The sequence below is a fragment of the Butyrivibrio hungatei genome, assembly GCF_001858005.1.
Lineage (GTDB): Bacteria > Bacillota > Clostridia > Lachnospirales > Lachnospiraceae > Butyrivibrio > Butyrivibrio hungatei.
In genome coordinates, this window is record NZ_CP017831.1 from 2,936,856 (window position 1) to 2,994,526 (window position 57,671).

Consider the following 57,671-nt stretch of genomic DNA (forward strand, 5'->3'; position numbering starts at 1 on the left):
GTCCTTCGCTTTCAAATGATGTTCTTCTTACAAAAGGTGTTAAGAAAGCAGGAAAGGGTTCTGACAATATCATTTCAAATGGTTCAATAATCGCTGTTAATGAAGGTCAGTGTATGATCCTTGTTGATCAGGGACAGATTACAGAAATCTGTGCCGAGGCTGGAGAGTTCGTATATGACACATCTTCAGAGCCTTCTGTATTCTATGGAGATCTCAGCGAGAGCATCGTTGCTTCCTTCAAGGAATTTGCAAAGCGCTTAAGCTTTGGCGGTTCAGCTCCTAAGGATCAGAGAGTTTACTACTTCAATACTAAGGAGATCATCGGAAACAAATACGGCACTGTTAATCCAGTTCCATTCCGTGTTGTTGATACAAATATCGGTCTTGATCTTGATGCAAGCATCAAATGTCATGGTGAATACAGCTACAAGATCGTAGATCCTATTCTCTTCTACAAAAATATCTGTGGAAACGTTGAAGGCGAATTCAGAAAAGACAAGATTGATTCACAGCTAAAGAGTGAGCTTTTAACAGCTCTTCAGCCAGCTTTCGCTAAGATCTCAGAGATGGGTATCCGTTACAGCGCTCTTCCAGGACACACAACAGAGATTGCTGATGCACTTAACGAAGTTCTCTCAGATAAGTGGGAAAAAGTTTACGGTATCAAGATCTCTACATTCGGTGTAAGCTCAGTTGTTGCTTCTGAAGAAGATGAAAAGACAATCAAAGAGCTTCAGAGAGCAGGCGCTCTTAGAAATCCTAATATGGCAGCTGCAACTATTGCCAGCGCACAGGCTCAGGCAATGCAGGACGCTGCAAAGAATACAGCAACTGGTCCTATGATGGCATTTGCTGGAATGAACATGGCTCAGCAGGCCGGCGGAATAAATGCAACTCAGCTCTTCAACGCTGGTGCTCAGAGTGCTCCTGTAGCAGGTGCATCATGGACATGCTCATGCGGAACAGCTAACAACGGAAACTTCTGCTCTAACTGCGGATCACCAAGACCTTCTGCTAGTTGGACATGTTCTTGCGGAACAACAAACACTGGTAATTTCTGCTCTAACTGCGGCAAAGCAAGAGCTTAATCTTTGATCCTAAGAGGGAAATATGGCTTTACAAGAATATGAATGCCCCGCCTGTGGCGGGGCAATGGAATTTAATCCTAAAACCCAAAAATTAAAATGTCCTTTTTGCGATTCAGAATTCGATGTAAAGGACTATGTTGCTAATCACAACTCATCCAGTACTGGACAAGCTACAGAGTCTAGCACTCCTGGTAGCGAAGAGATGTACATTTATTCCTGCGGTTCCTGTGGCGGTGAGATCCTTGCTACAGAATCCTTAGGATCTCTTAAATGCCCTTTCTGCAGTAATAACGTTGTTGTAAAAGAGAAGTTTACTGGCGAGTTCAAACCTGATTACATTATTCCATTTAAGACCACAAGAGACGATGCTATGGCGACTTATGAAAAATATGTTAAGTCCAAAAAGCTTGTTCCAAAGGTCTTTTTCGAAAAGAACCACATTGATGAGTTAAAGGGTATCTATGTTCCTTTCTGGCTCTATGATGGTGTTCAGGATTTCAATGGAACCTATGAGTGTACCAAGACAAGGTCTTGGAGTGATAGCAGATACAACTATAGAGAAACCAAGTACTACGAAGTAATCAGATCTGGTACTGAGAAGTTTGAATTCGTTCCTGTTGACGGATCCAAGGAAATGCCCGATGACCTTATGGAATCTCTTGAGCCATTTGATCACAGCGCAATAGTTCCTTTTAACATGGGATATTTGGCAGGTTTCCTTGCAAACAAATACAATGTTTCTTCTGATGACTGCAAAAAGAGAGCCTTCGACAGAATGGCTGACTCTACAGCCAGTGATTTCAGAAACACTATTTCCGGCTACAGCTCAGTCAGACCAGTAAATGAACAATGCGGCACAAGAGACTCATCCTGTAAATATGCCCTTTATCCAGTTTATATACTGAATACCACCTGGAATGGCAAGAACTATCTCTTTGCCATGAATGGTCAGAGCGGCAAATTTATTGGAAATCTTCCATGGAGTCCAGCCAGAGCAGCAAAATATTATCTGACTTTCGCAGCTGTTTTCTCTATCATTGCCTTTATTGTTCAATTTTTATTTTTGTAATGTACAGGTGAATTTACTATTATGAATAAACTCAAAAAAGTATTTCTTTTGATAATTGCACTTGTTGCGATCATATTGCCCAGCACAACAGCCTACGCAATTTCTGGTCCACTCTGGGATAGTAATACTGTTCCAACCAGTAGACAAAAGGACAGGCTTCTCGATAACGCAGATCTTTTATCGAATGAGGAAGAAGCTGACATCCTTGCAAAGCTGGATGCAGCCAGCCAAAAATATAGTTCAAATATTGTTATCGTAACCGTAGACGATTATCGCGACTATGGTTCTTATGGGGACTATCCACAAGGCTTTGCTGATGACTATTTTGATTACAATGGCTTTGGCGCTGACTACGATGAAAGCGGAATTCTTTTCATGCTCAGCAAGGAAAACAGATCTTGGGCTTTCAGCACTTCAGGAACAGCAATCGACGTATTTACCGATTACGGTCAGGATGAACTTATAGATACAATGCTTCCTTACCTTTCCGACGGCAGATACTATGACGCTTTCGACCATTTCATAAGCGCTACAGACAGATATTACTCCGCTTATGCAAACGGCAACGCAATTGATGTAAATAACGATCCAAAGACAGCAAAGGAGATTTTGGGTTATATACCCCTTAGTCTTATCATTGGACTTATTCTTGCACTTATTCCTGTGCTGGCTATGAAATCCCAGCTGGATACAGTGCACATGAAACCAAATGCAGCTGGATACCAGTCACATCAAGGGCTCAATATGAGGATACATGAGGACAGGTTCATCAGAAGCCATGTTTCACATACTCCAAGGCCTCAAAACAACGGCTCAAGCTATGGCGGTTCCAGAGGTGGTTATCATGGCGGCAGTTCCGTACATCATTCAAGCTCCGGACACTCTCATGGCGGAAGTCACGGACATTTTTGATAGATAACTGTTTTAAAAAGTACCAAATGACGATATACTAATTGTGAGATACTAGGAGATATGCTCGTGGAGATAAAGACGAAGATAAAAGCAGCTTCTTTATCAATTCTGGCAATCATCATAATTACTATAACCGTTATTGTTTTAGGAACTGCTAAGTTTAATACACCTTATGATTATCCTTTAGTTCAGCTGGATTCAGGCTGGACTATTTCTCGTGACGGCAAGTCACATCCTATAGAAAGTTTATCAACTGCAAGTATTGGTCTGGCCAATAAAGGGGATGAAATTTCCGTTAGTACCACAATACCATATATCGGAAACATCCCTCAGACCACACTTGAGTTCAGAAGCATCTTATCAACTGTAGATGTATATATTGACGACGAACTTATCTATTCTTATGGTTATGATTATACGATCAAGAACCTGATGCTTCCTAAGTTCCATCATTTCATTCCATTACCCAAACACTCAGATGGCAAAACAATAGAAATTGTTTTTACTGCAACAGAAGACAACGCCTTTTCTAGCTTCTCACCATTTTACCTTGGAAGCTACAAAGACATCTCAAACAAACTCCTTCAGCCAAACAGGCTTCCTATCGTTATAGGTAATTTCCTTTGTATGTTTGGATTTGTTCTTCTTGTTTTATCACCATTTCTTATCTTCAGTGATAATCATGACTATAGCATTATGTTTAGTGCTCTGATCTCTATTTTCATGGGCTTTTACATTCTGTGCTACAACGACATCTTATGGTACGTATCTAATAGTCCTGCTGTTTATACATTTTTGGAATATGTATCTCTTTTCCTTATTCCGCCATGTATCATAGGATTCATAATATCCACCAGGCAGGTGCGTGCACTTGGAATAGGAAAAGCACTACTTTCAATAAACCTTGCATTCGTCCTGACAACCTTTGTATTACATGCTACAAATCTGCTCCATATCTGTCATTTTGTAACATTCTTCCACCTTTTAGTTGTGTGTGAAGCATTGTTCTTTGTAATTTCACTTGTTCACGCCATAATCACAAAGCGCAAAAAGGCTTCTGATAACAATGCAGCCCCAATGTCAGCCACCATGCTCATTGTAGGTCTCATCTGTTTTCTAACCTGTGCCATTACTGATATCATTCTTTTTAATTTGTTGAAGTACGGTTCAACAGGTGAGTCCAGCGCTACAATCAATTTCACAACTGTAGGCGCTCTTCTCTTTATGATCTGCCTGTTCCTTAACTACTTCTTCCACTGTATTGAATATATCAGTGAGCTTTCCACCAAAAAACATCTGGAAGGTCTTGCCTATTCAGATTCTCTTACAGGGCTTTCAAACAGAACAAAGTGCGAACTTGTCTTTGCTGAACTAAAAGGCGACTACACGATCATCAGCCTTGATCTTGATTACCTTAAATATACAAACGACAACTATGGCCATCTTGAAGGCGACAAGCTGATAAGTGGCTTTGGTAATATTCTTAAAAACAGTTTTACCGATGCCTGCCTAGTAGGCAGAATGGGCGGTGACGAGTTTATTGTCGTACTGCCTTACATTGACACTGAGAGAACAGAAAGAGATCTTAGCTGTATGTCTGATCTCATGGCTTATGAATCATCCCGTGAAGTGCACATCAAGTACTCTGCTTCTTGGGGATATGCAAACAGCAAGGAACGAGACCTTCTTAAGGTTGCTACACCTCAGAAAGTATACCTCCTTGCAGATTCACGTATGTATGAAATGAAAAAGAGTCATCATGATCAGTCCCTATCCAGACTGTATGATGATCTGTTAAAAAATCTTTCAGGAAAGGCTGGTGATACAAATAATGCTTAAAAAATATCGTATGCCAGCTATTTTCTCAGCTGCGCTCATAGTCTTGTTAGTTGTGGCCTGCCTCTCACTGTTAAACGTTCATCCCAAAAAGGAATATGCTCACCTTGAGAACGGCTGGTGTGTGACAATTGATGAGGACTACTTTACCGGAAAAAACATTGAACAGTTATACCAGCTTCATTCCGGTAAGCTTTATAGAGGTGATGTGATAACTGTATCTACTATCTTGCCTAATATAGGATATCTTGAATTTCCAGCAATACTTTATAAGAGCAAGTACACTACTCTAAATTGTTATCTTGATAATGAACTGATCTATTCATTTGGAAATGAAAACTATGAAAACGGTGATTTTATTGGAAAGCTTTACCATATCATTCCTCTACCAAGAGAGTATGCCGGCAAGACTCTGACATTCCATATGACTGTTACTGAAAACGATCCTGTCACCGACCTCGAAGCTCCTGTTCTTGGAAATCAGGCAGATATTGAAGGTCAGCTTATCCATTCAAACATGTTTGTAATATCAACAGGAATATTCATGTTTGTATTTGGCGTCATCTTCCTGTTTGTTTCACTGATCTTTGCTTCTACTATTCCATCTATAACAGCTCAGATAGTGGAGTCTCTTTTATGCATGAATCTTGGAGCATGGCTCCTAAGTTACTATAACCTTTTCAACCTGTTATATTACACACCACTTGAGACACAGATTGAATACTTTACGCTTTATCTCATTGTGCCTTACTGCTACCTTATACTTTTCTGTATTCAGAATGTAGAGAAAAAGACTATATTCCTTACTGTAGCAGCCCTTAGTTCCGCACAGGTTGTAATACAGCTGATCCTACAAGTTACTATCAACATACACCTGAGAGAAACTCTTGCTATATACCATGCAAACGCCCTGATCGGCTTTGGCTTTATTATTTATTTTGCCCGCAAGAATATTATGAACAAGAATACTCCAGCATCTACTGTAGTACAGATGATTGGACTAACTGCCTTTTCTATTGCTCTTTTGACCCACCTGTTCTTCTACATACTTGATAAGGCTCACATCAGAACTGGCTCTTTGCTCAGAAATACTACCATCTGCACCGGTTGCCTGTTACTTGCCACAAGCATGCTGGCTAACTATTTCCTTTATATCACCAAGTCTTATGCCGAACGGAGAGAGTCTGCATCACTGTCCCATCTTGCTTATGCTGATGGTCTTACAGATCTTCCAAACAGAGCCATGGCTGACAAGATGTTAAAAGAGCTTTCTAATGTAGAAACAGACTATTGCATAATTAGTATCGATCTAAATGGATTAAAAACTGTAAATGATAAATTCGGTCATCCTTCCGGAGACCGCTACATCAAAGACTTTGCCAAGGTTCTTACAAGCACCTTTGGCGAAGAAGATTTCATAGGAAGAATTGGAGGAGACGAATTTGTAGTCATCATTAAAGACTCCTCTTCCAAAGACATTATCTCAATGATAGAAAGGATGAACAGCGCTCTAAATGTCATGAACGCCATTTATCCTGAATATCACCGAAGCGCTGCTGCGGGATTTGCGTTTCTTCATGAAGTACCAGTTAATGACTCTCACGAAGTATACCTTCTTGCAGATCAGCGAATGTATGAACAAAAGAGACAGATGCACGAAAAACTCGGCATCAATGTAAGACTCTAAATTAACCTTTTATAAGTTTTGAATTTCTGAGGGTGCAGTATTCTGCGCCCTCTTCTTCATATACATCAAAAACTCCCTGTACAACTACAGTATCGCCTTCTGTTGGATAATCATCAGGATATGAATAATCGCTTGTAAGCTCAAACTCAACTCCCTGAGAACAGCACTGGGTTGCATCCATGATAAAGCAAGCCAGATATCTTTTACCGGTTGCCTGATCAAAGTATTCTGTATATATGCCTTCCATTCTGATAGTCTTACCTATAAAGTTCTCAGGATAAAACATCATATTATAGACCTGACTGTAGACCATAGTCTTTGAAAGAGATGTGAGGTCTACATCCACTCCGTCAATGCTGCTGAGCACCACGCTACTGTCTACCTCTTCTGGTAATGGAATAGATGAAGTAGATGCTGACGCACTTGTCTTTTCTTCTAATACATCGCTCACTGAAGACGGACTTGAGACCACCTTTTTGGGCTCATTTGAAGTCTCTTTTTCCTCGCTTCCGCAGGCGTTAATTGACATTGTCATAGACGCTAACGCCAATAAAATCGCAAGTTTCTTGATCACTTTTTTCTTCATGCTCTTCCTCCCACAATCTTTCCAGCAAGATAGCAGATTGCAAATGCTACCACATCTGCTGCCACAATCGTAGATCCAACCGGTGTTCCAGCAAGGATTGATATTATGATTCCCGTAAAAGCGCACACTACAGAGAGAATTGCAGCGCATACAGTAACTTTCAAAAAGCTCTTAAATATGCTCATAGCTGACAAAGCGGGAAAGATCACAAGGGCTGAGATAAGCAGTGATCCCACAAGATTCATTGCAAGCACTATTATCACTGCGATCATTACCGCGATCAAAAGGTTGTATCTTTTGGTATTAGTTCCAGTTGCTGATGCAAAATTCTCATCAAAGGTAACAGCAAATATCTTGTTATAGAGAAAAACAAAAACAACAACCACAATGATAGAAAGCACCACGCAGATAACAACCTCTTCCAATGTAAGAGTCAGGATCGATGTGGAACCAAAAAGCGTACTACACACATCACCTGTTAGATTCGAAGATGTTGAAAAGATGTTCATAAGGAGATAACCAAATGCTAGTGCCCCTACAGATATCATGGCTATCGCAGCATCACCCTTTATCCTGGCATTTTCGCCGGTTCTCAAAAGAAGTACTGCGCTTATTATAGTAATAGGCAGTATCAAAACCATCTGATCAGCCATCTTAAGAACGCTTGCTATTGCCATTGCTCCAAAGGCAACATGTGAAAGTCCATCTCCAATATAAGAAAACCTTTTAAGCACTAGCGTAGCTCCTAGGAGAGACGAAGACAGTGCGATGAGAACGCCAACTATTACGGCGTATCTAACAAATGGATATTGAAAATAAAATATAAGTTTTTCTATCATTTGTTTTCACCATCCTTCTGACTTAAAAAGAATCTTCCTTCATCACTTTCCAAGTACTCTTCCTTACTTCCAAAAAATATCTCTTTTCCTATGTGGAGAATCTTAGAGGCATACTTAACTGCTGCCCCTATATCATGGGAGATCATGATTATAGTGATACCGCTGTCATTAAGTTTTTTTATCACCTCATACATTTCAAGTGTCACCTTAGGATCAAGTCCTGCCACGGGCTCATCAAGTAAAAGAACCTTTCTGGTAGCGCAAAGAGCTCTTGCAAGGAGGACTCTTTGCTGCTGTCCACCAGACAACTCTCTATAGCAGCGGTCTTTAAATTCTGTAATTCCCATGCGGTCCATATTTTTTCTGGCAATTTCTTTTTCTTTTTTGCTATAAAAAGGTCTAAGGCCCATTTGTCCCTGACATCCGGATATCACTATCTCTTTTACCGAGGCAGGAAAATCCTTCTGGATGACTGTCTGTTGAGGGAGATATCCTATCTCTTTTGATAAAAGGCCATCACCAACAAGGACCTCTCCTTTTAATGGTTTTTGAAGTTGCAGGATGGTCTTCATAAGGGTACTTTTACCGGAACCGTTTTCTCCTACTATGCAGAGATAATCACCTGCTTCTACTGTGAAATTCAGTCCATCCACAACTGTCATATTTTCATATCCAAGGGATAGATCCTTAATTGTTAGTAATGACATTTTTCCTCCTGGCCCTTATTTAAGAGCTTCCTTTAATACCTCTAGATTACCCTCCATAACTGAAAGGTAAGTTGTTCCGTTTGCCACATCCTCAGATGTTGTAGCCTGCATAGAATCAAGTGTTAAGATGTTTTGGTCCTTAGTCTTTGTGTTGTCTCTGATAGTCTCGGCAATCTTATGATCTTTGCCTTCAATAGTCATGATACTTGAAAGAGAAAGCTCATCAACTTTGCCGGCAAGGAATGTGATAGTCTCAAAGCTGGCTTCTGTCTCAGCTGAGCATCCAACAAAGGCTGCATAATAGCTAAGGCCGTAATCATCAACCATATATCTGAATGGAAATCTGTCCCCGAATAAAAGAGTCTTTGTAGAAGCTCCATCAACAGCTTCTTTATACTGCTCATTAAGATCACTTAACTTTTTGCTGTACTCAACAAAGTTCTTATCGTAAACGTCCTTATTGGCTGGATCAACACTTACCAAGGCCTCTGTGATCTTGTTGCAGATCTTTTCAGCATTGCTAAGTGAGAGCCAAACATGTTCGTCATACTCAATCTCTTCCTCTTCAGAATCGCCGTCTTCACCTTCTTCATCTTCGACCTCCATTCCCTCTACAACCTCTTCTTCCTTGATCTCATCTGCGAGAACATCAAGAAGATCGATCACGATCATATCCTTGTTAGTAGCTTCCTTAAGGGCATCATCAACCCACTCATCTGACTCGCCGCCAACGTAAATAAATACGTCACAGGTTGAGATCTTCATGATATCTTCAGCTGTTGGCTGATAGCTGTGAAGATCTACGCCGTTATCAAGAAGCATAGTAACTTCTGCTGCGTCGCTATTCTCACCAAGAATAGACATAACCCAGTCGTATTCTGGGAAGATAGTTGTTACGATCTGAAGCTTATTGCCTGAAGTTACTGGTGCTGTATTTCCGCATGCACAAAGAAGGCTTACCATCATGATGGCAGCGCAAAAAATAGAAATATACTTTCTCATAATATTCCTCCGAAAACTATTAAATTGTCTGTTTGTTTTTTGGAAAAAAGATCTGGAATAATGAGGAACTTAATTATTTAGACGTACCTTGAAAGATACTAAAGTGTTAGATAAAAAGTCACCTTTAAATGACTGAACAGTTTTGGAAACAGCAAAGATAACTGCAGCGATAGCGATAAAAAGAATTACGCCTGTACTGATCTGCTCAATAAAAGCCTCGCACTCAGCAATACACTGACAGATAGGGCACTCCTCACCAGTACAGTCATGATGATACTCATTTGCAATATAAATGTGAGAAAAGAGCATGCCAATTAAAAGCATTGCACCAACAAAAGCTGCAATACCGCTGCGCATATAGTTTTGCTTCTTATCTGCGCTATGCATGTTTATCTCCTTTCTTCTATCTTTGTCTGATTCTTATTTTACTATAACAGATGTGTCAAGCCTTCTTCGTGATATAATACATACGCGAGGTAAACCTATGAAAAAGATACTTGAGCTATTTTTGACTTTCATGAAGATAGGCGGATTCACATTTGGCGGAGGCTACGCCATGATCCCACTTATTCAAAGGGAAGTCGTTCATAATAAAAAATGGATAAAAGAAGGAGACATCCTAGAAATCGTGGCTATCGCAGAATCAACGCCTGGCCCTATAGCCATAAATGCCGCTACCTTTGTAGGCTATAAAGTTGCAGGTTTTGCTGGCGCTATTGCAGCAACAGTTGGAGTTGTATTTCCTTCTTTTTTGATAATTCTTATCATCTCTTATGTGTTAAAAGAGTTTGAGAGCTTCAAAGGTGTTCAGTACGCATTTAACGGAATACGTGCTGGCGTCCTTGCTCTTATTATCAAAGCTCTTTTTAACATGTACAAGCAGTGCCCTAAAAATCTCTATGCTTACATCATTATGGGAACATCCTTCATTTTGGCAGCTTTCCTCCATGTAAGCGTTTTGATCGTGATCATAGCCTGTGCTCTCTTTGGACTTGTAACTTATCTTGTAGATAAAAGGAGGGCTAAATAATGGATCTTTTGATCTTGTTTTGGACCTTCTTTAAGATTGGTGCTTTTACCTTTGGAGGTGGATACGCCATGCTTCCACTTATTCAAGAAGAAGTTGCCAGACACAATTGGCTTGATTCCAAGGCACTTATAGATTTCATTGCTGTTAGCGAGAGTACTCCTGGTCCTTTTGCAGTAAACATCTCAACCTACGTTGGAAGGGAAGTTGCTGGAATTCCTGGTTCTATCTGCGCAACCTTGGGCGTTACTCTTCCATCATTTATCATCATTTTGATAGTAGCTAAGTGCTTTGAAAAATTTAAATCAAGTAAGATCGTAAAGGGATGTATGAGCGGCCTTAAGCCTGCTGTAGTGGGCCTTATTGGAACTGCAGTTATCTCTGTTTCCAAGACAGTTTTTATTCCTGATGGCTTTTCTACTACTATATTTTCTGATGTGACATTTTATATATCCGCTGGAATCTTTATTCTCTGCGTATTTTTGGCATTTAAAAAGCTACACCCAATCCTGATAATATGCTTATCAGCTGTACTGGGTATAGCTTGCGGATACTTATTGTGATCATAGGGATGTCAGCTTTACGCTGGCATCTTTTTTAATCTGTGCACACATCTGCGTAAGATACTCTTACTACCTTCTCAAGGTCTTTTACTGCAACTTCTACCTGATAGCCAACCTTACCTGCAGAGAAAAAGATCTCTTCATATTCCTGTGCAGTTTCATGAATAGTAGTTGGGAATGACTTCTTCATTCCAATTGGAGAACATCCTCCATGTACATATCCTGTAAGTGGCAAAAGCTCTTTTTGTGGAATCATCGAAATTGACTTCTCAGAAACAGCCTTTGCAGCCTTTTTTAGATCAAGCTCTCTTTTAACAGGAATTACAAACACATAGTACTGATTGGATTTTCCCTGAGTTACTAGAGTTTTAAAAACTTTATCTGCGTTCTCTCCAAGGATAGCTGCTATCTCTTCACCAGACATTGTAGCATCTGGTTCATACATATAGCTCTTGTAGCTTATCTTCTTGCCGTCAAGAACTCTCATTACATTTGTCTTATCATCTTTTGCCATTGTTACTGCCTTTCTACTTCTAAAAAATTATATATCAAACAGACTCATCTGCTGGTACTTCTCTGGAAATTCGCTCATATACTTAAAGCAATCATCGGGCTTTGACATCATGCCGTGCTCGTTACAGAAACCATGAAATAGTGCCATAAGCTCTTTTGCCCTAGGACTTGGAAGCTCATAGGAATTGCCATACTCATTTATATATTTGTGCTTAAGGCCTGGGAAATGCTTATCAAGAGCTTCATAGTAATACTCTCTGTCACCTTCCCTAAGGGTTAATCCCATGCCAAAATCAATGATTCCCTTAACTCCAACTCTGGCGCACTCTTCAAGTATAGACCTAATATTCTCTTCTGCGTCATTTATGAATGGCAAGATCGGACACAACCACACAATAGTTGGAATGCCTCTCTCCTGCATCTTGGCAAGAACCTCTATACGCCTCTTGGTGTTGCAGACATTGGGTTCAATTATCTTACAAAGCTCATCATCATAGGTCGTAAGAGTCATCTGCACTACGCATTTAGTGGCTTTATTGATATCATCCAAAAGATCTATATCCCGTAGGATTCTATCTGACTTGGTCTGAATCGCAAGTCCAAAGCCATATTGATAAATTATCTCGAGACATCTTCTAGTAAGCCCTAGCTGCTCCTCACAGTGCATATACGAATCAGACATAGCGCCAGTTCCTATCATACACTTTTTTCTCTTGGACTTAAGGGCTCTCTCAAGGAGCTCTGGTGCATTTTGCTTAACCTCAATATCTTCAAACTCATGAGTAAACTGGTAGCACTTACTTCTGCTGTCACAATAAATACAGCCATGAGTACATCCTCTGTAGATGTTCATGCCTACTTGCCCATTGTTTCCAGTTAATATACCTTTTGCGTCAACAAAATGCATTCTGCACCCTCATAAGTATAATCCGTCTTTCTTGCCAATAATTATAACAATAATTTCTTCATCTGTTCTAGGCTCTTTTTAAGTGGTATTGTAATATACAAATGTGATGAACAAATGAAGGTGATACCAATATGGAAAACTTAGTCTTTAGCTTAAACGCCACACTGCCTATATTTTCCCTTATGATCTTGGGATATATATTTAATAAAATTGGACTTATAGATGACAAAGCAGCATCTTGGATGAACAAATTTGTTTTTAAAGTAGCTCTTCCTGTCTTGTTATTTGAAGATCTTGCTACTCAGGATTTTGCAGGAACTTGGGACGGTAAATTTGTCCTTTTCTGCTTTGTTGTTACTATAATTAGCATTGCAGGAATATATCTTTTATCTCGTATTCTAATTAAGGATACTGGTAAAAGAGGTGAATTCGTGCAGGGAGCATATAGAAGTAGCGCCGCCCTCCTTGGAATTGCCTTTATACACAACATTTATGGCGAAGCTAGCTCCGGCATGGCTCCCCTTATGATACTTGGAAGCGTCCCCCTTTATAATATCTTTGCTGTGACAATTCTTATGTTTACTGCTGAAGATAACGGAAATGAAAAAGACTCAAAGAAAATATTTAAGAAAACTGCTAAAGGAATTCTCACAAATCCTATCATTCTAGGTATTGTTGTAGGTCTTTTGTGGTCACTTATTCAAATTCCTATGCCTAAGATAGGCGAGTCGATCGTAAATAATATAGCAAAGCTCGCAACTCCTCTAGGACTCATGTCTATGGGTGCGACCTTCGATTTCAAAAAGGCTGCAAAGGACGTAAAGCCAGCCCTTGCTGCTACTTTTATCAAGTTATTCTTACTAGTTGCTATCTTTATTCCGGTTGCTGTAAGCTTCGGATTTAGAGGTGAACAGATTGTAGCACTTCTTGTAATGCTTGGCTCTGCCACAACTGTAAGCTGTTTTATAATGGCTAAGAGCATGGGCCATGAAGGAACACTTAGTAGTAGCATCATCATGATGACAACCTTTGGGTGTTCCTTCTCTCTGGCCTTTTGGCTCTTTATGTTAAAAACATTTGGGATAATTTAATTCTTCTTTTTTACGGGAATGCAGATCTCACTGACATAATCCTGTGATGCTGGATCACCTGGCAGGTAATTTTCCAGATCCACATCTGGAATAAGCTCATACTCTGCAACAGGAAGCCACTCTTTATAGATTCTCTCCCACATTGCCTGAATCGCATCTGGAGATGGTCCAACGCATTTAAAGATTGCCCAGTCATACTCAGGAACGTGGATTATTTCAAATCCTTCTGGCACACCCTTTACATCTGATGCCTTACAGCCAATTCCATATTTAAAAACATTTCCATTAGTCTTGTTCTGAGCGCAAACTCCAAGATAGCTTGGCACCTTGCTATATTCTTTGTTTGCAAAGTATTCATTCCAAAAAGCTGGAATCTCCTTCTCACTTGTCTCAGCATTAAAATCCTTTGCGTGCACAAGCAGATCCATTGACTCCCATTTTTCAATTTTGTATTCCATGATACTACCTCCTTCAATTGTTATCCGGACGGTATACCTGCTCATGAACTGAATAGGCTCTCCCTTTTTGGCCTGCGCAGGTGAAACACCTTGAAACCTTGTAAATGCTTTAGTAAAGCTTTCTGGTGAATCGTAACCATATTTAAGTGCAATATCAATAACCTTCTCACTTCCTTTTGCCAGTTCAGATCCCGCCTGAGATAATCTTCTTTTTCTCAGATACTCCGCTGGAGTCATTCCTGTCAGTAAAGTGAACGCTCTCTGGAAATGAAATGCGGACAGATTAACACTCTTTGCTATATCCGCAAGTGTAACTTCATTAGTCAGGTTCTGCTCCATATATTCTATTGCATCATTGATCGTCCTTACCCAATCCATCGGTATCCCTCCTTTCACTATTGATTCTAAGGTTATATCTAAATACAATCCTGTCTTTTATTGCTTAATTCTGTCGGATAGTTTTCAAACCATTCTTTCTGATATTATCTAGTTCCTCTGCCTTCATACAGCCACTCTGATATAGTCTTAAATATTCCTTGGATACATCTGAATCAAAGATCAACACATCGTCTGAATTGATAGTCACATCTACGCCTTCATGATATAGCTCAACAATAGGATGTGTCTTTAAATCATCCACTCTTCCCAAAAGGTAATTACTAGATGGCGTGATATTCAGCCTGATATGATTATCTACAAGAAAACGTATAACTGAAGGATCACTCACAGCTGCAATTCCATGCTGCACCTCTTCAAGCTCAAGCTCCTCCACAGCTCGTCTAACATCTTCTGCTGTTCCCCACTCACCAACATGTGCTTTAAGTCTTAAACCTTCCGCCTTGGCTCTGCGATAAATTGATTTGAAGTTTTCTATTGGCTGCGCCAATTCATCTCCATATAGATCAATTGAATAAAAAGCTTTACATCCCCAGAAATGAGATAAGCAATCCTCTAAATATGCTATATCACAGTGCCTAGACATTCCTATCTGAAGTCTCAGTTCGATATCTGGAGCAATTTCTTTACGCGCAGTTTCAAACGCTTCCACAAGCTCATCTATGTCTCCATGGAAAAACTCTCCAAGCCCCCATACATCTTCGCCAATTTCAAGGATGCTGACTCCATCCTCTTTTGCCTGCTCAAACGTAGCTCTTATGAGCATCTTACGCCCTTCAGTTGAATTAAAATAATCCCCTATATTCTCCGCATTCCAGGCATGCATCTCATCCATTGAATTAAGTGGATTAGTTATTGGCTGTATATCTCTTCCAGTCTTTTCTAATAAGAACGTTCTACTTCCACCTAGTACAAAGTGATTGTGAAGATCGGCTTTAGGGCATTCCCTGATAGCCTCGAGATTTCCTTGTTTTAATGCCTCTACAAAATCCATTCTGTCCGTCACCCATGTTTTCAGAAAATGCTTACCGCGTTTTCATCCATTTCTTTCACAGTATTGAAATATTTGAAACTATTATCGGCCTCCTGCCCGTCAAAGACGAAATTGCCATGTTCTGCCACCCATTTTGAAACATCTATGAACAGCAGGCACATAGATTCCACGGCGCTCCACATGTCGTTAACATCGGTGCCGCAATAAGTGTCCAGATACTTCTGCCACTCTTCCTCAGAGAGCCATTTCTTCATATACTTTCCGGATTTACCGACGCTGACAGAATAATCGGTCAGTTCTCCTATTTTCCAGGAAAGCATCTTTTCAAGCTGCTTTCTGACCACGAAGTTCAACATATCCTGTGCGTAGGTCACTTCTTTTCTCCAAAGGCCCTTTGCGATATTGTTAAGGCACCACCAGAATTCGTTGCAGACGGCCGCATACTGTTCCTTTGACGGCCGATGGACTAAATAAGTTTCTTCCGACGCCTCGGGAATCTCAGGAAGAATTCCGTCTTTATCCAGCAGGATCTTACATAAGCTGTCTTCCTTAGCGTTTTCCTTTGCATGCTCTATCGATTTAACTGTAAGATCCAGCCTGTTTCCGTCCGTAAATATCATCAGCCAGCCATAGGAGTTTTCTTTGTCACTCGGATAATCCGGATGTTCGTCCGGGTACTGCATAAACAGAATATCCCCGAATCGCCTGATCCATTCCTTGTCCCGAATAAAGGATCCGGTTTCTTCTACGACATAAACAATGTCATAATCCTGAAAAATATCCTTTGGTGCATTGGGATTGGTTCGTGATCCATTCATATAAACGGCACGGATCCTGGCATCTTCCTTCGCTGTACGCAGGATCAGTTCCATCATCTCTTTCTCTGTGCGCATTTATCATTTACCCCACATTATTGATTAAGAGTCTCAGACATTTCTTTGAGACATTTCTTGCTATCGCAGTAAACTCACCCGGGAGTTTTTCATTTTCCCATGAAGGATGCTCATCAAAACGCTCCAAAGTAAATCCGCTCCCAATGATAGAATTGATGATCTCGCTGATGGTGTACTTCCTGTAATGGCATTTTGGGATCTGCTTACGGATCTCCTCATCGTAAAATCTTGCGTGCGCCATCTCACCTTCAAAAATATCTGTTGAGAAATAACTCATGGTAGGCTGCTGTAGCCCCAGGATATCCGAAATCTTTGTAAAAGGATGGAAGTCGCTGCAGATCATCTTTCCACCAGGCTTTAAGAGTCCGTTCATTATGTTCATAAAAGCATCTATGTCATGAAAGTAATGAAGGATCCCACCTTCCATGAATACGACATCAAAGAAACCGGCATACTTTTCCATATCAATTTCCATGATGTCACAGACTTCATATCCGATCTTCACGCCTGCAGCTTCAGCGGTTTCCACAGCGTATTTCCTGTTGGCTTCCGAAATATCAAATACAGTCACCTCCGCGCCCAAGAGAGCCAGTGGAATTGCTTTCTTTCCGCAGGATCCGCATATATTGGCAACCTTGATACCATCAAAAGAATCAAAGTAGTTTACATACTGTTTCAGCATTTTCCTGGGATTTTCTTTATCCTTTAATGCCCTTTCTTCCGGTGTCCCTGCGGTTCTCACCCAGAAATCATAGGCATCGAACTCCCAGGCTTTCTTGTGCTGTTTACTGTATTCTTCCAAAACTGCTATCCTCCCGGTATTTCCATCTATTTACGTTTCGCCCAATCAAGGATTATATCCTTGTCCAACTTATTAAGATTCTCCGGAAGCTCGTTTTTCTTAAAGAATCTGTGCTCCATAACTTCATCCGGATCATTGACTATCGTTCCTTCATATTCTTTCGTGATAAAAACAATCCCCGGTCCGAAGCATACATCCCCATTGGGATATTCTATGATTCGGTCACTTCCTGAGATAAGTTTGAATACTTCAAGTTTGCCTAACGTAAGTCCGGATTCCTCCATTGTTTCTCGCCTGACAGTCTCTTCAAAAGTTTCTCCCATTTCCATAGAACCTCCGATGATAGCCCAGCATCCATTATCCTGTCGTTTCTGCAAAAGTATCTCACCATCTTCATTTTCTATGATCACGCCGCATGCACATGTCAATATCGGAGCATGTCCCACGTACTTGCGCATTTCCTTTATATATCCACCGTTTTTGTATAACTTTATGTACTCCTCTAAATTCATATCAATTACCCCCGGTTACCGTATAATCCACCGTCATTGGATTCTATCATAACATAAACAATTCTAGTATTTCTATGAATCCATGTCCCTAATGCTTAAGAAAAGAATTTCTTTATAATGGCATTTATCTCATTTGTCCCTAAAGGGCTGGTCGAAGTTTCCTCAGTAATGATCAGTTTTTTCCCAACAAATATCCCCTCACCCATCATGGTTTTTAACCGCTGAACAGAATTCTTCGCATACTCTTTATCGTCCATCATCCCCCGATGTTCCCAGTACATGACTCTTCTTCTTTTTACATCCAATACAGTAAAATCCGGATAAATAATCGCGCCATTGCTCAGCTGAAGGGGACATTCGTATTTATACGGAATTCCCTTGTCTGCCAATGCATTTGCTATATTAAGCTCGGATTTTGAACGAACTCTTTCTTTTCGTTTAGTTTCAAAGAAAGGAAGAAGATCAGGTATAACTTTGCCTTCATACGGTATATTCAGCCATTTTTGCGCATAGTCTTCATCCGAAACATCTATGGGGATTATTAATTCCTTTACTTCCGCAGGGCTATCTGAATATACGTTTTGAACTGCAGTTATTACATTTTCTGTTTTGAAAAGAAGCTTCTTAAGGCTTTCACTTTCCACTGTCACAAGCCTTAAAATCTTTTCATCATAGGATTTCTGAAGATATTTTTTGATCAAAGATTTTTCGGATTTATGAATATACTTTCCGGATTTGTCTGTACTTTCATTTCGTAAATAATATTGCACACCATGCGAAGTCTTGCTTACATGAATTTTCCCGGGCGGTGCCTTCTCCAACGCAGCTTCTTTGGAATTCTTGATTGATAAGAGCTCGCTATATCTCTGCCTTGCTTCAGAATATAGGTTTGTGTAGCTCATCATTACTCCTTTTGGCGCAGATACTTTAGTTGCCGGTGTTTTTGTTATTAAAGCTTGATTTTCTAATAAATTGTTTTGTTTTTTCATATTAGTTATTCCTTTTCTACTTTCCTCTCGATTAAACAGCGATTTATTGTTTATTATCATTTTCGCCGCTTGAATTCATGCTATTTCTTCTTTTCAAACAGCGAGATTACCATTATTTGTTATTCCGTTGTCATAAACCAGTTGCAAGATTAGTTTCAAACAGCGAGATTCTCGCTGTTCATTTTTTCGCTGTCTCAAGCGGACCATGAGCCTGATTTCAAACAGCGAGATTCTTGCTTTTCTATTTTCCGCTGTCTCAAGCGGACCATGAGCCTGATTTCAAACAGCGAGATTCTTGCTTTTCTATTTTCCGCTGTCTAAAGCCTGCCACGAGCTTAATTTCAAACAGCGGGATTCTTGCTTTTCTATTTTCCGCTGTCTCAAGCGGACCATGAGCCTGATTTCAAACAGCGGAATAGTAAAAAAATGGGAATTTTGATGTCCAGAGGTGTCATCTACCTTCAAAATAGACATCGGAATTTGAAAAAAGAAAGATTTCGATGCCCCGCGACTGGGGGCATCGAAGAATTCTACTAAATAAGATACATCAACTGATACTAAGGATTTACACTAACGCTATAGCAAACCCTAAATTTTTCTTACAATTTTATCACTTGCAAACCACCCGGTATTATTCCAACTCTACAGTTCCTGGTGGCTTACTTGTGAGGTCGTACATTACGCGGTTAACGCCCTTTACCTCGTTGATGATACGGCTCATAACTTTCTGAAGGACTTCGAAAGGAATCTCAGAAGCCTCAGCTGTCATGAAGTCTATAGTTTCAACAGCGCGGAGTACGATCGCATAGTCGTATGTACGCTCATCGCCCATAACACCAACTGATCTCATGTTTGAAAGAGCTGCAAAATACTGATCAGGTAATTTCTTGAGTCCTGCTGCCGCAAGCTCTTCTCTATAGATAAAGTCTGCATCCTGAACAATGCGAACCTTCTCTGCATTTACTTCACCGATGATACGGATGCCAAGACCAGGTCCAGGGAATGGCTGACGGAATACCAGGTACTCAGGAAGTCCAAGTTCAAGTCCAGCCTTTCTAACTTCATCCTTAAAAAGTGAACGAAGAGGCTCAATGATCTCTTTGAAATCAACATAGTCAGGAAGTCCGCCAACATTGTGGTGAGACTTGATAACAACTGACTCTCCGCCAAGTCCTGACTCAACAACGTCAGGATAGATAGTTCCCTGTGCAAGGAAGTCAACTTTTCCAATCTTCTTAGCCTCTTCCTCAAACACACGAATGAACTCTTCACCGATAATTTTACGCTTTCTCTCAGGCTCTTCTACGCCCTTAAGCTTAGCATAGTACCTTTCGGCTGCATTAACGCGAACAAAATTGATATCGAAATTACCATTTGGTCCAAATACGCTCTCGACCTCATCGCCCTCGTTCTTACGAAGAAGACCATGATCCACGAATACGCAGGTAAGCTGCTTACCAATTGCCTTAGCAAGAAGTGCCGCAAGAACTGATGAATCAACACCGCCAGAAAGAGCAAGCAAAACCTTGCCATCTCCAACTTTCTCGCGAATCTCCTTGATCGTATTTTCAACGAAGGAATCCATGCGCCATGAACCAGAAGTAGCGCAGATATTTCTAACGAAGTTATGAAGGATATCTTTACCCTTAACTGTGTGAAGAACCTCTGGATGGAACTGAATAGCATAGAGCTTTTTGTCTTCACAAGCCGCTGCAGCAACTGGGCAATCTGCTGTGTGAGCAATGATCTCAAATCCAGGAGCCACCTTGCTGATGTAATCGAAGTGACTCATCCAAACGATGGTCTTATCTTCAACGCCTGCAAAAAGAGCATCCTTAGAGCCATCAATAAATGTCTCTGTCTTACCATACTCTCTGACTGGAGCCTTCTCGACCTTACCACCCAGAACGTGCATCATAAGCTGCGCTCCGTAGCAAAGACCTAAAACTGGAATTCCAAGTTCAAAAAGCTCTTTGGTATATGTTGGAGCACCTTCCTCGTAACATGAGTTAGGTCCACCAGTCAAAATGATTCCCTTAGGGGACATTTCCTTGATCTGCTCAATCGGAGTACGATATGAATAGATCTCGCAGTAAACGTTACACTCTCTGACGCGCCTTGCAACCAGCTGGTTGTACTGTCCGCCAAAGTCAATGACTATAACTTTCTCTTCTGCAGCCATGCTTCCTCCTACCAAATCTATATTGTTGGGTATCCTCAAACAAAGAAAATACCCGAGTGATGTTAAAATCCATCAATCGGGTATGATTATACACTAGCATGCTGGATATTAACAACATGAATATTCCATAAAAAAGTGAATTTCTTGTTCTAGTTAATATATCTTCTTACGGAAATGATGGATCTGTATGTAGCGGGACTATACTTGATACCTGTTTTCTGGGTACTAGCATGAACGATCTGTCCACCACCTATATATATTCCAACATGTCCGCCGTAGTAGATAACATCTCCCGGCTGAGCATCCGCGTAGGATACCTCTCTGCCGTAAGAGCCCTGTGCCCACGAAGTTCTTGGAACTGAAATTCCATAAGCCTTGTAGACTGCCATTACAAAGCCGGAGCAGTCAGCTCCATCTGTAAGGCTTGTTCCACCCGGAACATAAGGATTACCTACAAACTTGCATGCGTAATTTGCTATATTAGATCCCGTTGCGCTTCCCGTAGGAGCAACATATCCGGAACCTCCAGATGCACCACCTGAACCAGATGACGACTGGGAATAACTTGATCCTGAATCTGAATCCGAATCATTATTTGCCGCCTGTTCAGCCTGATATGCATCTTCCTTGGCTTTCTTGGTCTCGGCAACTTCTTTTTGCTTTTGCTCTATCTGCTTTTGAAGACTTGCGATACTGGACTGCTGGCTCTTAACCTGGGCTGTATACACAGCTGCGTCCTGCTTTGCCTTGGCAATCTTAACTTCATAATCAGCGTAAGTTGCCTTGTACTCTGCAAGCACTTCTTCCATGTATGCCTGTTCTTCTTCCAGCTCCATCTCTGAAGTTTCAAGCTCTGCCTTTTCTTCTTCAAGCTGCTTGCCATAGGCTTCAGCAGCTTCCTTGGCAGCTACATATTCAGAGAGCTTCTGTCTGTCATATTCATAAAGCTCTTCTACATACTGAACTTTATTGAGAGCATCTGCATAACTTGTAGCAGTTAAAAGAATCTGCACATACGATAGGTTTCCCTTTTCATACATGAACTTGATTCTCTGAGTCATTGCTTCGTACAATGTCTCTTCCTGTTTCTTGGCTTCATCATATTCTGCCTGAGTTATCTCTATCTGCTCCTGCTTGGCTGCTATGTCTTCTTTGATAAGTTCAATATCAGTCATGAGACCTACGATCTCAGCATTGGTTTCATCAATTGCTTCCTTAGTCTCTCCCTGAGCTTCTGAATAATCATTTATCTGGCTGTTTGCATTGTTAAGCTTGTTCTGACTGTCTTTCTTCTGGTTTTCAAGAGCTTTCTTTTTATTCTCCAGCTCTTTTTGCTCGTTTTCAAGCTTCTCTTGTTTTTCCTGTAAATCAGTACTGGTGGTAGCCCATACAGGGTCTGCCACCAGTAAACTCATAACAAGGGAAATAGCTATCATATTAAAAAGACTTCTTTTTTTCATACGCATCCCCCTTGTCTAATCTCTATAGTCTAAGTATATCACATGCGTGCATTAAAGCTCACAATTTCCGACTGTTCTAGGGAATGACTCAACGTCTCTGATGTTAGCCATACCTGTAAGGTACATTACGCAACGCTCAAATCCAAGACCAAATCCTGCGTGACGTACACTTCCATATTTACGAAGATCAAGATAGAACTGATACTCGTCCTTCTTCATTCCAAGCTCATCCATACGCTTCTCAAGGATTGCAAGGTCATCTTCTCTCTGGCTACCGCCAATGATCTCTCCAATGCCAGGTACAAGACAATCTGCTGCTGCAACTGTCTTTCCATCTGGATTAAGCTTCATGTAGAATGCCTTGATCTCCTTTGGATAATCAGTTACAAATACAGGCTTCTTGAAGATCTCCTCTGTAAGGAATCTCTCATGCTCTGTCTGGAGATCACATCCCCATGATACCTTGTAATCAAACTTGTCATTGTGCTTTTCAAGAAGCTCAATAGCCTCTGTATAAGAAATACGACCAAATTCGTTGTTAACAACGTTGTTAAGTCTGTCGATAAGTCCCTTATCGATGAACTCGTTAAAGAATGCCATCTCTTCTGGGCAGTGCTCTAATACATAGCTGATAACATACTTGAGCATTGCTTCTGCTGTGTCACAATCGTCCTTAAGATCTGCAAAGCACATCTCAGGCTCGATCATCCAGAACTCAGCTGCATGTCTTGTTGTGTTTGAGTTCTCAGCACGGAATGTAGGTCCAAATGTGTAAACATTCTTGAATGCGAATGCATAAGTCTCTACGTTAAGCTGTCCACTTACTGTAAGGTTAACTGGCTTTCCAAAGAAATCCTTGGAGTAATCAACCGCTCCGTCCTCAGTCTTAGGAACATTGTTGAGGTCCATTGTTGTAACCTGGAACATCTCGCCGGCACCTTCACAGTCACTACCTGTAATAAGTGGTGTGTGAACATATACGAAATTTCTCTCCTGGAAGAAAGAATGAATAGCATATGCTGCTACACTTCTAACCTTGAATACAGCCTCAAATGTGTTTGTTCTAGCACGAAGATGAGGGATTGTTCTAAGGAACTCAAGTGTATGTCTCTTTTTCTGAAGAGGATAATCAGCTGTTGACTGGCCTTCAATCTCTACTGTCTCAGCCTGCATCTCAAATGGCTGCTTAGCACCTGGTGTAGCAACGATAGTTCCTGTTGCGATAACAGCTGCGCCAACGTTTAATTTACTGATCTCTGCAAAATTTGAAAGGGCATCAGAATATACAATCTGTAAAGGCTTGAAATATGTACCATCATTTAAAACGATGAATCCGATTGCTTTTGAATCACGAATGCTTCTGATCCATCCGCCTACAGTTACCTTCTGGCCTGCGTATTTTTCCTGTTCTTCGAATAGTGCTCTGATATCTACTAAATCCATGGCGACCTCCCTGATCAAATTTTATTTATTCTGCTGGCTCTACAACGTTTGCATTTTCAACGAGGTAAGCCATAACCTTATCGGCAAGAAGACCTTCTCTATAAACTTCAGGATCTACTGTAGCCTTGAACTCCTCATATGTGCTATATGCTGTAGTTGAAGCATTATCATATGCATCCTTAAGGTATGCATCAATATCTTCTTCTGTAACTTCAATTCCTTCATTCTTGGCAATTGCTGCAAACATAATGAACTGCTGAGTAGCTTCTGTAACCATTGCCTTAAGATAATCATCAGGAGTATCTGTCGAACCTTCCTGCTGGATCATCATTGTAACAATGTCACTAGCTGTAAGCTGCTGTCCCATGTACATTGAATACATGCTTGCATAGTACTCAAGTGACTCATTCTGCTGAATGAGATATCTGTTATAAAGATTCTGTGGAACCTCTTTAAACTCGCAAGCTTCTGTTACCTTTTCAAGAACAGCCTCTTCAAGATCTGAATCATACTTGTTTTGTGCATCAGTTATCATACCATTCTTGACATATGTTTTAAGCTCTTCAAGTGTTGTAACGCCCTCTGCTCCAAGGCCTGCTGCCCACTCATCTGTCATCTCATCTGAAGCCACCTTGATGCTGTTAACTGTAACTGTGAAAACTACATCTTTGCCTGCAAGGTTCTCAGCCCCGTAATTCTCAGGGAATGTAAGGTTAAGGTCTACTGTATCACCAACGTTAACACCTACAAGACCTGACTCAAAGCCTTCGATGTATGTGTTAGAACCAATAACAAGATCAGCACCCTGAGCTGTACCGCCATCAAATGCCTCTCCTGAATCAGCATACTTACCAACATAATCAATATTAACTGTATCTCCATCCTGAACTGCTCTGTCTGTAACTTCAGTCATTGGTGGATTATTTGTAAAGATAGAATTGATCTGCTCCTCAACCTGCTCGTCTGTTACATTTGGAGCAGCAAGTTCAACTGTGACACCCTTATACTCACCAAGAGTAACGAACTCTTCTGGATTGATCTCTGCAAGAGCCATTGTCTCAAGGTTCTCAAGATTCTGAAGTGCAGAAATAGTCTGTGTCTGCGCACCATCTGATGAACTTGTGGCAGCTGCATCATCTGCTGATGCACCTGTAGATGCATCTGATGTAGCTTCTGTGCTCTGACCATTACATGCTGTAAGAGCAGTTGCCATGAGTACTCCCGCCAATAAAAAAGCTATTTTATTTCTCATAATAGTTCTCCTCAATAATCTATTTTTATTTACATATTATTAGTAAAAACAATATTTTTTATACTACCACACTCTACCATTAGATTAAAGTATTTATTTGCCTTGTAGACCAAAGAATGCTAAAATAAACTCTGTTCATAATCAAATGGAAAAGAAATTCGGAGGAACAGGTTTTGAGTACAGGAGCAATCGTTGCAATCGTTATTGCAGTTATTTTAGTAGCAGCTATCGTTGCACTTATCATAGTTGGTAAAAAAGCACAGAAAAAGCAGGAAGAGCAGCAGGTTCAGCTTGATGCAATGAAGCAGACTCTTACAATGCTTATCATTGACAAGAAGAGAATGAAGCTTAATGAATCAGGTCTTCCTCAGTCAGTTATCGAACAGACACCTAAGCTTCTTAGAAGATCCAAACTTCCAATCCTTAAGGTTAGAGTTGGTAACAGAGTTATGAGTCTCATCTGTGATGAAAAGATTTATGATCAGGTACCTGTTAAAAAAGAAGTTAAGGCTTCAGTTAGTGGTATCTACGTAACAGAAGTTAAAGGTCTTCACGGAAAAGTTCAGGCACCTGAACAGAAGAAAGGATTCTTCAAGAATCTCGTTGCTAAGGCTCAGGAAAAAGCCGGAGCTAAGATGGTTAAATAACATAGTAAAAATAATTCGGAGTCAGCTTCAAGCCGGCTCCGAATTTTTTATTTCGATTATTATCATTGATGCTGAAAGAACCTGTCCATCCATCTCCAGTTCATATTCAGCCATGAGTTTCATCTCATCTTCCTGTCTTATCTTAGTAAAGTCAAACTTTGTAGTATTGACCTTCATCTGCATTGTTCCGTAAGGAGTTACATATTCCGTGTCGTACTTTAGCTCTTTTCCGAAGGCAAGCTTGGAGTTCATATCTCCGCCCCTTATGATTTCCATACTGTTCTCATCCTGAGCTATAGTGACTGTATTGTGGATATGAACACTCTCAGATCCAGCCTGCTGTTCCTCGTCATATTCAAGGATCCTTGTACCATCCTCCAAAAATTCGTAGCATCCCTTGGAATTAGTAATTATCTTTTCTGCGGGCTCCCCAGCCCTTACGTGGATACCAGTAACACTTACATCTACATTTTTCTTCATAATATCACCACCTCACCTATTGGGGTTAATAGGCTTTGTTAAAAATAATTCTGGCGCCAATCCGCTTTCTTCTACAGCTTTATAAGCTTCTCTCGCCTTATTCTCATCATCAAAGATACCAAATACTGTTGGGCCACTACCTGTCATAAACGCCCTGATAGCGCCATTATCTTCAAGTAACTTTTCAATCTTACCGATTTCCTCATACTTAGATGCTGTAACATGCTCCAAAACGTTATCAATAAGGGCGCACATTCCCTTAAGGTCTCCATTTTCTATAGCACTTCTAATGCCATCGATGTCTGGGTGCTTCTCAATAGGCTTACTATCAAGTTCTGTGTATACCCATCCCGTTGAAACTCCGATTGCAGGCTTAGCTACCACGATCAAACACTCTGGCATATCAGCTATAGCTGTAAGTTCTTCGCCAATACCCTCTGCAACCATTGTGCCACCCATGATGCAGTAAGAAATATCTGCTCCAAGGCTTACTGCAAGCTTACACAGCTCTTCTTTGGACTGTCCAAGTCCCCAGATATCATTAAGTGCAAGATAAGCTGCAGCGCCATCTGTACTACCGCCTGCCATTCCAGCTGCTACTGGGATTCTCTTTTCTAAGTGGATCTTGATACCTTTATCCACATTAAATTTCTCTTTTAACTGTTTAGCCACCTTACAGATGAGATTAGAATCATCTGTTGGAATAGACTCTGATGATGCTGTTAAAACGATTTCGCCTGTCTCATTATCTTCAAAAGTCAGGGTGTCATATATATCAACATTCTGCATTATCATTCGCACAATGTGGTAGCCATCAGCTCTTTTGCCAGTTACATCCAGTCCAAGGTTTATTTTTCCGTATGCTTTTCTACTTTGTTTCATGAAAACCGCTCCACTTCTACTTTTCTCAATCTTCTCATTCTTACTATACAAACTCAAGAAAAAAAATGCAAAAAAAAGCTAAAGTTTTTTTTAATTTAGCCGATAGAAAGATTAGGTAAACTATAGTTTCGTTTCAGCGCGATTTTAGTACCGTCGCAGAAAAGGAGTTCTATATGGGCGTAAACGGAGTTACCGAGGTTACTAACAACATCGCAACTGCCTATGCTTCAAACGTTAATCCTAATTCTGTAGAAGAGAAAAAGAAAGACGAAGAAGTAAAGGTAAAAGCTGAAGCCGCTGCAGTTTATGAAAAGTCTGATGAAAAGCAGGAAACTGCCAAGACTTCACAGAACGACAGAACCCAGATCATCAAGCAGATGCAGGCTGATGTGGCTACTCGCCAGCAGCAACTTTTGGACATTGTTCGAAAGATGATGGGCAAGCAGGCCAAGACATACGGCATTGCAAACAGTGACAATGACGAGGATTCTATCTGGAAATTCCTTGCAAAAGGTGATTTCACTGTTGATGCAGCGACAAAGGCTCAGGCAGAGGCTGACATTGCTGAGGATGGCTATTGGGGCGTCAAAAAGACCTCCGAAAGAATCCTTGATTTTGCCAAGACCCTTGCAGGTGATAACCCAGATAAGCTCGAGAAAATGCGAGCAGCCTTCGAAAAAGGCTATGCACAGGCAGAGAAAACATGGGGCGGCGAGCTTCCAGAAATCTCCAAACAGACCTATGCAGCAGTTATGAAAGGCTTTGACGAGCTTACAGGAGTTAGCACAGAACAGTAACATAGTGGTTGCTAGTAACAGAAGGACCGCCGCTTTTGAATAAAAAGCGACGGTCCTTTCCGGTGTATAAAGGTATTATTCTACAATACCTCTTATGTCGTTTATATCTTCTACGCCATATTTTTTCATATAATCTTCGATTCCAGTTACAACCTTTTCAGTAGTATATGGATCATGGAAGTTCATGGCTCCAACGGCAATAGCTGTAGCTCCTGCCATGATGAATTCGATGGCATCTTCAGCATTTGCTATTCCACCCATTCCAATAATAGGAATATTAACAGCGTGTGCTGCCTCATATACCATTCTAACTGCTACAGGCTTGATGGCTGGACCAGAAAGTCCGCCAGTTCTATTGGCAAGAGCAAACTTTCTCTTATAAATATCAATCTTCATACCAGTAATAGTGTTGATAAGAGAGATTGCATCAGCGCCTGCTGCCTCTGCTGCCTTAGCCATCTCAGAAATGCTTGTTACATTTGGGCTGAGCTTCATAATGATAGGCTTTTTGCTCTTCTCTTTTATTCTCTTTGTGATATCAAAAAGGGCATCCTTGTTCTGTCCAAAAGCAATAGCGCCCTCTTTTACGTTAGGACAAGACACATTTATCTCAAGCATTGATACCTTCTTTTCATCAGAAAGTCTCTCAACTACTTCAAGGTAATCTTCAACCGACTTGCCGCAGACATTTACAATAACCTCTGTGTCGTACTGCTCAAGGAACTTCAGGTCTCTTTCTATAAAGACATCAATTCCAGGATTCTGAAGCCCGATGGCATTTAACATGCCTCCATATACTTCAGCTACACGTGGGACTGGGTTTCCTGGCCATGGCACATTGGCAACGCCCTTAGTCACCACTGCCCCAAGCTTATTTAGATCAACAAAATCCACATATTCCATACCAGAGCCAAAGGTTCCTGATGCTGTCATAACTGGATTTTTGAATTTAACACCTGCTATCTCAACTGCTGTATTCATCTCATTTCTCCTCAATCATAAGTCCAAAGTATCGGCATCAAAAACTGGTCCGTCTGTACAGATCCTTGCATTGTGAACATGAGAATGTTCATCAACTTCCTTGGTCTTGCAGACACAACCAAGACATGCTCCTACGCCGCAGGCCATCCTCTCTTCAAGAGAAAGATATGCTTTTGCCCCGATAGATTCTGCATATGCCTTGATTCCCTTGAGCATTGGCATTGGTCCGCAAGCAAAGATAACATCACACTCAACGTTGTCATTCTTCATAGCATCAATGACATTGCCCTTTGTTCCAACGCTTCCGTCCTCAGATGCAATGTGCATTTCCGCATACCTGGAAAACTCATCACTAAGGAATGTATCACTGTTTCTATATCCCATTACTGCGCTTATCTTAGAAGGTGCCTCTGCGTCACTACGCTCAGACATTCTCTTTGCAGTTTCAAGAAGTGGAGGAACACCGATTCCGCCGCCTATTACAACAGCTCTTTTCCCTGCTGCCTCATGGATTGGGAAACCGTTACCAAGAGGTCCAAGGATCATAAGGCTATCCCCTTCTGAAGCCTTAGAAAACTCTGTTGTACCACTTCCTACGACTCTGTACACAAGCCTTATCGCTGATCTGACCTTATCCACTTCGCAGATACTGATAGGTCTTGGTAAAAGAGTTGATCTATTCTCCGGATAAACTCCTACAAACTGTCCTGGTCTTACATCTTTGGCCATTTCAGTTTCAAGCCACATATCAAAAATGCCCTCTGAAAGCATTTTCTGGCTCAAAACCTTGGCTTCTTTTTTCATTTTCTCAGCCATGAGATAATCTCCTTATTGTTTATCTATCTTCATATACTATCTGACCTTTGCAGATAGTATCGTAGATCTTGCCTGGAAGTCTCTCACCCAAAAATGGCGTGTTAGAAGACTTGGAATTACTCTGAACAAAGTTCCACTCTGCATTTGGATCAAATATAACAAGGTCAGCCATGCCGCCTTCTATAATATATCCAGCATCTATTCCATAAACCCTTGCTGGTCCTATTGTCATACGATCAATAAGTTCCATAAGCGTCATATATCCTGTATTTACAAGCTCTCTGATTCCAAGTGCAAGTGATGTCTCAAGACCTGTTATTCCACTTGGAGCAAGCCTTAGTTCTTTTTGCTTTTCTTCTCTTGCATGAGGAGCATGGTCTGTAGCAATTATTCCGATGCTTCCGTCCTTAAGTCCTTCAATGATGGCCTTTCTGTCGCTTTCTAATCTAAGTGGTGGGTTCATCTTGGCAAGGGAACCATATTTAAGAACCGCTTTTTCAGTAAGAGTAAAGTGATGAGGAGTAGCTTCTGCGCTAACCTTCACGCCTCTCTTCCTAGCATTTCTGATAAGATCAACTGATTCAGCAGCACTGATATGCTGAACAACGATGTGTGCCCCGGTTTTCTCTGCTATATCTATGTCTCTTTCAACCATAGAAACTTCTGCCTGCCTTGGAGAGCCCTTAAGTCCAAGTTTCTCAGCAACTTCTCCGGCGTTGATTCCGTTATCTGTTATAAATTCTGGATTTTCTTCATGAAGGCTTATTACTTTTCCAAGTTTTGCTGCCTCTACGCAGGCTCTCTCCATAAGATCTGCGTCAGTTATAGGCTTTCCATCATCTGTAAAAAGAACTGCTCCAGCATCAATAAGTTCCTTCATGGCGCACAGCTCTTTTCCCAGCATATCTCTTGTAACATTGGCGCAGGTATATACTCTAAGACCAGTCTTAGTGCCCCTTGCAAGGGCATCCCTGATAGTCTCCACGTTGTCCATGTGAGGCTCTGTGTTGCCCATCATGATGACGCTTGTAAATCCGCCTCTTGCCGCAGCCTTTGAGCCAGATTCAATGTCTTCCTTGTAGGTAAAACCTGGATCTCTAAAATGCACGTGGCCATCCACAAGCCCAGGTGCTACAGTTTTGCCAGTAGCATCAATCACCTTGTTAGAAGAATCCTTCAAAAGTTCCGCAACAAAGTCACTTCCTTCTTTGCAGATCTTAAGTATCTTGTCTCCATCTATGACGATATCCCTGATTCCTTCAGTTCCAGAAGCAGGATCTACCATGTAACCATTCTTTATGATCAGCATATATCCCTCCAACATGCTCTGCATGTGCGTTTCAAATTTGCATTAGCTATATAATACTATATAATCCCTTAAAAGAGAAAACTCTATTCCATTTTTCTTTAACTCATGAGAAAATAGACACGTAGTAAAGAAACATATAGAAAAGAGGCGTTATTCATGATCCGTACAATCTTAGCTGTTTTATTTGTAGCTATTTTCTTAATAGTAAGCTTACCTATCCAGCTTGTTCTTTTTATCATTGGTAAATTCAATCCTATGTTCCTCAAAAAGGCTTCTCTTGCCATCGTAAGCTGGGCGTTTAACGTAGTTAACTTTATTAGCGGTGTCAAAAGAACTGTCATCGGCGAAGAGAATGTTCCAAAAGATCAGGCGGTTCTCTATGTCGGTAACCACAGAAGTATCTTTGATATCGTTATCTGCTATCCAAGAGTTCCAAATCCTACAGGATTTATTTCTAAAAAAGAAGTCCTTAAGGTTCCTCTTTTAAATATCTGGATGATCTTCATGGATTGTCTTTTCCTTGATAGAAAGGATATCCGCAAGGGCCTTGAAATGGTTCTTACTGCCATCGATAAAGTAAAGAATGGCATTTCAATCTTCATCTACCCAGAAGGAACCAGAATCAAGACAGATGAACCTATGGGCGAGTTCCACAAAGGAAGTTTCAAGATTGCTCAGAAGTCCGGATGTCCTATCGTTCCAGTAGTTATCAACCACTCAGAAGATATCCTTGAAAAGCACAAACCATTTATTAAGAGTGCCAAGGTAACCGTTGAGTATTGCAAGCCTATCATTCCAAGTGAGTTGTCAAAAGAGGATCAGAAAAACATCGACAACTACGTCAAGAACATCATGCTTGAAACATATCTCAAGAACGAAAAACTCTATTCAGAAAACTGAAAAAGCACATAAAAAAGGGCCATCGCTACTGCGATGGCCTTATTATTATCCCTTTGCGCCCTTACTTCCGCCGCCAAGATGTACTCCTTCAAGTACATTTGTATCAAATGAATATACTACCTTGTGAGATTCTCTGTCTGCCTTAAGTGCAAGCTGGATCATTCTGTCTAAAAGGACGTCATATTTAACTCCAACAGGCTCCCATAAATAAAATGATAATGAACCAGGAATAGTATTGATCTCGTTAAGGTATACCTTATTTGTATCCATATCGATCATAAAGTCAATTCTGGAAACACCAGAACATCCAAGGCAGATAAATGCATCTACTGCCATCTTTCTGATCTCATCACGCATCTCTGCTGTAATATCTGCAGGAATCTTTCTCTTAAGAGAAGCCATTCCCTTTGATCCGCCAGTCTTGGCTCCGCCCTTTGCTGAGCCCTTAGCACCGCCAATGTACTTATCCTCAAAACTAAGAATATCATCAGAATTTATAGGTTCTTCACACTCAGATGCTTCTGCGCTCTCGTAATCACCAAGAACTGAGCAATTGATCTCTTTGAGCGCTGTGATAGCTGGCTCAACAAGGATCTTTTTGGAGAACTCAAATCCGAGATCAAGAGCCTCTAATAATCCCTCTCTGTCAGAAGCCTTCTTGATACCGATACTTGAACCAAGGTTAAGTGGCTTGATGATAACAGGATATGAAAATGCTGCTTCGATCTTAGAAACTAATGCATCTACATCCTCATAGTCTTTCCATGTATAGCACTTGCAGTCAAGAACTGGAATTCCATTGTCCTTGAGAACTGTCTTCATAACGTACTTGTTCATTCCAACAGCTGAAGAAAGAACATCGCAACCAACTACTGGAAGTCCCATAGTAGCAAGATAACCCTGAAGTGTACCATCTTCTACATTTGTTCCATGAACGATAGGGAATGCAACATCAACAGTTGAGATAACGTTGTTTCCAAACTTCTTCATTGGGTATCTTACAAGAGAAACCTTATCGCCTTCCTTGATCCATACAACCTGAGTGCTCTTTTTGATAAGCTCTGGAATATGTGTGTACTCCTCGATCTTGTCAACGTACTCGCCAACATAGAAATCGTTGTTCTTGGTCATATAAACAGGAATAATGTCATACTTGTCTCTATCGATATATCCAATAGCCTGAATAGCAGAGATGATTGATATCTCATGCTCTGTACTTTTTCCACCAAATAAAACTGCAACTTTAAGTTTCATAATACGCCTTCTTTCCAAAATCTGATTCAATAAATGAATTATTTATAATTATCAGGAAGATCATTCTCAAGGAGAATAACCTTTTCTCTTCCTGCATCAATCTCATACATAAGAGCTGTTGCCTCATTAAGAGTACTCTTTACAAATACTCTCTCTGGATCAAATCCAGCCTCTAATACGCCGCGCTTAATAGAAGCGCTGTTCTTTTCACCAACAAGGATGATGTAGTCACAAACAGCTGCTGCCTGTTTGCCGAACTCTGCATTGTACTCATCCTCTTTTTCTCCAAGCTCTACCATACCTGGTGTAACAAGGATCTTGACCTTATCCTCAAAAAGAGAAAGTGTCTCAAGAGCAACCTTTGCTCCATTAGGATTTGAGTTATATGCATCATCAAGAATTGATACCGTGCCGTGCTTAACAAGTTCAAGTCTGTGTGGCACAGGCTGAAGTCTTCTGACTGCGATCTTGAGCTTATTCATAGGAATGCCAAGGCTGTTGGCCGCAGCAATAGCTCCTACGATGTTCTCAACGTTATGCTGTCCTACAAGCTTGGTTGTGTATTCTGCGCTGTCTCCACTTGGAGCAGTAACTGTAAATGTTGTACCTGCGCTAGTTACCCTGATATCTGTAGCTCTGTAGTCATTGCCCTCAGATGTACCATAGGTAATGGCATCACTATATTTCATGTGGCTACGAATGATCTCATTGTCGCCATTTACAAACTTAAGGTGTTTGCCAGCTTCTTTTCCCTGCTCTTTTTCTTTTTCATCAACTGCATCTAAGAGCTCGTACTTGGTGCTGATGATGTTATCAAGAGAATGGAATGTCTCAAGGTGCTGATATCCGATGGATGTCACGATTCCATCATCAGGATGAACAATATCTGTAATCTCCTTGATATCATGGAGGTGTCTTGCGCCCATCTCACATACGAATATCTCATGTGTTGGCTTAAGATGTTCTCTAATAGTCCTTACGATTCCCATTGGAGTGTTGTAACTCTCTGGCGTCATGAGAACGCTAAATCCCTCTGATAAAAGAGTTGTGAGGTAATACTTAACGCTGGTCTTACCGTAACTTCCTGTAATACCAACGATTCTGAGTCCTGTGTGTTCTTTTAGCATTCTCTTGGCATCATCGATGAAGTACTGATTGATCCTATTCTCAATTGGCTTGTTGATAAGATTAGCAAGAGCTGTCATAAGAGGGAAGAATCCCATGTATACAGCCCAGATAAAGTAAACTGCAAGCTTATTTGTTATAAGTAAACTGATCACCGCCAAAACCAGCACGATTACGGCATCAGTAATAAACAATCTCTGAATTCTCTTGGTAACAACGAATTTCTTTTTGGCTTTCTTTGGAATGTACATTGCAACTATTCCCAGCAAAAAGACTATTGTCAAAATGCCAGCTGGCATCTCAAGTCCAGAAATAAGCTTCATTATCGCAAGGGTGACCATTACTCCGATGTGAGGTCCATACTTAGTCTGCTGTGATCTTAGGAATCTGAAATACCCCTGAAACTGATAGCTTGAAAGCTGAAGCATATGAGCATAGTACCTAAGGCCCAATACTACTGCTATCAAATACAAAATAATTACTGCGTATATCATCTCAATTCTCCATTAATCTGCTATCTTGAGGAAGCTTCCCAAGATTCTGTTATATAAATAAGGATTCTCCAAAAATGAATAGTGACCTACTCCGTTAATAACAGCAAGTCCAGCCTCTGGCATAAGTTTCTCCATCTGCTGACCATCTGATAAAGGAGTTGCTGTATCCTTGTCACCCCATATCAGAAGAACCGGCTGAGTAACAGAAGGCATGTAAGGAACGCAGTCCTCATTGACCGCCATTACAAGGCTCTTTCTCATAACTGGTGAAGCTGCTGCATAATCAGCACTTCCAAATTTCTTTTGAAGCTTGTTAAGAGCATCTGGATCTATCTTAAGGATTCCGCTCTTTTCAATGAAATTCTTGTAGAAATGATATCTCTTGGTTCTCTTCTTTTGAGCCTCAGTTTTAACAGGAATGATGCCTGCTGAGTCTGTAAGAATGATCTTGGGTATTGTGAAGTCAGCCTTGATCCTACCTTCATTGATGCCTGATGCAAGCTTTATTATGATCCTTCCGCCCATGGAATGACCAAGGAATATTACTTCCTTATCTTCTGGATAGAGCTTTTTAAGGAACTTCTGAACAAAGTCCACATATGCATCCACATTCATAGGTTCTGCTGGCTCATCACTTTTTCCAAAGCCAGGCATATCCATTGCTACCACGTGATAGCTCTTTTTGGCAAAAGAAATAACTCCAGCAAAAAGATCTATGTTGGAGCCCCAGCCATGAAGCATCACGAGAAGCGGACCGCTTCCTTCATCTATGTAGTTAATATTTAATCCATCAATATTTGTATTCATAGTCAATTCATATTATCACTCGTAAAAGGCACATGCAAATCATATATAGTGTCAGCCTATATGTAAAAAATGCGCTCTTACTCTTTTACCAATATACTCAGCATAAAGACAAACAAAGAATCATAGCTTGGATTGTTGAGGATTCCAGGCTTCTGCCCATCAACATAAGTTCTCTCTGTGTACTCCGTAACATAATTGGTCACATCAGGATTCATGCCCATGAGATAATGTGCGTGATTCTCAACGATAGTCGTGTACTCATGATTATAGATGATGTAATCTGTGATAGTCAGACACCTCATGTTGAACAGAATGCTGGCATAAATATTTTCACTGTCATAATCCGCCACAAGATATTTTGACTGAGTGGCCTTAAGGGCAATATCTTCAGATCTTTGCATTAGATATTTCATGAGCTTTCCACAAAGGTCCATGTCCACTTTCTGATTTGTAGAAAGATATGTGACAGAACCAAGGAAGATATTCTCGTCTGTGTTAAACAGCTCTAAAAAATCTCTTTTCTCAAAAAAAGCCTGAAGGATCTGATCATAAGAGCTGTTGCCGGTTGCTCTATAGAGCTGGGCTGCTGCATTGAAGGCGCCACTACTTTCCAGCACCTTTTGGTTATTAACATAGCAGTTCCAGGCTTTATCAGCTGCCCTCAGGCACTCTCTTGCAAAGTCTGGATCATATTCCTGATAAAAGAAGCTGAATCTGGCCAAAGTTGCTGCAAAACAAATAGTAGAGTCCATGGAAACAGGCGTCACTACAACAGGATATGAGAAAAGATCTCCCCCCTTTGTATTATCTGTAAGGGCTGCTCCGTACTCACCGCCAGACTTTGGATCCTGCATCTTAAGGAGCCATTCTACCTCGTATCTGACTTCATCCAGAATATCCGGAATTCCATTTCCGCTTTCCGGAATTCCAGTTTCATCAGTAAACGCCTCTTTGTTTAACTCATAAGCCAAAAGGAAGTTTTCTGCAATCTTACAGCCAACAACAGTATCTCTGTCAGCCTGCTCGTCCATATGCCATCCACCTGTGACATCTATCTCAACGCTTGGTTCATCCTGAAGATGGGCCGCTATTGTATGGCAGGCGCTATGGGCATTCTCTCCAGCCAAGTTCTCTGAAAGCGCGATTCCACAGCGGTTATAATAAAACTTCTTGCAGGCATCATTAAAAAGATCTGTATAAACAGTCTCAGAAATTGAAAAAGCATAGGACTCTCCAACTATATCTGCTGAAGCATAGTAATTCCCTTCTTCTTTTAGCTCAGTAAAATATCCGATAGCAGTATACTCACCTGTCTTTTCGTCAAAAGTTGGCTTAACCAGCTTTCCTTCGTATACCACTTCGCCCGTCTCAAGATTTCGTATCTGAAATTCAGTTGGCAGTTCTTTTGCCCTTATCAAAAGCTCTTTTTCTGAATCCGGCTTAAATCCCACCTGATCGACCAGGATATTAGGAACCTGCTGTGGAACTTCATAGTCCACATTTATAGTCTGGCTCTGTCCATTTCCGGTGATACCAGGAATCTCTATTCCATTCTCACTAGAAGAAGCGCCGCAACCTGCGACGCTTCCCATAAACAGCACAGCCATACATGCTGCAAATATTCTTTTTGCCCCTCTTTTACCAAAAAACATAGTGTAATCTTATCCTACTATCCCCTAAATAACTACATTATTATTTTACGCGGTTATAATTGATAAGACAACCATCAAGGATTATCTGTCTCTCATCATCTGTGAGGTTTCCAAGCTTAAGTGTAAACTCAGTCATCTTGCCTTCTGATACAGCTACAGCCTTGATGCTATCATCTTTATTGGCCACAGCACTTCTGATTCCAGGGAAGAAGATATAATCCTTATTCTTAAACGGAAGATCCTCTGAATCAATGATAAATGGAAGCATTCCCCAGTTGATAAGATTTGAACGATATCTCTTTGTAGCATATTCAACTGCGATGTTAGCCCATCCGCCAAGAACCTTCTGACAAGATGCAGCCTGTTCTCTGGCGGATCCATCTCCTGGCTTGACCGCAAAGATCGTAGATCCGATACCAGTGTTCTTGCTGGATACATCCTGATATGTCTTTGAGATTTCTTTTACCACATCTGAGATCTCAGCGCTCATGCCATCAAGTGGCGTATCCTCACGTCTCTTAAGTTCCTGTGCGTAAACCTCCTTGGCAAGACCAACGTATTCAGGGTCCTTTCTGGAAAGAGTAAACTCAGCAAGTCCAAGAGGATTTGATCTGTAGGATGATGTCTCACCTGAAGGAATAAGTTCATCTGTTGTTGTAACTGGATCATGGATCTCAGAAACAACCTTGAGGAGAAGGTTTTCTGGAAGCGCAACCATACTAGGCCAATCCTTGATGTTTGGTCCAAGCACGAGTTCTACGCTTGGGTCTGCCTTTCCATGTGAGTCAAATACTCTGTTCTTATAGATATTGCTATCGAAATGATACTTATACTTCTCAAAATCACCATCAAATTCTGTTGCTGGTGTAAGTATTCCCTTATTAGCCGCTGTAGCAGCAATTGAACGAGCATCCATAAGTGCAACAGACGCAACCTGTCCGTTCTGAACCTTAGAGCCTTCTCTGTTAGGGAAGTTTCTTGTTGAATGTCTGATACTGAATGCATTATTTGCTGGTGTATCGCCTGCTCCAAAGCATGGTCCACAGAATGCAGTCTTTAATATCGCACCTGATTCAAGGATTGCAGCCGCCGCTCCATTCTTGACAACTTCCATGTAGATCGGAGTAGAAGCTGGATATACGCTAAGTGTGAACTTGTCATTTCCAATATATTTACCTTTAAGGATATCTGCTGCTGCGCAGATGTTCTCAAATCCACCGCCGGCACATCCTGCTATTATACCCTGCTCTACAAGAAGCTTGCCATCTTTGATCTTGTCCTGAAGTGAGAACTCAACCTTGTCGCCAAAGCTTACTTTTGCTCTCTTTTCTACATCTGCAAGAATATCAGCTGCATTTCTGTTTACTTCATCGATCTCGTAGACGTTACTTGGGTGGAAAGGCATAGCAATCATAGGATTGATAGAATCAAGATCCACCTTAACTACTGAATCATAATATGCTACATTTCCTGGCTTTAGTTCTTTATACTCAGATACTCTTCCGTGAATATCATAGAATTCCTTGATAGTCTCATCTGTCTGCCAGATAGATGAAAGACATGTGGTCTCTGTTGTCATGACATCTACGCCAATTCTAAAGTCAGCGCTCAAGTTCTTTACGCCAGGTCCAACAAATTCCATAACCTTATTCTTAACAAAACCATCACCGAACACTTTGCCGATAATTGCAAGGGCAACGTCCTGAGGACCAACACCCTTCTTTGGTGCGCCTTCAAGGTAGATAGCTACTACACCTGGCATATCAACATCGTAGGTCTGTCCAAGAAGCTGTTTAACAAGCTCTGGTCCACCTTCACCAATAGCCATAGTACCAAGTGCGCCGTATCTTGTATGAGAATCAGATCCAAGAATCATGCTGCCACTTGATGCAAGCATCTCTCTTGCGAACTGATGGATTACTGCCTGATGAGGTGGAACATAGATTCCGCCGTACTTCTGCGCAGCTGTAAGACCAAATACGTGGTCATCTTCATTGATAGTACCACCAACTGCACATAATGAGTTATGGCAATTGGTAAGGACATATGGAATCGGGAACTTTGTAAGTCCTGAAGCTCTTGCTGTCTGAATAATACCTACATAAGTAATATCATGGGATGTAAGCTTATCAAATTTAACACAAAGCTTTTCCATGTTACCGGAAGTATTATGAGCTTTTAAGATTCCATAAGCGATAGTATTCTCTTTTGCCTTGTCTTTTGAAATATCTGAAACGCCATGAGCCTGAAGCTTGCTTGATGCCTCGGCATCATCAGCTATAAGAGTCTCGCCGTTTACGAGATAACATCCATTGTTTAGGGTTGTAACCATTGCCACTCCTCCTGCCTTTATACATGTATACAATACTACAAGCGATATTCTACCATAATTAGCTCATAGTTTGTATGATCTTTTTTAATGTGAATTGCAAATGATCTGAAGCTTTCGTGTCACCGTCTCTATTCCAGCGTTTTTTAATGCCGTTCTGAACTCGGCAACCTCTTCTTCAGGTGTGACATCATACTGCCCATAGGCAATCTTGGGCACATATTTGTTGCATACTTCGATAATAGGCCTTATCTCATCTAGTATGTCCGAAGACGCAAATGGTACACTATCCCAAGGATAGTCTATTGCATATTTTTCATATTCATCCATTAGTTTATAATAGTCTTCCCAGGAATATGTAGCATCCTTTATCTCATATTCATCTCTTCTGCCCCACCAGAAATTAAGCAGGATACTATCTCTATCTGCATTATATCCACTTGGTCTTTCAAGCATTCCTTCACTGTTTTTTTCGTACTGTTCGCCTTCTATTCCATAATGGATCAGATCATAACACTCCCTGTCATTTCTAAGGAGGTCATAGACCATAAGCGCTTTTTCAGGATTTTTAGATCCTGCATAGATTGCCATTGCACCATGAACTATGCTATTTTTGACTACATTTCCAGACTCTTTTCCAAACCAGTAAAAATCAACATCTGCGTCAGGAAGCATAACTTCCATTCTAGGTTTTATGATAGTGTAATAATTCTGAGTGTGATGCTGTATTACTGCGCTCATTCCAGAATAGAATTCTTCATCATTATCTTCTGCATCGCTGAGCTTATCACGCCAAACACCAAGCTCTTTCCACTCTTTCATAAGCTTTGCATATTCAACAAATTCATCACCTTCATAATAAGGAGAAACTATTTTTCGTGGATCTTCCTGATATGCTCCCCAGATTCCATAGGTTCCAAGTTCATAGATAGGTACAAACTTCCTTACTGACATCAAATAACCAAGAGTACCTATGGTACTTGTGCCGTTTGCATCCCATGGAACCATATTAGGATATTCTTCTTTTACATATCTAAAATAAGCATCCAGATCTTTCCATGAGGACACTCCATTTAAACCTGCTTTATCTGCAATATCTTTTCTGTAGATAAAGCCGTGATTAACCCACTGCGTAAATTCATTTTCGGGAATAAAATAGATCTTGCCCTGATAACTGCACTTTTGCCACTGCTCCTTGGATACGCAGTTATATGTAAGAGGGCAATATTTACTGAGCATATCCTCAGTAAGCGGCATGAAATTGCCACCAATAGCATTCGGCCAGGCGTCAAGCCAGTCGCTTGATGTTGCCACCAGATCAAGGTTCACTTCTCCTGAGCTTAGAACCTTATCATAATTTGCAAGATAATCATCCCAGCCAACATAATATACATCCAGCTGGGCATTAGCCTTCTTCCTCAAAATGGTATTCAGCTTCTCAATTACTTTTTCAGACTGACCATTAGAAGGCTTATCACCTATCGTAAGATATGTAATAGTTACTACACTGTTTATTGAGTACTCATCAGCCCGGTTGTCACATGCGAAGCAAGTCATGACAAGTGCACAAATCAAAAGAACTGCAAATACTCGTTTTTTCACTATTAACTTCCCTTCTTCTCTTTTAAAAGCTTATTTCTGTTTCTTAGCTCCAAAAAGAACTCCTTAAGCATCTTACTGCATTCTTCCTGCAAAACACCTTTCTTGACACTTACCTGATGATTGAAATCAGGATTATTGAGTATATCCATAACAGAACCCGCACAACCAGCCTTTGGGTTCTCTGCTGCCATTATGACTTCTGGTATTCTAGCCTGTACTATTGCTCCTGCACACATCTGACAAGGCTCCAAGGTAACATATAATTTGCACCCCTCAAGTCTCCAGTCCTGCATAAACTTCCCAGCCTTCTTGATAGCTGTGATTTCTGCGTGAGCCAGAGGAGTTTTGTCTGTATTACGCCTGTTGTAACCTCTTCCGATTATCTTATCTTCATATACGATGACGCAGCCAATAGGAACTTCTCCAAGCTTATAGGCTTTTCTGGCCTGTGCTATAGCTGCTTTCATGTATTTGATATCCTTTTGATCCTGATCTTGAATCCTTGATCTTGCTTCTAATTTCATAGTAGTATTTCTTTTTACTTTTTGTTATTATATTTGAACGAATTAATGCTTTATTATAGTATTATATCAAATTATGTGTAATGAGGTCATTTTATGAAAATATCAACTAAGGGAAGATATGCTCTTAGAGTTTTGATGGACGTCGCCCTTCATGATAATGGAGATTATATATCGTTAAAAGACATTTCGACTCGTCAGGATATTACTATCAAATATCTTGAACAGATTGTCTCAAGCCTCAGTAAATCTGGTTATCTTATCAGCATGCGTGGAAATAACGGCGGATACAGACTTGCAATGGAGCCAAAAGATTGTAATATTGGCGAAATGTTAAGAGCAATCGAAGGTAATCTCAATCCTGTCGAATGCGTAGCCGGTGATACCGGAATCGGTTGTCCTTTGTCTAATTCATGCACCACTCTTCCATTCTGGAAAGGCCTTGACGAAGTAGTCAACAACTACATTAACAGCTACACTTTACAGGATCTTATAGATCAAAATTGACAATCCTTCAAAAACCAAGTATATTTGTAAGAGTCTTTATGACCCTTTGGCAGTTTTGCGAAGGGTGCATGTAGCAGTCCTTCTATTGTAAGGATGGGGCTTATGCAATGGAAATCTACGAACCGTGTCAGGTCGGGAACGAAGCAGCACTAAGTAGAACCTTTCATGTGTTGTAAGGTCGCCTGTCTTTACGGGAAGTCAACGTGCATGTATCCTTCCCAGAACTGCCTTTTTAATTATTCTTGTTATCAAGATATTTCATGTAATTTATTACCATAAGTGCGATCTTAAATGTAAGTGCATCATCGAATTTTCTAACATCAAGTCCAGAGCTCTTCTCCAGCTTTTCAATTCTATATACAAGAGTATTTCTATGTACAAAGAGCTGTCTTGAAGTCTCAGATACATTAAGATTATTCTCAAAGAACTTAGCAATTGTATTTAAAGTCTCTTCGTCAAGATCATCTGGAACTTCCTTGCCTCCAAATATCTCGTCAATAAAGATCTTGCAAAGGCTCTCTGGAAGCTGATAGATAAGTCTTCCAATTCCGAGTGTATTATATGCATTAACTCTTTTCTCAGCGTAAAAGATCTTTCCTACTTCGAGTGCCATCTTAGCTTCCTTGTAGGACTTACTAAGATCTTTTATCTCCTCTACGATGGTTCCGTAGGATACTCGTACACTAAGCATTGCCTCTGTATTCATCATATCTACAATAGTTGTAGCAATCTGAGCCACTTCTTCATAGGACTGGCCCTTAGAAAGAGTCTTGATAAGTATTACGCTATTCTCATCTACAGCTGTTACATAATCCCCTGAATGAGGTGCAAACATACCACTTAAAAGCTCCTGCGCTGTATTATCCTGTGAATGCTTGATCTCAACAAGGATAATGACTCTTGGAACGCTTGTCTCTATCTTGAGCTTTCTAGCCCTGTTGTAAACATCGATAAGAAGCATATTATCAAGAAGGAGATTCTGGAAGAAATTATTTCTGTCATATCTCTCTTTATACGCCACAATAAGATTCTGAAGCTGACTTACTCCAATCTTACCAACCATATATGCATGCTCACTATCACCCTTGGCAAGTAGCACGTATAATGGTTCTCCTTCATCAAGGATCTTGAACAAATGAACATCCCCAATAACCTGCGAGTCAACTGGAGAATTAGCAAAACTGATAATAATAGAAATATCCAATAAATCCCTATCAGTAGTAGTAGCTATTACTTCACCATTTAGATCCATTACACACAGGTCTACTTTGGTTATAGCTCCTAATTCTTCAATACTTCCTTTTATTGTCTGTCCTGAAATCATCTGTGTGATCCTCCTTAGTATTACCTATAGTATATCATACCAATCAAAAAAAGAGCCACGCATATGCGTGGCTCCTGAAATTCTTATTAGTTTGTGATTGTCTTCTCTGTCTCTTTGTCGAAGATGTGAATCTTCTCAACATCGAATGCAAACTTAACCTTATCGCCAGGTCTAGCTGTTGTACGAGAGTCAACTCTAGCTGTGATAGGGAACTTATCAAGATCAAAGTACAGATAAACTTCTGCACCAAGAAGCTCGTAAACGTTGATTGTTGACTCAAATACAGCCTTAGATGTGCTAACAACCATCTCTGAATCATCAACATCCTCTGGACGGATACCGAATGTAACGGTCTTTCCAGCGTAGCCACCCTCGATAACCTTCTTAGCCTTTGCAGGTGGAAGTTCGATTGACTGACCAGCAATCTTAAGGCTAGCCTTGTCACCCTGTACTTCAACTTCTGCATCAAGGAAGTTCATCTGAGGTGATCCCATGAATCCAGCAACGAAGAGGTTGCCTGGCTTATCATAGAGGTTCTGAGGTGTATCAACCTGCTGAACAACACCATCCTTCATAACTACGATTCTTGTACCAAGAGTCATAGCCTCTGTCTGGTCATGTGTAACGTAGATGATTGTTGTGCCAAGTCTCTGGTGAAGCTTAGCAATCTCTGTTCTCATCTGTACACGGAGCTTAGCATCAAGGTTTGAAAGAGGTTCGTCCATAAGGAATACCTTAGGGTTACGAACGATAGCACGTCCCATAGCAACACGCTGTCTCTGTCCACCTGAAAGAGCCTTTGGCTTACGATCAAGGAGCTTCTCAAGGTCAAGGATCTTAGCAGCTTCTCTAACCATCTTATCAATTTCAGCCTTTGGAACTTTTCTAAGCTTAAGTCCGAAAGCCATGTTATCATATACTGTCATGTGTGGGTACAGAGCGTAGTTCTGGAATACCATCGCAATATCTCTGTCCTTAGGCTCTACATCGTTAACTACTCTGTCACCGATCTTAAGTGTTCCTGAAGAAATATCTTCAAGACCAGCGATCATACGAAGTGTTGTAGACTTACCACATCCTGAAGGTCCTACGAAAATAATAAACTCTTTATCCTGAATCTCAAGGTTGAAATCTTTAACAGCCTCAAAACCATTAGGATATACTTTAGTTACATGCTCAAGTGATAAACTTGCCATACCTATTTTTCCTCCTAATTTCCATATAGCTTAATGCTAGTTATCAGTATATATACTGGGCTGTTTATTTACTATTCACTATTTTCACAAATATTTTATTTTTCATTAGCAATTCTGCTCAGTAGATTGGCATTTTATCCACAAATCCGGAATATTGACGAAGAAAATTGCAATTCTATATGCAACTTGACTATTGTATTACTCCTCGTCGAGCTTTCTGATTGCCTTGTCCAGCTCTTCCTCTTCTGAGAGTTCCTCTTCTTTAGGTTCGAAGCGCTTAAATGTTCCGTTGTATAAAAGAGCATTCAAGAAGCTTGGTCCAGCAATGCCCATAAGGACAAGCACTGGAATAGACTTCACATCAAAGAAGTAGAAAATAAGAAGTGGTAATCCAGTAATAAGTGTCATAAGAATTGTCTTAGGGAATGCAAGAATAGACATTAAAAGAGAATTCTTAAGAGTTGCTCTGTTAGTATTATCAAACTTTGATAAAATAGGGAACACATATAGTGAGACCATATACAGGAAAGCACTGACACCGATGATGATGTATCTGTAAATTCCGTTTAAGTTATTAAGGATAAAGAAGTCGAGAACTAAAACTCCACCAATTGTAAACTTGATGATCTGAAGAACTATAGCCTGCTTGAAGTTCTCCTTAAATGATCTGAAATATGTCTTAGTAATGTAGCTGTCTTCATCTCTTACAATCTTAAGAAGTACAAAGTGCATTGCTGTACAAGCAGGTCCTAAGATACTAGAACAAATGATACCGAAGATCCATGCCCATAATACAGCGCTAAGGAAGTAGTTGTAATCAAGCTGTGCGCCATCAAACATTACAGGGCCAAATACTGGTCCTAAAAAAATAGCCTGCTCAATAATGAGAGGAATTGCAAAAATAAGTGTCAAAATATTGAGCCACATTACGTCAGCAACTCTTGTAAGTGCGCGCATAAGTGGGCTCTCAAGATCAAATAACTTTCCCATTTCTTTTTTCTATACCTGTTCCTTCTAACTTTTTTTGACCAGACTCAGTTCCATCGGAGTAAAAATGATACCGTCTGCTTCCATTTCTTCTCGTAAATCCACGAAGCCCATCTTGTGATAGAACCCTAAAGCATAAGGAGAAGCATTGACAGTCATCTTGTCAATGCCCTCCTCTTCGAGTACATATTTAGATACAAATCTAATCAGCGCTTTGCCTATCCCATTTCCGTGACAGTCGCCATCTACAAATAACAGTGAAATATGTTTCTTTTCTCTAAGAGAGAGCATCCCCAGATACTTTCCCTCAAAGACCGCCACGAACAGTTGATAGTGTCCAGCCAAAAACATCTTTCTGAGCATATCATCATTGACGAATTTTCTAAAATTCTCAATGCCTTCCTGAGAGTAATCAGGCGCATTATATCTCACAAAGGTATCCCATGCGAGTTTAATGGCACCCTCCCAGTCTGAGCTGTATGCACATCTGACCATTATTTTGGATTTATCAATTCGCATTTCTGCCATCCAATATCTTCTTTATCCAAGCGTACTGGTCTTCATATACTTTTTCTCTACCGATTTCCTGCTGAAGTTCATGGCGCATTCCATCGTAGATCTTAAGTTCAACATTGGTGATACCTAGCTGATTCTTGTAAATATCATGGAGTTTAGTAAGGGCTTCGCCATAGTTACCTACAGGGTCCTCACTTCCACCAGTGATAAGGATTGGAAGATTCTTTGGAATATCTTCCATCTTGTCTGTATCTCCAACTCTCTTTAAAAGTTCTGCCATTGTCTTGAAACCATTGAGAGTAAAGATAAAGTTATCTCTAGGATCTGCAATATATCTGTCTATGCTTTCTTCGTTATGTGAAAGCCAGTCAAACTTCGTTCTGACATTAGGGATTTTCTTGAGATATCCCTTGAATGCCATATTATTGATCATTTCTGAACGGTACTTTTCTCCCATGATAACCTGCATGAAAGAAACAAATCTGCCTAATGATTTAACTGTGCCTAATGGCATAAAAGCTGTACCCTGAATGATTGCACCATTAATACCTGTTCCATAGCGAGTAATATACTCTCTGGCAACGAATGAGCCAAAACTGTGACCAAGAATAAATACAGGAACACCTGGATACTCTTCCTGAGTCATCTTCTTGAGTCTGTGGGCATCTCTAACTAATACTGTTGCTGGATCGTTCTTACAGAAATAGCCATAGGTACCTTTTCCTTCAGTTACAGAGCCACCATGACCAAGATGATCATTACCCATAACAAGAATGCCCTTTTCTGCCATAAAACGAGCAAATTCATCGTAGCGATCAATATACTCCTGCATACCGTGGATAATCTGTAAGATTGCCACCGGCTGTCCTTCAGGAATCCATTTTATCGCATGAAGCATGGTCTGTCTGTCACGTGATTTGTAAGTCAGTTCCTCTTTGCGTACCATTCGGAAATCCCTCCCATACATTATATTGTTATATTAATAATACCACGAATCGTACATAAACTGTGCACTTTCCGAAGCATCATAGAATTAACAAATTTCTGCTCCTGCTGGCATATCTTTTTCAGGAGTCATAAGTGCAAGATTGCCCTCAGCATCCTCAGCACAAAGAAGCATTCCCTCAGACATTACGCCTGCAAGCTTAGCTGGCTTAAGGTTTACAAGTACCATAACCTTCTTACCCACCATCTCTTCAGGTGAATAGTACTTTCTGATTCCTGAAACGATCTGCTTTACCTGGCTTCCAATCTTAACCTGTGAGCAAAGAAGCTTCTTAGAATTTTCAACCGCCTCACACTTAATGATCTCACCAACCTGGAACTGCATAGCCCCGAACTGATCATATGTGATCTCGTCCTTTGCAGGAATGTCGATAGGAGCCTTCTCTTCTCCTGACTCTTCCTTCTTGACTGGAGCTGGTGCAAGTCCTGCCTTTGCAAGGTTCTCAGCAGCTTTTCTCTGAGACTCTTCAAATTCTGCCTTCTGCTTTTTAACTATCTCAGCAGACTTCTCAAGTACTTCCTTGAGGTCCTTTCTAGCAAAGAGCATCTCTGGGCTCTCTGAAACCTTAGTGCCATTTGGGCAAAGGCCAAACTGACCTAATGTATCGAAATCTCTATCTGGAGTAGAAAGCTGCTCTTTGATCTTCTGTGCTGTTTCTGGCATGAATGGCTCAAGAAGTGAAGCACCGATTGAGATTGCCTCTACAAGGTTATAAAGAACTGTTGAAAGTCTGTCTTTCTTGCTCTCATCCTTGCCAAGTACCCAAGGCTCTGTCTCATCAATATACTTATTGCATCTCTTGAAGAGTGAAAAGATCTCTGTAAGAGCATCAGCAACTCTGAGCTCATCCATCTTAGCTTCTACCTTTTCATAGCAGCCAGATACAACTGCCTTAAGGTCTGCATCTACATCCTCAGAAACACCCTTATCTGCCACAACACCACCAAGGTACTTGTTGCTCATAGCAATAGTACGATTTACAAGGTTACCAAGTGTGTTAGCAAGATCTGAGTTAAATCTCTCAACTAAAAGTTCCCATGTGATAACACCATCATTTTCGAATGGCATCTCATGAAGAACGAAATATCTGACAGGATCAACGCCAAAGAGACTTACAAGATCATCAGCATAGATAACATTTCCCTTTGATTTACTCATCTTCTCGCCGCCCTGTAAGAGCCATGGATGTCCAAATACCTGCTTTGGAAGAGGCTCGCCAAGAGCAAAGAGGAAGATTGGCCAATAAATTGTATGGAAACGAATAATATCTTTTCCAATAAGGTGAAGATCAGCTGGCCACCACTTCTTGTACTCCTCAGAGCTGTTGCCATCTGCATCATAGCCAATACCTGTGATATAGTTTGTAAGAGCATCAAGCCATACATAAACTACATGCTTGTTATCAAAATCAACTGGAATTCCCCACTTGAATGATGTTCTTGATACACAAAGATCCTGAAGGCCAGGAAGAAGGAAGTTGTTCATCATCTCGTTCTTTCTGGATACAGGCTGAATGAAATCAGGATGTGTGTTGATATGCTCAATAAGTCTGTCAGCGTATTTGCTCATCTTGAAGAAGTAAGCTTCCTCTTCAGCTGGATGAACTGCTCCGCCACACTCAGGGCACTTGCCATCAACAAGCTGAGACTCTGTATAGAAAGCCTCACACTCTGTACAATACATACCTTTGTATGATCCCTTATAAATGTCGCCCTGATCATAGAACTTCTTGAAGATCTTCTGAACCTGCTTAACATGATCTTCATCTGTAGTACGAATGAACTTATCATATGAAGTATCCATCAAGTTCCAAAGACCTTTGATAGTATCTGAAACCTGATCTACGAATTCCTTTGGTGAATTACAGCCAGCTTCGATAGCACGTGTCTCGATCTTCTGTCCGTGCTCATCTGAACCAGTCTGGAAATGTACATCAAATCCGTCTTTTCTCTTATATCTTGCTATTGCATCTGCAAGTACGATCTCATAGCTGTTTCCGATATGTGGCTTACCAGATGTATATGCAATTGCAGTAGTAATGTAATATTTTCCCTTGTTCTGCATTATCTATATTCCCTTCTTAAAATTATTTACCAACACAAAAGCTCATAGCCTGTCTCAGTTACAAGAAGCTCGACTTCCCACTGTGCTGAAGGCTTTAAGTCTGCGGTATAAACTGTCCAATCATTCTCTTCATCAATAAAGATCTCATTTGTACCCATATTGACCATAGGCTCTATAGTAAATACCATACCTGGAACCATGAGCATTCCTGTTCCCGGCTTACTTACAAAGCTTACAAATGGCTCCTCATGGAAGGCATTACCACATCCATGACCACCAATCTCTCTGACAACTGTATAACCATTCTTGAGCGCATGCTGATGAACTGCATTGCCCATATCTCCAATAGGAGTCCATGGTTTAACAGCCTTAAGCCCCTCTTCGAGGCACTCTTTAGTTACATCAACAAGTCTCTTCTTTTCTGGAGAAACGTCACCTATACAGAACATTCGTGATGAATCAGAAAAATAGCCATCAAGAATAGTAGAACAATCTACATTTATGATGTCTCCATCCTGAAGAATAATATCCTCAGATGGAATACCGTGACAGACTTCTTCATTAATAGATGTGCAAACACTCTTAGGAAATCCCTCATAATTAAGATCTGCGGGGATTCCGCCCATCTTGGTAGTAGTGTTGTAAACGATGTCATCTATCTCCTGAGTGCTCATACCTGCGTGGATCTTCTCACCGATCTCATCAAGCACTGCCATATTGATAACCGCACTCTTCTTGATTCCTTCTATGTCTTTTTCAGTTTTAAAAAGATCTCTGCTGGGAATTATCATACCCTGATGCTCAAACTGAATAAGCTTGTCATCAAAAGCAGCATGGCAACTTTTGTATTTTTTTCCACTGCCGCACCAGCATAAGTCATTGCGTTCTAGTCTCTTATACATTGCATTCCTTCTCATAATTTCGATATTTTCACAAATATAGTATGCCTTTTCAGTCCTTAACTGTCAACTTGCTATTAACTATCTCTCCGACTGGGCTGTGCTCTCTTAAATACCTGATCAAAAGATCTGGCATCTCGTCAGAATAGCTTCCAACCGTCTCGCAATTTCCAATGCATTCATATCCGCCAGTACCGGTTGCTCTATAGTTGCTGGTTACGAGAGTATAGTCCTTGTCATCTGATAACTCTCCGCCTCCAAGAAGAGTGAGCTTTGTAACTCTTTCTCCAACTGGCTTTGTAATATCAAACTCGTACTCAAGTCCAGCATAGAAGTCGTAATTGTAGTGCTCAACTTTTGGCTGTAAAAAAACATTTGAAATACAGATATTTCCTGTCTCTTTATCAATCTCAAAATACTCTGCGCATCTCTCTAAAGCCTTTTTGATAACGTTCTTTGTAACTTTCTTCACCTCTACTGTATTGGCAAACTGGTAGATTCCAAGTACGTCGCGAACGGAGATATCCTTCTTAAGGCCAAGTGGGTCATTGGCAAGGCTTGTACATGAGAAATCCGCTCCTGTGTAATCAAGCTGAACCTGATTAAATATAGAAGCAACCTTGCTTCCATAAAGAGCCGCTTCCAGCTTTCCTTCTGGCTCAATTTCTTTTTCAAGGCTTCCTATCGGCTCATCAAGCCACTTTTCTACTCTGCCTGTGAGCTCTTCCATCTTGGCAAAATAGCTTTCAAACTTCTGATATCTCTCATCAGGAGCCTCAACCTTGGCAAGCTTTGATGTAATATCCCACTTGTCATTAGCTCTTTTAACCTGAAGGTCACAGAATACGCTGGCTTTGTCTGGTGGCTGAACACCGTAGCTTCCTGAAATCTCCACTCCCTCTACAGACATATGCTGATGGCCAGTTAAAAGAATATCGAAATCAAGCTTTCTTGCTATCTCACAGGCCTGGTTTTCTGTTGTATCAGATAACTTCTTGCCTGTAGCCAAATCTTCCTCAAAGCCGCCGTGATAGATGCAGACTGTGATATCACACTTTCCTTTAAGCTCTGACAGCTGCTCTTCAAGCGCTTTGACAGGGTCAGATACCTTAAGCTCTGTCAGATGGTCTTTTTGTTCCCAGACATTAACATATCCGGTAACGGCGCCTGTGATTCCAACTCTCGTTCCATCTTCCAAGGTGTGGATCACGTTTTTCCTGATGCCAAGAGTTCCTCTTAAATCCTCTACATTTGCACAAACGAGCTGTGCTTTCATACTGGATACATAATCAAGGATCACATCATATCCAAAGTTAAAATCGTGATTACCAAGGGTATAATAATCAAGCCCCATCGCATTAAATCCTTCTGCAACAGGATTAAACCCAAATTCATCTTTATGTTCTATGTAATATGAAACAAGCGGTGTGCCCTGAAGACTATCACCACCGTCGATCACTAATGTATTTCCATCTTTTTCAATTTGAGAAGCTATACAAAAAAGCCCCGCATTCTCGGGGCAATTTTTTGCATAGTTTAAAGGAAATACATGTCCATGTGTATCTGATGTATAGACAATGCGCATATATTTAACCTCTTGTAAGTTTTACTCTGATCCTAGTTGAAATGTACTCTATGATAAGAATGAGTACGATAAGTCCTGTAAGGAGGGCACCTGCTTCGTTCCATCTGTAGGAATTCATAGCAAAGATAAGTGGTGCACCAAAACCGCCGGCTCCAACCATACCAAGGATTGTAGCATCTCTTAAGTTGATATCAAATCTGTAGATCGCAGTAGATGCAAAGTTTGGCATAAGCTGTGGAAGAATTCCGTAGCGAATCTTCTGCCATGTGTTACATCCAGCAGCATCAAGAGATTCAATAACGTGTGTATCAAGGTCTTCAATAGCCTCAATGTACATCTTACTGATCATACCGATCGAGCAGACACCCATTGTAAGGAGACCCGCAAATGCTCCAGGGCCTGTTACTCTTATGAACATAAGACCATATACAAATGCAGGGATGGTTCTAACTGCCATGATCAGCATTCTTCCTACAAAAGCGATTGGCTTTGGAGTAAGGTTTGATGCTGAAATAAATGCCAGTGGGATTGAAATGATCGCACCTACGATAGTACCAAGAAAAGCGATACACATTGTTTCAAGCATCAAGTAAGGAACACCTGAAGTTGTTTTAAAATCAAGCAAGAATTCAAGATCAGGGTGGAAGATACCAGAAAGTACATTAAGTGCGATCTGTCCACCATCGATTGTTGAGCCGCTAGTCTCAATAGCACTAGCACTCCAGATCATAAGTATTGCTACGATAACTGCTATTGTTAAGTTGTAGACCCAGTTCTTAGGTCTTTTTGCATAAGCTTCTTCTATTCTCTGATTCATATCTTCCTCCACTCTTACACTAACTTCTTACGTAAATAGCGGCTGACTGACTCGATAATGAATACAGTAACGAAAAGAGCTACTAGGATCATTCCAACGTTTGGATACTCACGCCAGCTTATTTTTTCATTAAGAATAAGACCAATTCCACCTGCGCCTACATAACCAAGAACCGCAGCGTAACGAACATTTCCTTCAAAGTTAAAGAGACAGTTTGAAAGGAAGAAAGGAAGTACCTGAGGAATAATAGCAGAGATAAAGGCTCTTGTCTTAGTAGCGCCCATAGCTTCCATAGCTTCGAAAGCGCCCATATCTACTGTCTCTATTTCTTCATAAGTAAGCTTTCCAATGTAGCCAAAAGAGAAAACTGCTATAGCAACTGTACCTGCCAATGTTCCAAGACCAAAGATAAGAGTTGCAACAAGGGCAATAACAATTGTAGGAAGAGTTCTGATCAAACTGAACATAACTCTTATGATTGAAACAATGATCTTGCTAGGACACACATTGGTGCTGGCAAGCATTGCAAAAGGCACTGATAACAAAGCGCCAATTACTGAACCAATAAGTGACATCTTAATTGTGTCAAAAAGAGGATTCCATACTGAACCCATGTATGAAGCGTTAGGTGGGAACATCTCTCCGAGGATTACGAAGAACTGTCCGATACGCTTTGTCAAAACTTTCATATCAAAGCCTGTGATTTTAACAGAAAGCCAGCACATAGCAAGGATCAGGATCACATAGATAGGTGCTCTTGAAGCCTTTTTGGCTACAGACTTTCCATTAGGAAGCGTATATACTCTAGGCTTAAAAATCTTATCGTAAATACTCAACGTGATCACCCCACTTCTTTCTGGACGTTACCTTCTTTGTCTACTCTTCCGTTGTAGATTCTATCAAGTACTTCCTGAGTAGCCTCAGAAGCTGGGCCATCATATACGATCTCACCCTCGCGGATACCGATCACTCTTGTAGCATAGTTAAGAGCAAGGTCTACGTGGTGAATATTGATAAGGACTGAAATGTTCATGTCCTCGTTGATTCTCTTAAAGTCATCCATTACCTGCTTGGCTGTTACAGGGTCAAGAGCTGCAACAGGCTCATCAGCAAGGATGATCTGTGGATTCTGTGCAAGTGTTCTAGCAAGAGCTACTCTCTGCTGCTGTCCACCTGAAAGCTGGTCAGCTCTTACGAAAGCCTTATCAAGAATGCCTACCTTATCAAGACACTCTAAAGCTTTGAGCTTCTCTTCCTTTGTATAGATACCAAATGTTGATCTAAACCAAGGCATATCTGGAACAAATGCTGTTAAAACATTCTTTATTACAGTGGTTCTAGTGATCAAGTTAAATGACTGGAAGATCATACCAATTTTTCTTCTGAATCTTCTAAGCTGCTTGCCAGACAAGCTCATAACATCAACACCATCCACGGTGAGTTTACCACTTGTTACATCATGCATCCTGTTGATGGTACGGATCAATGTGGATTTACCAGCACCAGACAAACCAATAATTGCTACAAATTCGCCTTGCTCGATTGTTAAATTCACATGCTTAAGGCCTTCAAAACCATTAGGATATTTTTTTCCTACGTCTTCAAACTTGATCATTACTTTTCTCCTGATTCTAATTCTAAAAATAAGGGAAGATATTAAATAATATCTCCCCCATGTTATTCATAATGTAGTTCTGCTCTCGCTAACGCTCGTCAGAACAAAGTAGTACACTAGGCTCGACATAACCTCGCCAAGTGATTACTTTAATTCATTGACTTAATGAGCTCCTGAGCCTTTCTTTCTGACTCATAGTCCTCAGCCTTAGCCTCTACATAACCATTGTGGTTGTAGATTGAAATAACTTCCTTACCAGCGTCTGAATTTCCGATATTGATAAATGCCTGTGTAACAGCTGCCTTGAATGCATCATCCATAACGTCTGATGTCTTGCTTACGCTGATTGTATCGTTGTAGATACCATCTGTAACACCGATAACGTTTGTCTCATCCCAGATGCTAGCTGTTCTACCGAACTCTGTTGTCCACTTCTCTTCGTTGTCACGTCTTGCATCTGCATAGCAGCAAAGAACGTCGATCTGACCAGAAGCAAGTCTAGCAAAAGCGTTACCATATGAATCAGCCTGTACAGCGTGTGAAAGATCTGTGATGTGCTTCTCAAACTTGTCCTGAAGCCAAAGTGAAGGATAGATATATCCAGCTGATGATGAAGAATTCATAACGCTCCAGTTAAGGCCATCAAGATCTTCCCATGTAAGCTCCTCACCATTGTTAACCTTCTCTGAGATAGCCTGACCAGCCTCTGAAGGACCAGCAATGATAAGACCACGGTAGAAAGTTACCTGCTCTTCTGTAGGCTCTGTTGGCTTGTTGTCGTTCCAATCCTTAGCTTCTGGGCTCTCGATTGAAAGACCATCTCTTGTAGCTGTAAGGATTACATCGCATCCGTCCTCGTAAAGTACATATGTACCACCAGGGATAAGACCGATATCTATAGTTCCGGCTGAAAGACCTTCACCAACTGCTTCGTAGCTTGTTCCAACAGTGATGTCTACTTCCTTAACATCATAGCCAAGGCCAGCAAGCTCTGTTGTAAGAAGCTCCTTAAGTGGCTCTGTTGCAGTAACAATCTCGTCAGGATCACGTGATGGAACGAATCCAATTGTGAGCTTGTCGATAGTAACTGGCTCTGCAGGTGCTCCAACCTCAGTATTTTCTGCAGTTTCTGTTGAAGCTACTGAGCTTTCCTGTGCGCTCTCAGTAGTTGTTTCTGTTGTAGATGCGCTGTTTCCACAGCCTGCAAGCATAGCTACGCATGAAATACTTGCTACCATCATTGCAAAAAATTTCTTCATAATTCCTCCTACCCATAGTCATGGGCTTATTAAATATTTTTTCGCAATAAAAGCTCATGTGTATTACACATGAGCTTTCTGCAAATTACACGCCTAGAATTCTATGATATAGTGACAGGTTTGTCAACAACGAATTGTCTTTATTGCGTTAAAGTTCCACAGCACGAAAATGCCGTTTTTATGAACTTTTCTACTTAGTTTCCAAGAATATCAAGGAAGCGCTTAACGTTATATTGAATATCCCCTTTAAATACGCCGGAACCAGATACTATCACATTGGCTCCTGCCTCCAAAAGCTGGGAAACGTTCTCAACATAAATTCCGCCATCAACTTCGATATCAGTTTTAAGTTTTTTCGCTTCCAGCATACCCCTTACAGTTCTAACCTTGTGGGCGCACTCAGGGATGAGCTTCTGTCCGCCAAATCCAGGTTCAACCGTCATGACCAGGATCATATCCACCATATCAAGATACTCATCAAGTGCTGATGCATCTGTACCAGGCTTTATAGAAATGCCTGCTTTTTTGCCATACTTGTGGATCTCATCTATGACAGCCTTAGGATCCTGAGCTGCCTCGAGATGGAAAGTGATAATATCTGCACCGCTATCCACAAAGTCTTTTACATATCTGATAGGATCCATGATCATAAGATGAACATCAAATGTCTTGGATGTTACACCTCTCACACTTTTGATAACTGGCATACCATAGGAAATGGATGGCACAAACATGCCATCCATAACGTCGATATGAATATACTGGGCTCCAGCCTGATCAGCTTCTTTTATCTGTTCACCAAGCTTAGAAAAATCTGCTGATAAAATTGAAGGGCTTAAAATATTCATCATTATTTAAGAAATTCCTTTACTGATGCATATACACCATCACCATCAAGACCGTACTTCTTAACAAGTGCTGCAGCAGATCCAGACTCACCGAATCTATCCTGCATACCGATCTTCTTAACTACTGTAGGACACTCTTCTGAAAGAACATCACATACAGCGCTTCCAAGACCACCAATAACTGAGTGCTCTTCTACAGTTACAACCTTGCCAGTCTTCTTGGCTGTTGCAACTACAAGCTCTCTATCAATAGGCTTGATTGTGCAGATGTTGATTACTTCAGCATCGATTCCGTCAGCAGCAAGCTTCTCAGCTGCTTCAAGTGCTGCACCAACACCGATACCTGTAGCTATAATACTAACATCTTTTCCTTCACGAAGTACAGTACCTTTTCCAAGTTCAAACTTGTAATCAGGTCTATCGTTAACAACAGGGCAAGCTGCACGTCCAAAACGGATGTAAACAGGGCCTTCATGCTCTGCTGCTGCTCTTACGCAAGCTCTAGCCTCGATATCATCTGCCGGACACATAACAACCATTCCAGGAATTGTGCGCATAAGTGCAAGGTCTTCGTTACACTGATGGCTGGCACCATCTTCACCTACTGTAATACCAGCATGTGTTCCGCCGATCTTAACGTTAAGGTGTGGATAACCGATTGAGTTACGAACCTGCTCAAAAGCTCTTCCTGTAGCAAACATAGCAAATGTGCTTACGAAAGGAATCTTACCTGTTGTAGCAAGTCCAGCTGCAATACCCATCATGTTACACTCAGCGATTCCGCAATCAATGTGACGATCTGGGAATTCTTTCTTGAACCAACCAGTTCTTGTTGCTGCTGCAAGGTCAGCGTCAAGTACAACGACTTTATCATTAACCTTAGCAAGCTCTATAAGTTCTTTACCATAGCTATCTCTGGTAGCTATCTTCTTTACTTCGCTCATTTCAACCTCCTTCTGTTCTATCAAGCTAATGACTCGCCGATCTTGTTAAGATCATCCATTGCCTTAGCGTACTCTTCGTCATTAGGTGCTACACCATGCCATGAAACCTGGCCTTCCATGAAGGAAACGCCCTTACCCTTAAGGCTGTGTGCGATAATAGCAGTAGGCTGACCCTTTGTTTCCCTAGCTTCTTTGAATGCTGCTCTAAGAGCATCAAAATCGTGAGCATCAACATTGATAACATGGAAGTTAAATGCTTCGAATTTCTTATCAATAGGATAAGGTGAGCAAACCTGATCT

56 protein-coding genes and 1 other RNA gene (2 of these 57 cut by a window edge) are annotated in these 57,671 nt (G+C 40.8%); 13 read left to right on the forward strand and 44 right to left on the reverse strand.

All coding sequences use genetic code 11. From position 1 onward, the window contains the following. From bhn_RS13600 to bhn_RS13620, 5 genes are all read left to right on the forward strand, one after another. A protein-coding gene (locus tag bhn_RS13600; protein ID WP_071177196.1) for an SPFH domain-containing protein crosses the window boundary here: on the forward strand, nt 1–1,088 show its 3' portion. It extends 73 nt beyond the left edge of the window; 1,088 of the gene's 1,161 nt are visible here — the last part of the coding sequence; the start codon falls outside the window, past its left edge; its stop codon occupies nt 1,086–1,088. A gap of 22 nt (nt 1,089–1,110) precedes the next feature. Beyond that, nucleotides 1,111–2,157, forward strand: a complete 1,047-nt coding sequence (locus bhn_RS13605; RefSeq protein WP_071177197.1) for a hypothetical protein — start codon at nt 1,111–1,113, stop codon at nt 2,155–2,157. Nucleotides 2,158–2,178: 21 nt separating this feature from the next. Continuing rightward, complete coding sequence (locus bhn_RS13610) at nt 2,179–3,069, forward strand: TPM domain-containing protein (protein ID WP_083386008.1); 891 nt, start codon at nt 2,179–2,181, stop codon at nt 3,067–3,069. Nucleotides 3,070–3,135: 66 nt separating this feature from the next. Further along, nucleotides 3,136–4,908, forward strand: a complete 1,773-nt coding sequence (locus bhn_RS13615) for a diguanylate cyclase (RefSeq protein WP_071177198.1) — start codon at nt 3,136–3,138, stop codon at nt 4,906–4,908. A gap of 10 nt (nt 4,909–4,918) precedes the next feature. Continuing rightward, the gene (locus tag bhn_RS13620; RefSeq protein ID WP_161487333.1) at nt 4,919–6,592 is read left to right on the forward strand and encodes a GGDEF domain-containing protein; all 1,674 of its coding nucleotides are present in this window, start codon (nt 4,919–4,921) and stop codon (nt 6,590–6,592) included. A 1-nt stretch (nt 6,593) separates the two neighbouring features. On the opposite strand, the gene bhn_RS13625 is transcribed toward bhn_RS13620, so the two are convergent. The 5 genes from bhn_RS13625 to bhn_RS13645 all read right to left on the reverse strand — a co-directional run bounded on the left by bhn_RS13625 (nt 6,594) and on the right by bhn_RS13645 (nt 10,113). Next, entirely contained in the window at nt 6,594–7,178 is a 585-nt protein-coding gene (locus bhn_RS13625; protein WP_071177200.1) for a hypothetical protein, read from the reverse strand. Next, nucleotides 7,175–8,017: a metal ABC transporter permease gene (locus bhn_RS13630; RefSeq protein ID WP_071177201.1), complete on the reverse strand. Its 843-nt coding sequence runs from the start codon at nt 8,015–8,017 to the stop codon at nt 7,175–7,177. The genes bhn_RS13625 and bhn_RS13630 overlap by 4 nt, the downstream gene beginning before the upstream one ends. Then, entirely contained in the window at nt 8,014–8,724 is a 711-nt protein-coding gene (locus bhn_RS13635; protein ID WP_071177202.1) for a metal ABC transporter ATP-binding protein, read from the reverse strand. Before bhn_RS13635 ends, bhn_RS13630 begins: the two co-directional genes overlap by 4 nt. A 15-nt stretch (nt 8,725–8,739) precedes the next feature. Continuing rightward, nucleotides 8,740–9,726 carry a metal ABC transporter substrate-binding protein gene (locus bhn_RS13640; protein WP_071177203.1) on the reverse strand — a complete coding sequence of 329 codons (987 nt, stop codon included), beginning with the start codon at nt 9,724–9,726 and terminating at the stop codon, nt 8,740–8,742. Between the two features lie 69 nt (nt 9,727–9,795). Beyond that, nucleotides 9,796–10,113 (reverse strand): hypothetical protein, encoded by a 318-nt coding sequence (locus bhn_RS13645; RefSeq protein ID WP_071177204.1) that lies wholly within the window; start codon nt 10,111–10,113, stop codon nt 9,796–9,798. Between the two features lie 97 nt (nt 10,114–10,210). Between bhn_RS13645 and bhn_RS13650 the strand changes: the two genes are divergently transcribed. Together bhn_RS13650 and bhn_RS13655 are read left to right on the forward strand one after the other, a co-directional pair. Next, nucleotides 10,211–10,756, forward strand: a complete 546-nt coding sequence (locus bhn_RS13650; RefSeq protein ID WP_071177205.1) for a chromate transporter — start codon at nt 10,211–10,213, stop codon at nt 10,754–10,756. After that, entirely contained in the window at nt 10,756–11,316 is a 561-nt protein-coding gene (locus tag bhn_RS13655) for a chromate transporter (protein WP_071177206.1), read from the forward strand. Before bhn_RS13650 ends, bhn_RS13655 begins: the two co-directional genes overlap by 1 nt. Nucleotides 11,317–11,350: 34 nt before the next feature. On the opposite strand, the gene ybaK is transcribed toward bhn_RS13655, so the two are convergent. Then, a complete protein-coding gene (gene ybaK, locus bhn_RS13660) occupies nt 11,351–11,830 on the reverse strand; it encodes a Cys-tRNA(Pro) deacylase (RefSeq protein WP_071177207.1) in 480 nt (159 codons plus the stop codon). Nucleotides 11,831–11,857: 27 nt separating this feature from the next. Continuing rightward, nucleotides 11,858–12,736 (reverse strand): SPL family radical SAM protein, encoded by an 879-nt coding sequence (locus bhn_RS13665; protein ID WP_071177208.1) that lies wholly within the window; start codon nt 12,734–12,736, stop codon nt 11,858–11,860. Between the two features lie 131 nt (nt 12,737–12,867). Here bhn_RS13665 and bhn_RS13670 point away from each other — a divergent pair, with 131 nt between their 5' ends. Further along, complete coding sequence (locus bhn_RS13670) at nt 12,868–13,827, forward strand: AEC family transporter (protein WP_071177209.1); 960 nt, start codon at nt 12,868–12,870, stop codon at nt 13,825–13,827. On the opposite strand, the gene bhn_RS13675 is transcribed toward bhn_RS13670, so the two are convergent. The 10 genes from bhn_RS13675 to tig form a co-directional block, all read right to left on the reverse strand. Then, on the reverse strand, nt 13,824–14,663 hold the full coding sequence (locus tag bhn_RS13675) for an AraC family transcriptional regulator (RefSeq protein WP_071177210.1): 840 nt from the start codon (nt 14,661–14,663) through the stop codon (nt 13,824–13,826). The two genes, bhn_RS13670 and bhn_RS13675, sit on opposite strands and share 4 nt — an antisense overlap. Before the next feature lie 64 nt (nt 14,664–14,727). After that, nucleotides 14,728–15,675 carry an amidohydrolase family protein gene (locus bhn_RS13680; protein ID WP_071177211.1) on the reverse strand — a complete coding sequence of 316 codons (948 nt, stop codon included), beginning with the start codon at nt 15,673–15,675 and terminating at the stop codon, nt 14,728–14,730. A gap of 20 nt (nt 15,676–15,695) precedes the next feature. Continuing rightward, nucleotides 15,696–16,568: an aminoglycoside 6-adenylyltransferase gene (locus tag bhn_RS13685; RefSeq protein WP_071177212.1), complete on the reverse strand. Its 873-nt coding sequence runs from the start codon at nt 16,566–16,568 to the stop codon at nt 15,696–15,698. A gap of 7 nt (nt 16,569–16,575) precedes the next feature. After that, on the reverse strand, nt 16,576–17,370 hold the full coding sequence (locus bhn_RS13690; protein ID WP_071177213.1) for a class I SAM-dependent methyltransferase: 795 nt from the start codon (nt 17,368–17,370) through the stop codon (nt 16,576–16,578). A 26-nt stretch (nt 17,371–17,396) separates the two neighbouring features. Continuing rightward, entirely contained in the window at nt 17,397–17,882 is a 486-nt protein-coding gene (locus bhn_RS13695) for an NUDIX hydrolase (RefSeq protein WP_071177214.1), read from the reverse strand. A 95-nt stretch (nt 17,883–17,977) separates the two neighbouring features. Then, complete coding sequence (locus bhn_RS13700; RefSeq protein WP_148661958.1) at nt 17,978–18,931, reverse strand: hypothetical protein; 954 nt, start codon at nt 18,929–18,931, stop codon at nt 17,978–17,980. 571 nt (nt 18,932–19,502) lie between these two features. Beyond that, nucleotides 19,503–21,053, reverse strand: a complete 1,551-nt coding sequence (gene guaA, locus bhn_RS13705; RefSeq protein WP_071177216.1) for a glutamine-hydrolyzing GMP synthase — start codon at nt 21,051–21,053, stop codon at nt 19,503–19,505. Between the two features lie 149 nt (nt 21,054–21,202). Then, nucleotides 21,203–22,513 (reverse strand): C40 family peptidase, encoded by a 1,311-nt coding sequence (locus bhn_RS13710; RefSeq protein ID WP_071177217.1) that lies wholly within the window; start codon nt 22,511–22,513, stop codon nt 21,203–21,205. A gap of 51 nt (nt 22,514–22,564) precedes the next feature. Next, on the reverse strand, nt 22,565–23,956 hold the full coding sequence (asnS, locus tag bhn_RS13715) for an asparagine--tRNA ligase (RefSeq protein ID WP_071177218.1): 1,392 nt from the start codon (nt 23,954–23,956) through the stop codon (nt 22,565–22,567). A gap of 25 nt (nt 23,957–23,981) precedes the next feature. Beyond that, nucleotides 23,982–25,208, reverse strand: a complete 1,227-nt coding sequence (gene tig, locus bhn_RS13720) for a trigger factor (RefSeq protein WP_071177219.1) — start codon at nt 25,206–25,208, stop codon at nt 23,982–23,984. A 173-nt stretch (nt 25,209–25,381) separates the two neighbouring features. Here tig and bhn_RS13725 point away from each other — a divergent pair, with 173 nt between their 5' ends. Then, nucleotides 25,382–25,855 carry a hypothetical protein gene (locus tag bhn_RS13725; RefSeq protein WP_071177220.1) on the forward strand — a complete coding sequence of 158 codons (474 nt, stop codon included), beginning with the start codon at nt 25,382–25,384 and terminating at the stop codon, nt 25,853–25,855. Nucleotides 25,856–25,882: 27 nt separating this feature from the next. Here bhn_RS13725 and bhn_RS13730 read toward each other — a convergent pair whose 3' ends face one another. Together bhn_RS13730 and ispE are read right to left on the reverse strand one after the other, a co-directional pair. Beyond that, nucleotides 25,883–26,335, reverse strand: coding sequence for a DUF1934 domain-containing protein (locus tag bhn_RS13730; RefSeq protein ID WP_071177221.1), 453 nt, complete (start codon nt 26,333–26,335; stop codon nt 25,883–25,885). Nucleotides 26,336–26,347: 12 nt separating this feature from the next. Then, entirely contained in the window at nt 26,348–27,217 is an 870-nt protein-coding gene (gene ispE / locus bhn_RS13735) for a 4-(cytidine 5'-diphospho)-2-C-methyl-D-erythritol kinase (protein WP_071177222.1), read from the reverse strand. Nucleotides 27,218–27,390: 173 nt separating this feature from the next. Between ispE and bhn_RS13740 the strand changes: the two genes are divergently transcribed. Continuing rightward, nucleotides 27,391–28,014: a hypothetical protein gene (locus bhn_RS13740; RefSeq protein ID WP_071177223.1), complete on the forward strand. Its 624-nt coding sequence runs from the start codon at nt 27,391–27,393 to the stop codon at nt 28,012–28,014. A 75-nt stretch (nt 28,015–28,089) separates the two neighbouring features. On the opposite strand, the gene bhn_RS13745 is transcribed toward bhn_RS13740, so the two are convergent. Genes bhn_RS13745 through bhn_RS13755 form a run of 3 tightly spaced genes read right to left on the reverse strand, consistent with a single transcriptional unit; the run spans nt 28,090 to nt 31,120 of the window. After that, nucleotides 28,090–28,995 (reverse strand): dihydroorotate dehydrogenase, encoded by a 906-nt coding sequence (locus bhn_RS13745; protein ID WP_071177224.1) that lies wholly within the window; start codon nt 28,993–28,995, stop codon nt 28,090–28,092. A gap of 15 nt (nt 28,996–29,010) precedes the next feature. Beyond that, nucleotides 29,011–29,811 (reverse strand): dihydroorotate dehydrogenase electron transfer subunit, encoded by an 801-nt coding sequence (locus tag bhn_RS13750; protein ID WP_071177225.1) that lies wholly within the window; start codon nt 29,809–29,811, stop codon nt 29,011–29,013. 19 nt (nt 29,812–29,830) lie between these two features. After that, nucleotides 29,831–31,120, reverse strand: coding sequence for a dihydroorotase (locus bhn_RS13755; protein WP_071177226.1), 1,290 nt, complete (start codon nt 31,118–31,120; stop codon nt 29,831–29,833). 156 nt (nt 31,121–31,276) lie between these two features. On the opposite strand from bhn_RS13755, the gene bhn_RS13760 reads away from it, so the two are divergent. Further along, nucleotides 31,277–32,020 carry a lysophospholipid acyltransferase family protein gene (locus tag bhn_RS13760; protein ID WP_071177227.1) on the forward strand — a complete coding sequence of 248 codons (744 nt, stop codon included), beginning with the start codon at nt 31,277–31,279 and terminating at the stop codon, nt 32,018–32,020. 45 nt (nt 32,021–32,065) lie between these two features. Here the strand turns inward: bhn_RS13760 and bhn_RS13765 are convergent, their stop codons facing one another. The 7 genes from bhn_RS13765 to tadA form a co-directional block, all read right to left on the reverse strand. Continuing rightward, nucleotides 32,066–33,274, reverse strand: a complete 1,209-nt coding sequence (locus bhn_RS13765; RefSeq protein WP_071177228.1) for a D-alanine--D-alanine ligase family protein — start codon at nt 33,272–33,274, stop codon at nt 32,066–32,068. A gap of 38 nt (nt 33,275–33,312) precedes the next feature. After that, complete coding sequence (locus bhn_RS13770) at nt 33,313–34,893, reverse strand: Mur ligase family protein (RefSeq protein ID WP_071177229.1); 1,581 nt, start codon at nt 34,891–34,893, stop codon at nt 33,313–33,315. A 12-nt stretch (nt 34,894–34,905) separates the two neighbouring features. Next, nucleotides 34,906–35,700: an alpha/beta fold hydrolase gene (locus tag bhn_RS13775; RefSeq protein ID WP_071177230.1), complete on the reverse strand. Its 795-nt coding sequence runs from the start codon at nt 35,698–35,700 to the stop codon at nt 34,906–34,908. A 77-nt stretch (nt 35,701–35,777) separates the two neighbouring features. Continuing rightward, on the reverse strand, nt 35,778–37,352 hold the full coding sequence (locus bhn_RS13780) for a glycoside hydrolase family 9 protein (RefSeq protein ID WP_071177231.1): 1,575 nt from the start codon (nt 37,350–37,352) through the stop codon (nt 35,778–35,780). A gap of 40 nt (nt 37,353–37,392) precedes the next feature. Continuing rightward, entirely contained in the window at nt 37,393–39,684 is a 2,292-nt protein-coding gene (locus tag bhn_RS13785) for a hydratase (protein WP_071177232.1), read from the reverse strand. Nucleotides 39,685–39,768: 84 nt separating this feature from the next. Beyond that, nucleotides 39,769–41,283 carry an extracellular solute-binding protein gene (locus bhn_RS13790; protein WP_071177233.1) on the reverse strand — a complete coding sequence of 505 codons (1,515 nt, stop codon included), beginning with the start codon at nt 41,281–41,283 and terminating at the stop codon, nt 39,769–39,771. Nucleotides 41,284–41,285: 2 nt separating this feature from the next. Beyond that, nucleotides 41,286–41,807 carry a tRNA adenosine(34) deaminase TadA gene (gene tadA, locus bhn_RS13795; RefSeq protein ID WP_071177234.1) on the reverse strand — a complete coding sequence of 174 codons (522 nt, stop codon included), beginning with the start codon at nt 41,805–41,807 and terminating at the stop codon, nt 41,286–41,288. Nucleotides 41,808–41,900: 93 nt separating this feature from the next. Here tadA and bhn_RS13800 point away from each other — a divergent pair, with 93 nt between their 5' ends. Next, complete coding sequence (locus bhn_RS13800) at nt 41,901–42,311, forward strand: RrF2 family transcriptional regulator (protein WP_071177235.1); 411 nt, start codon at nt 41,901–41,903, stop codon at nt 42,309–42,311. 91 nt (nt 42,312–42,402) lie between these two features. Next, an RNA gene (gene ffs / locus bhn_RS13805) (signal recognition particle sRNA small type) lies at nt 42,403–42,501 on the forward strand. Nucleotides 42,502–42,543: 42 nt separating this feature from the next. Here the strand turns inward: ffs and bhn_RS13810 are convergent. The 15 genes from bhn_RS13810 to bhn_RS13880 all read right to left on the reverse strand — a co-directional run. After that, nucleotides 42,544–43,635, reverse strand: a complete 1,092-nt coding sequence (locus bhn_RS13810; RefSeq protein ID WP_071177236.1) for a PucR family transcriptional regulator — start codon at nt 43,633–43,635, stop codon at nt 42,544–42,546. Between the two features lie 86 nt (nt 43,636–43,721). Next, complete coding sequence (locus bhn_RS13815; protein ID WP_071177237.1) at nt 43,722–44,831, reverse strand: ABC transporter ATP-binding protein; 1,110 nt, start codon at nt 44,829–44,831, stop codon at nt 43,722–43,724. 198 nt (nt 44,832–45,029) lie between these two features. Next, nucleotides 45,030–45,821 (reverse strand): YesL family protein, encoded by a 792-nt coding sequence (locus bhn_RS13820; RefSeq protein WP_071177238.1) that lies wholly within the window; start codon nt 45,819–45,821, stop codon nt 45,030–45,032. A 24-nt stretch (nt 45,822–45,845) separates the two neighbouring features. Then, nucleotides 45,846–46,346: a GNAT family N-acetyltransferase gene (locus tag bhn_RS13825; RefSeq protein ID WP_236845934.1), complete on the reverse strand. Its 501-nt coding sequence runs from the start codon at nt 46,344–46,346 to the stop codon at nt 45,846–45,848. Further along, nucleotides 46,327–47,280 (reverse strand): alpha/beta fold hydrolase, encoded by a 954-nt coding sequence (locus bhn_RS13830; protein ID WP_071177239.1) that lies wholly within the window; start codon nt 47,278–47,280, stop codon nt 46,327–46,329. Before bhn_RS13830 ends, bhn_RS13825 begins: the two co-directional genes overlap by 20 nt. Nucleotides 47,281–47,367: 87 nt before the next feature. Beyond that, nucleotides 47,368–49,404 (reverse strand): methionine--tRNA ligase, encoded by a 2,037-nt coding sequence (metG, locus tag bhn_RS13835; RefSeq protein WP_071177240.1) that lies wholly within the window; start codon nt 49,402–49,404, stop codon nt 47,368–47,370. A gap of 26 nt (nt 49,405–49,430) precedes the next feature. Beyond that, nucleotides 49,431–50,306, reverse strand: a complete 876-nt coding sequence (locus bhn_RS13840; protein ID WP_071177241.1) for a methionyl aminopeptidase — start codon at nt 50,304–50,306, stop codon at nt 49,431–49,433. A gap of 49 nt (nt 50,307–50,355) precedes the next feature. Further along, a complete protein-coding gene (locus bhn_RS13845) occupies nt 50,356–51,888 on the reverse strand; it encodes a bifunctional metallophosphatase/5'-nucleotidase (protein ID WP_071177242.1) in 1,533 nt (510 codons plus the stop codon). Between the two features lie 4 nt (nt 51,889–51,892). After that, nucleotides 51,893–52,705, reverse strand: coding sequence for a phosphonate ABC transporter, permease protein PhnE (gene phnE, locus bhn_RS13850; RefSeq protein ID WP_071177243.1), 813 nt, complete (start codon nt 52,703–52,705; stop codon nt 51,893–51,895). Between the two features lie 14 nt (nt 52,706–52,719). Then, nucleotides 52,720–53,541 carry a phosphonate ABC transporter, permease protein PhnE gene (gene phnE / locus bhn_RS13855; protein ID WP_071177244.1) on the reverse strand — a complete coding sequence of 274 codons (822 nt, stop codon included), beginning with the start codon at nt 53,539–53,541 and terminating at the stop codon, nt 52,720–52,722. Between the two features lie 5 nt (nt 53,542–53,546). After that, entirely contained in the window at nt 53,547–54,320 is a 774-nt protein-coding gene (phnC, locus tag bhn_RS13860; protein WP_071177245.1) for a phosphonate ABC transporter ATP-binding protein, read from the reverse strand. Nucleotides 54,321–54,469: 149 nt separating this feature from the next. Continuing rightward, the gene (locus tag bhn_RS13865) at nt 54,470–55,579 is read right to left on the reverse strand and encodes a phosphate/phosphite/phosphonate ABC transporter substrate-binding protein (RefSeq protein WP_071177246.1); all 1,110 of its coding nucleotides are present in this window, start codon (nt 55,577–55,579) and stop codon (nt 54,470–54,472) included. A 194-nt stretch (nt 55,580–55,773) separates the two neighbouring features. After that, nucleotides 55,774–56,430, reverse strand: a complete 657-nt coding sequence (rpe, locus tag bhn_RS13870) for a ribulose-phosphate 3-epimerase (RefSeq protein ID WP_071177247.1) — start codon at nt 56,428–56,430, stop codon at nt 55,774–55,776. Beyond that, nucleotides 56,430–57,371 carry a transketolase family protein gene (locus tag bhn_RS13875; RefSeq protein ID WP_071177248.1) on the reverse strand — a complete coding sequence of 314 codons (942 nt, stop codon included), beginning with the start codon at nt 57,369–57,371 and terminating at the stop codon, nt 56,430–56,432. Before bhn_RS13875 ends, rpe begins: the two co-directional genes overlap by 1 nt. 20 nt (nt 57,372–57,391) lie before the next feature. After that, a protein-coding gene (locus bhn_RS13880; RefSeq protein ID WP_071177249.1) for a transketolase crosses the window boundary here: on the reverse strand, nt 57,392–57,671 show its 3' portion. It continues 551 nt past the right edge of the window; 280 of the gene's 831 nt are visible here — the last part of the coding sequence; the start codon falls outside the window, past its right edge — the gene reads right to left on this strand; its stop codon occupies nt 57,392–57,394.

What these genes read in the sequence shown, in the direction of transcription:
- bhn_RS13605 (WP_071177197.1), top strand. Translation starts at nt 1,111, where the DNA reads ATGGCTTTACAAGAATATGAATGCCCCGCCTGTGGCGGGGCAATGGAA.
- bhn_RS13610 (WP_083386008.1), top strand. Translation starts at nt 2,179, where the DNA reads ATGAATAAACTCAAAAAAGTATTTCTTTTGATAATTGCACTTGTTGCG.
- bhn_RS13620 (WP_161487333.1), top strand. Translation starts at nt 4,919, where the DNA reads ATGCCAGCTATTTTCTCAGCTGCGCTCATAGTCTTGTTAGTTGTGGCC.
- bhn_RS13625 (WP_071177200.1), bottom strand. Translation starts at nt 7,178, where the DNA reads ATGAAGAAAAAAGTGATCAAGAAACTTGCGATTTTATTGGCGTTAGCG.
- bhn_RS13630 (WP_071177201.1), bottom strand. Translation starts at nt 8,017, where the DNA reads ATGATAGAAAAACTTATATTTTATTTTCAATATCCATTTGTTAGATAC.
- bhn_RS13635 (WP_071177202.1), bottom strand. Translation starts at nt 8,724, where the DNA reads ATGTCATTACTAACAATTAAGGATCTATCCCTTGGATATGAAAATATG.
- bhn_RS13640 (WP_071177203.1), bottom strand. Translation starts at nt 9,726, where the DNA reads ATGAGAAAGTATATTTCTATTTTTTGCGCTGCCATCATGATGGTAAGC.
- bhn_RS13645 (WP_071177204.1), bottom strand. Translation starts at nt 10,113, where the DNA reads ATGCATAGCGCAGATAAGAAGCAAAACTATATGCGCAGCGGTATTGCA.
- bhn_RS13650 (WP_071177205.1), top strand. Translation starts at nt 10,211, where the DNA reads ATGAAAAAGATACTTGAGCTATTTTTGACTTTCATGAAGATAGGCGGA.
- bhn_RS13655 (WP_071177206.1), top strand. Translation starts at nt 10,756, where the DNA reads ATGGATCTTTTGATCTTGTTTTGGACCTTCTTTAAGATTGGTGCTTTT.
- ybaK (WP_071177207.1), bottom strand. Translation starts at nt 11,830, where the DNA reads ATGGCAAAAGATGATAAGACAAATGTAATGAGAGTTCTTGACGGCAAG.
- bhn_RS13665 (WP_071177208.1), bottom strand. Translation starts at nt 12,736, where the DNA reads ATGCATTTTGTTGACGCAAAAGGTATATTAACTGGAAACAATGGGCAA.
- bhn_RS13670 (WP_071177209.1), top strand. Translation starts at nt 12,868, where the DNA reads ATGGAAAACTTAGTCTTTAGCTTAAACGCCACACTGCCTATATTTTCC.
- bhn_RS13675 (WP_071177210.1), bottom strand. Translation starts at nt 14,663, where the DNA reads ATGGATTGGGTAAGGACGATCAATGATGCAATAGAATATATGGAGCAG.
- bhn_RS13680 (WP_071177211.1), bottom strand. Translation starts at nt 15,675, where the DNA reads ATGGATTTTGTAGAGGCATTAAAACAAGGAAATCTCGAGGCTATCAGG.
- bhn_RS13685 (WP_071177212.1), bottom strand. Translation starts at nt 16,568, where the DNA reads ATGCGCACAGAGAAAGAGATGATGGAACTGATCCTGCGTACAGCGAAG.
- bhn_RS13695 (WP_071177214.1), bottom strand. Translation starts at nt 17,882, where the DNA reads ATGAATTTAGAGGAGTACATAAAGTTATACAAAAACGGTGGATATATA.
- bhn_RS13700 (WP_148661958.1), bottom strand. Translation starts at nt 18,931, where the DNA reads ATGATAATAAACAATAAATCGCTGTTTAATCGAGAGGAAAGTAGAAAA.
- guaA (WP_071177216.1), bottom strand. Translation starts at nt 21,053, where the DNA reads ATGGCTGCAGAAGAGAAAGTTATAGTCATTGACTTTGGCGGACAGTAC.
- bhn_RS13710 (WP_071177217.1), bottom strand. Translation starts at nt 22,513, where the DNA reads ATGAAAAAAAGAAGTCTTTTTAATATGATAGCTATTTCCCTTGTTATG.
- asnS (WP_071177218.1), bottom strand. Translation starts at nt 23,956, where the DNA reads ATGGATTTAGTAGATATCAGAGCACTATTCGAAGAACAGGAAAAATAC.
- tig (WP_071177219.1), bottom strand. Translation starts at nt 25,208, where the DNA reads ATGAGAAATAAAATAGCTTTTTTATTGGCGGGAGTACTCATGGCAACT.
- bhn_RS13730 (WP_071177221.1), bottom strand. Translation starts at nt 26,335, where the DNA reads ATGAAGAAAAATGTAGATGTAAGTGTTACTGGTATCCACGTAAGGGCT.
- ispE (WP_071177222.1), bottom strand. Translation starts at nt 27,217, where the DNA reads ATGAAACAAAGTAGAAAAGCATACGGAAAAATAAACCTTGGACTGGAT.
- bhn_RS13740 (WP_071177223.1), top strand. Translation starts at nt 27,391, where the DNA reads ATGGGCGTAAACGGAGTTACCGAGGTTACTAACAACATCGCAACTGCC.
- bhn_RS13745 (WP_071177224.1), bottom strand. Translation starts at nt 28,995, where the DNA reads ATGAATACAGCAGTTGAGATAGCAGGTGTTAAATTCAAAAATCCAGTT.
- bhn_RS13750 (WP_071177225.1), bottom strand. Translation starts at nt 29,811, where the DNA reads ATGGCTGAGAAAATGAAAAAAGAAGCCAAGGTTTTGAGCCAGAAAATG.
- bhn_RS13755 (WP_071177226.1), bottom strand. Translation starts at nt 31,120, where the DNA reads ATGCTGATCATAAAGAATGGTTACATGGTAGATCCTGCTTCTGGAACT.
- bhn_RS13760 (WP_071177227.1), top strand. Translation starts at nt 31,277, where the DNA reads ATGATCCGTACAATCTTAGCTGTTTTATTTGTAGCTATTTTCTTAATA.
- bhn_RS13765 (WP_071177228.1), bottom strand. Translation starts at nt 33,274, where the DNA reads ATGAAACTTAAAGTTGCAGTTTTATTTGGTGGAAAAAGTACAGAGCAT.
- bhn_RS13770 (WP_071177229.1), bottom strand. Translation starts at nt 34,893, where the DNA reads ATGATATACGCAGTAATTATTTTGTATTTGATAGCAGTAGTATTGGGC.
- bhn_RS13775 (WP_071177230.1), bottom strand. Translation starts at nt 35,700, where the DNA reads ATGAATACAAATATTGATGGATTAAATATTAACTACATAGATGAAGGA.
- bhn_RS13780 (WP_071177231.1), bottom strand. Translation starts at nt 37,352, where the DNA reads ATGTTTTTTGGTAAAAGAGGGGCAAAAAGAATATTTGCAGCATGTATG.
- bhn_RS13785 (WP_071177232.1), bottom strand. Translation starts at nt 39,684, where the DNA reads ATGGTTACAACCCTAAACAATGGATGTTATCTCGTAAACGGCGAGACT.
- tadA (WP_071177234.1), bottom strand. Translation starts at nt 41,807, where the DNA reads ATGAAATTAGAAGCAAGATCAAGGATTCAAGATCAGGATCAAAAGGAT.
- bhn_RS13800 (WP_071177235.1), top strand. Translation starts at nt 41,901, where the DNA reads ATGAAAATATCAACTAAGGGAAGATATGCTCTTAGAGTTTTGATGGAC.
- bhn_RS13810 (WP_071177236.1), bottom strand. Translation starts at nt 43,635, where the DNA reads ATGATTTCAGGACAGACAATAAAAGGAAGTATTGAAGAATTAGGAGCT.
- bhn_RS13815 (WP_071177237.1), bottom strand. Translation starts at nt 44,831, where the DNA reads ATGGCAAGTTTATCACTTGAGCATGTAACTAAAGTATATCCTAATGGT.
- bhn_RS13820 (WP_071177238.1), bottom strand. Translation starts at nt 45,821, where the DNA reads ATGGGAAAGTTATTTGATCTTGAGAGCCCACTTATGCGCGCACTTACA.
- bhn_RS13825 (WP_236845934.1), bottom strand. Translation starts at nt 46,346, where the DNA reads ATGGCAGAAATGCGAATTGATAAATCCAAAATAATGGTCAGATGTGCA.
- bhn_RS13830 (WP_071177239.1), bottom strand. Translation starts at nt 47,280, where the DNA reads ATGGTACGCAAAGAGGAACTGACTTACAAATCACGTGACAGACAGACC.
- metG (WP_071177240.1), bottom strand. Translation starts at nt 49,404, where the DNA reads ATGCAGAACAAGGGAAAATATTACATTACTACTGCAATTGCATATACA.
- bhn_RS13840 (WP_071177241.1), bottom strand. Translation starts at nt 50,306, where the DNA reads ATGTATAAGAGACTAGAACGCAATGACTTATGCTGGTGCGGCAGTGGA.
- bhn_RS13845 (WP_071177242.1), bottom strand. Translation starts at nt 51,888, where the DNA reads ATGCGCATTGTCTATACATCAGATACACATGGACATGTATTTCCTTTA.
- phnE (WP_071177243.1), bottom strand. Translation starts at nt 52,705, where the DNA reads ATGAATCAGAGAATAGAAGAAGCTTATGCAAAAAGACCTAAGAACTGG.
- phnC (WP_071177245.1), bottom strand. Translation starts at nt 54,320, where the DNA reads ATGATCAAGTTTGAAGACGTAGGAAAAAAATATCCTAATGGTTTTGAA.
- bhn_RS13865 (WP_071177246.1), bottom strand. Translation starts at nt 55,579, where the DNA reads ATGAAGAAATTTTTTGCAATGATGGTAGCAAGTATTTCATGCGTAGCT.
- rpe (WP_071177247.1), bottom strand. Translation starts at nt 56,430, where the DNA reads ATGATGAATATTTTAAGCCCTTCAATTTTATCAGCAGATTTTTCTAAG.
- bhn_RS13875 (WP_071177248.1), bottom strand. Translation starts at nt 57,371, where the DNA reads ATGAGCGAAGTAAAGAAGATAGCTACCAGAGATAGCTATGGTAAAGAA.